Below are 55925 nucleotides of genomic sequence, written 5' to 3'. Positions count from 1 at the left end.
CCAGCGAAGTCGATCAGCTCGCGACCCGACTGGTCCCACACGCGGGAGCCCTCGCCTCGCACAGGAATGAAGGCCGCCGGCGAATAGTTGGGAACCATGACCTGGTCAAAATCGGCACGTTGCACCGGGGCTTGCTCAACGGACATCTGAGTCTCCTGAAGAGGAACGCTGGCCTGGAATTGGCGAGCGATGGGGGGATTGTAAGGACTGATCAGCGCCTGTCCTTGCGGCCAAGCGACAACTTGTTACAGCGCAAAACCCAGTTTCGGCCAGGTTTTCGGCAATGCGACAAACACTGTCGCAATCGCGCAGTGTAACGGGAGTGGGTGGCTGGGTGAACGGGTGTTCACAGCAAGATCGGAGGTTGCCTGGGCCAGCCCTTTCGCAGGCAAGCCCGCTCCCACAGTATCCGTAGCTGTGACAACCCAGTGGGAGCGGGCTTGCCCGCGAAGAGTCCGGTACAGACGAAGGAGAAATCAGCCCTTTTCGGCAGGCGCCGAGCTCAACTCGAATGGGCTGCTGTTACGCCGCTGGTTGCGATCTTCGCGCGGCGTCGCGCCAAAGAAGTTACGGTACGCACTGGAAAAATGCGGCCCAGAAGAAAACCCGCACGACAAGCCGATCTGGATGATCGACTTGCTGGTCTGCATCAGCATCTGCCGCGCCTTGTTCAGCCGCAACTCGAGGTAATACTGGCTGGGCACCCGGTTCAGGTACTGCTTGAAGATGCGCTCCAGCTGCCGACGCGACACGCACACGTGCTGGGCGATCTCGTCGGTGGTCAGCGGCTCTTCGATGTTGGCTTCCATCAGCAGCACAGCCTGGGTCAGCTTGGGGTGGCTGGAGCCCAGGCGGTTCTGCAACGGAATACGCTGACGCTCGCCCCCCTCACGGATGCGCTCGACCACCAGCTCTTCAGACACCGCCCCCGCCAGTTCCGCGCCATGATCACGCGCCAACACAGCGAGCAACAGGTCGGTCACCGCCATGCCACCACAGGCAGTCAGGCGGTCACGGTCCCAGTCGAACAGGTGGCTGGTGGCAATGACCTTGGGGTAACGCTCAGCAAAATCGTCCTGCCAGCGCCAGTGCACCGCCGCGCGGTAACCGTCGAGCAGGCCAAGTTGGGCCAGTGGATACACGCCGGCAGACAAGCCACCCATCACGCAGCCACTGCGCGCCAGTTGCTTGAGTGCGGTAGACAGCACCGAGCCCACCGCCTGCGGCGGCTCATCGGCCAGCAACAAGAGCTTCTGGCACCCCTCCAAGCGGCCATTCCACGGCTCGCCCGGCAGGCGCCAAGCGCCCTCCACTGCAGGCTCTGCCTGCAGAAACGACAATTCGTAGACCACATCCGGATGCACCCGCTGGGCCACCTGCAACACTTCCTCGGCCAGCGCCAGGGTCAAGGGCTTGGTGCTGGGCCAGATGAGAAAACCGATTCGCTGGGTGGTCATAGAGTGCGGTCCGAAACCTGGGGTCGTTCGAGTCTGTGGCACAGGGTCAGGCTGCGCTCGCTGCGCAGCATGCCCTATTCTGGTGCAAAGATGCAGCCTTGTTTACTTGAGGCTGCCGGAGAGGAACTGCTTGAGCCGCTCCGATTGCGGGTTGGCCAGCACCTCGCGCGGGCAACCGGTCTCTTCCACCAGGCCCTTGTGCAGGAACACCAACTGGTTCGACACCTCGCGAGCAAAGCCCATCTCATGGGTCACCACCACCATGGTCCGGCCTTCCTGGGCCAGCGCCTGCATGACCTTGAGCACATCACCCACCAGCTCCGGGTCGAGCGCCGAGGTCGGCTCGTCGAACAGCATCACCTCAGGCTCGACAGCCAGGGCACGGGCAATGGCCACACGCTGCTGCTCGCCGCCGGACATATGCCCTGGGAAGGCGTCCTTGCGATGGCCGACACCGACCTTGGCCAGGTAGTACTCAGCCTTTTCCAAGGCCTCTTTCTTGTTCATGCCGAGCACGTGCACGGGGGCCTCGATGACGTTTTCCAGCGCCGTCATGTGCGACCACAGGTTGAAATGCTGGAACACCATCGACAGGCGCGAGCGCATGCGCTGCAGCTGGCGCGGGTCGGCCGCCTTGAGCGCGCCATCCTTGCCGGCGACCAGTTTCAGCTCTTCGTTGTTGAGCAGGATCTTGCCGGCATGGGGCTGCTCCAGCAGGTTGATGCAGCGCAGGAAGGTGGACTTGCCCGAACCGCTGGAGCCGATGATGCTGATCACATCGCCTGCCTTGGCCGCCAGGGACACGCCCTTGAGCACTTCATGGCTGCCGTAGCGCTTGTGCAGGTCTTGGACTTCGAGTTTGTACATGCTGTCGATTCTCACAGAGCGGTCAGTGCTTGCGCGGCGCCAGGTAGCCGAGCCAGCGGCGTTCGGCCATCTTGAACAGGCGCACCAAAATAAAGGTCAGGCACAGGTAGAACACGCCCGCCGTGATGTAGGCCTCGAAAGGCAGGTAATACTGGGCATTGACCGTGCGCGCCGCGCCCGTGATGTCGATCAGGGTGACGATCGACGCAAGGCTGGTGGTCTGCAGCATCATGATCACTTCGTTGCTGTACTGCGGCAATGCCCGGCGCAGGGCCGAAGGCAGCAGGATGCGGCGGTACATCTTGAAGCGCGACATGCCCATGGCCTTGGCCGCCTCGATCTCGCCATGGGGCGTGGCCTTGAGGCTGCCGGCGATGATTTCTGCGGTGTAGGCACTGGTGTTGACGGCGAAGGCCAGGCAAGCACAGAAGGTCGCGCTGGACAGCATCGGCCAGAAGATGCTCTCGCGCACCGCTTCGAACTGGGCCAGGCCGTAGTAGATCAGGAACAGCTGCACCAGCATCGGCGTACCGCGGATCACATAGGTGTACAGCCAGGCGCTGAGGTTCACCAGCGGCTGCTTGGACACCCGCATCAGGCCCAGCGGGATCGCCGCGAGCAGGCCAAACAACAGTGACAACGCCAGCAGCTTGAGCGTGGTCAGCAACCCGCCGAGGTACAGCGGCATGGCCTCCCACACCACGTTGTAGTCGAAGATCATAGTTCAACCACCTTGACGCCCACCGAGTAGCGTTTTTCAAGATACTTCAAGGCCAGCAGCGAAACACTGGTCAACACCAGGTACATGGCCGCCACTGCCAGGAAGAAGGTAAAGGGTTCGCGGGTGGCGTCCGCCGCCTGCTTGGCCTTGAACATCATGTCCTGCAGGCCGACCACCGAGATCAGTGCGGTGGCCTTGGTCAGCACCAGCCAGTTGTTGGTGAACCCCGGGATGGCCAGGCGGATCATCTGCGGCACCTGGATGCGGAAGAACACCTGGCGATTGCTCATGCCATAGGCCACGCCGGCTTCGGCCTGGCCCTTGGGGATACCGAGGAAGGCGCCGCGGAAGGTTTCCGACAGGTAGGCGCCAAAAATGAAGCCCAAGGTCCCGATACCCGCAATCAGCGGATTCAGGTCAATGTAGTCTTCGTAGCCGAGCAGCGGCGCCACTCGGTTGATGATGTCCTGCCCGCCGTAGAAGATCAGCAGGATCAGTACCAAGTCCGGAATACCACGGATGACCGTGGCATACATATCGCCCAACCAGGCCAGCCAGCGCACCGGCGACAAGCGCAGCGCCACGCCAATCAGGCCGAGCACGATGGCCAGGGCCATCGACGACAGGGCGAGCTGCAGCGTCAGCCACGCCCCGTCGAGGATGACTGCCCCGTAGCCTTTCAACATGATGAGGTCCTCGACCTAAAGAATGAAAAATGGTGCAAACCTCAGAGCCTCTGCTGTTTGCACCATTGCACAGGTGAAACTCGACGTCTTACTTCGAGTCTGGACCGTAGATGTCGAAATTGAAGTACTTGGCTTCGATTTGTTTGTACTTGCCGTTGGCGCGGATCGCGTCGATGGCCGCGTTGATGCGGTCGACGTTGGCCTTGTCACCCTTGCGCACGGCGATGCCGATGCCGTCACCGAAGTACTTGGCGTCGGTGAATGCCGGGCCTACGAACGCGAAGCCCTTGCCGGCGTCAGTCTTCAGGAAGCCGTCTTCCAGCAGGGTAGCGTCAGCCACAGTGCCATCGAGGCGGCCGGCTGCCACATCCAGGTAGATTTCGTTCTGGGTGCCATAAGGGACCACGGTGGCACCTTTGGCGCCCAGCACTTCCTTGGCGAAGCGGTCATGGATCGAGCCGCGCTGCACACCAATCTTCTTGCCCTGCAGTTCACCCAGGCTGTCGCTGACCGAGGTGCCTTCCTTCATGACCAGGCGCGCCGGGGTCAGGTAGTAGCGCTTGGTGAAGTCGACCGACTTCTTGCGGTCATCAGTGATCGACATGGACGACAGGATGGCGTCGATCTTGCGCACTTTCAGTGCTGGGATCAGGCCGTCGAACTCTTGCTCGACCCAGGTGCACTTGGCTTTCATCTCTTCACACAGCGCGTTGCCGATGTCGTAGTCGAAACCGGCGATGCTGCCGTCGGGCTGTTTGAAGGCAAAGGGTGGGTAGGCGGCTTCGATACCGATTTTCAAAGGTTTTTCATCGGCCTGCGACACCAGGGAAAACACGGACAGCGCCAGGGCGCCAAGCAGTGCGAGCTTCTTCATCAGGTAACTCCATCGGTACGGGGCAATACAAGGCAGGAGTAACAACTGCCCGATATGCGAATGGGTACAACGCGAGCCGCGCAGGGTTCGACCAAGGCCGCAGACCACGAGCGAGTGAGTGGCATTTTAACGACAGCCCGGTAGTCGATATTTCTTCAAAGCGACAACTACTTACAGAAGCGCTTGAAACCGCTGCGGGCAATGTTGACAGCCATTGCAAAATATGCAAAGGCGCAAGGAAAATAACCTATAGACCTAGCAATTACTGGACCTATTATTCGCAAAGCCTTGTACTACGGCAAGTGTAGCGTGCTGTGTTGAAAAAAATGGCTACTCTCACGCACCAAAACGGGACACCGCTGTTTCAGTTCGCCCCGCTCCCGTGCGTAATCGGTGACAGAAGAGTTACCGATGAATGTCGGGTAACAGTAAAGCAAAAAACCCCGCCGGTTGCCCGAGCGGGGTTTCTTCAAAGGCCTGGGGGCCGCTTCACGACCCCATTGGCATCACGCCGAAGCCAGGTTCATCGCCTTGTGCGTATCGATCAGATGCTGCACCACACCCGGGTCGGCCAGGGTCGAGATATCGCCCAGCGAGCCGTATTCCGCCGTGGCGATCTTGCGCAGGATACGCCGCATGATCTTGCCCGAGCGGGTCTTAGGCAGCCCTGGCGCCCACTGGATGACGTCCGGCGAGGCGATCGGGCCGATCTCCTTGCGCACCCAGTTCTTCAGCTCAAGGCGCAACTGCTCGCTCGGCTCCACGCCGGCATTGAGGGTGACATACACATAGATGCCCTGGCCCTTGATGTCGTGCGGCACGCCCACCACGGCCGCCTCGGCAACCTTGGTGTGGGCAACCATTGCGCTCTCGATCTCGGCGGTACCCATGCGGTGGCCAGACACGTTGAGCACGTCATCCACGCGCCCAGTGATCCAGTAGTAGCCATCTTCGTCGCGGCGTGCGCCGTCGCCGGTGAAATACATGCCGCGGAAGGTCTTGAAGTAGGTATCGACGAAGCGGTCGTGATCGCCATACAGCGAACGCGACTGGCCCGGCCAGGAATCGAGGATCACCAGGTTACCCTCGGCGGCACCATCGATCAGATTGCCCAGGTTATCCACCAGTGCCGGTACCACGCCAAAGAACGGACGGGTCGCGGAACCCGGCTTGAGAGCGGTGGCGCCTGGCAGCGGGCTGATCAGGATGCCGCCGGTCTCGGTCTGCCACCAGGTATCGACGATTGGGCAACGCTCCTTGCCGACGGCCTTGTGGTACCAGTTCCACGCCTCGGGGTTAATCGGCTCGCCGACCGAACCCAGCAGCCGCAGGCTGGAGCCATCGGCACCCTCAACGGCCGCCTGCCCTTCGGCCATCATGGCGCGAATCGCGGTAGGGGCGGTGTAGAGAATGTTGACCTTGTGTTTGTCGATGATCTTCGACACCCGGGTGATGTCCGGGTAGTTCGGTACGCCCTCGAACAGCAAGGTGGTGGCGCCGTTGGCCAGCGGGCCGTAGACGATGTAGCTGTGGCCGGTGACCCAGCCAACGTCCGCGGTGCACCAGTAGACCTCGCCTGGGCGGTAGTCGAACACGCGTTCATGGGTCAGCGCTGCGTAAACCAGGTAACCCCCGGTGGTGTGCAGCACGCCCTTGGGCTTGCCGGTGGAGCCGGAGGTATAAAGGATGAACAGGGCTTCTTCGGCGCCCATCTCTTTAGGTGCGCAGTGGCTGGAGGCCACTTTCATCAGGTCTTCGTACCAGATGTCGCGGTGTTGGTGCCAGGCGATATCGCCACCGGTGCGCTTGCACACGATGATCTTCTGCACGCTGCTGGTTTCAGGGTTGGTCAGGGCCAGGTCGACGTTGCCCTTGAGCGGGGTACGGCGCCCACCGCGCAGACCTTCGTCGGCGGTAATCACCACCTTGGACTTGCAGTCGATGATACGGCCGGCCAACGCCTCAGGGGAGAAGCCGCCGAACACCACCGAGTGGATCGCACCGATACGGGCACAGGCCAGCATGGCAACCACGGCCTCGGGGATCATCGGCATGTAGATGGTCACCACGTCGCCACGGTGCACGTCCTGGCCACGCAGGGCGTTGGCGAACTTGCAGACCTGCTCGTGGAGCTCGCGGTAGGTGATGTTGCGGTGTTCGGAAGGGTCGTCGCCCTCCCAGATGATCGCCAACTGGTCGCCACGCTCTTCAAGGTGGCGGTCCAGGCAGTTGGAGGACACGTTCAGAGTGCCGTCGGCAAACCACTTGATATCGACATGGTGGTCATCGAAGGAGGTCTGCTTGACCTTGGTGAACGGCTTGATCCAGTCCAGACGCTGGGCCTGCTCGCGCCAGAAGCCGTCCGGGTTGATCACCGATTGCTGGTACATGGCCTTGTAGGTGGCCTCGTCGGTCAGGGTAGTGGCCGCAACCTCGGGACGAACGGGATACAGTGGAGCCGCACTCATCTGTGTTACCTCGGTGTAATAGTTGTTTTTGTATGGAACCGTTTGTAACTGTACCAGAGCGGCAAAAGCCATTCGACGTTGGTAGTAAAGCGACGGCATTTGGCACTGACGTACGAGCAAAGCGCTCTAGATCGGGCTTCGCAGCCCTGGCAGGCAAAAAACAGCGGTTTTTTTGCGTGATTGTTACAGATTCTGTCAAAACACTTTATCAAAAGACCCACTGTTTCAGCGGTTGTCGCCGCCCTAAAATTCATCTCGCCAACAACGGCAAGGCGATTAACTTCTGGTAACAGCCCCCACGAAGGCAAGCGTTAATCACCCGCTAATCCCGATCGTTAAATCTAGCAGTACTCGCGGCGTCACAAGCGCCGCGCACCCCCTCACGACCTTAGACAGGTAAATAGAAAATGAAAGCTTTACTGGTATTGGTACTTGGCAGTCTTTGCGGCGCGGCAATGGCCGGCGAAGCAAACGATGCCGAGCAGATTCCGGTTGAACAGTACAGTTACTCGCAGCACTTGGACATTGCCCGCGTCATCTCCATGAGCGAAGTGCCCAACGTCTGCGAAGTCGTGCCAGCCCGCATGACCTACGAGGACTCCCAGGGCCAGAAGCACATTCTTGAATACCGCGTGATGGGGAATGGCTGCTCCAACGGCTAAACCTTGAGATTGGGCCCCTCTGGGGCCCTTCGCGGGCTTACCCGCGAAGCGGGTTACGCGCTTTCAGCGCAATTCAACTGCGCACTATTCAGACGTTTTACCCAATGCATAATCGCGCAACTTATTAGCAATCGTTGTGTGCGAAACACCCAATCTTTTGCCCAATGCACGGCTACTTGTAAATTCCCCCATCAAACTTTCCAGCACGGCCTTTTCAAAACGCCCGATAATCTGTGAAAGATCACCGTCCAACGAAAACTCACCCAACGGTTGCCGCACGCCATAATCTGGCAAACGAATGTGCTCGCCTTTAACCACGCCGCCTTCACATAACGAAACCGCCTGAAACAATACGTTTTCCAGTTGCCGCACATTACCCGGCCAGTGGTACTGGCTGAGTTTATCCATCGCCCCCGGCAACAGGCGCGGCAAGGCACAGCCAATCTGCCGGCTGGCCTGGTCGAGAAAGTGCTGCACCAAGCCTTCCAGCCCATCCATGCACTCGCGCAGTGGCGGAATGTGCAGCGACAGCACGTTGAGGCGGTGATACAGGTCCTGGCGGAACTCGCCGCGCGCGCACAGCTCGGACAAGTCCACCTGAGTCGCGCAGATGACCCGCACATCCAGGTACACCTCTTCATCACTGCCTACGCGGCGAAAGCAACCATCCTGCAGAAAACGCAGCAGCTTCACCTGCAGGCGCGGGCTCATCTCCCCAACCCCATCGAGGAACAACGTACCGCCGGCTGTCAGCTCCAGCAGCCCCAGCTTGCCCTCGGCGCGGGCACCCTCGAACGCGCCCGGCCCGTAGCCAAACAGCTCGGTCTCAGCCATCGACTCAGGCAAGCCCGCACAATTGAGCGCCATCAGCGGCGACTGCCCACGTGGGCTGGCCAGGTGGCAGGCACGCGCCAACAACTCTTTACCGGTGCCCGTCTCCCCTTCGATCAGCAAGGGGGCATCCAGGGGCGCCATGCGCCGCGCCTCGCGCACCACCGCCGCCATCACCCGCGAGCTCTGGAAGATACTGTCAAAGCCCCGCAACTCCTGCTTGCGCACGTTATAGATGCGCTCACCAATACGGTCGGCACGGTGAAGGGTCAGCACCGCGCCAGCCAGGGCCTCGCTGTCGTCGTGCTCGGATTGCAAGGGTGCGATATCGGCCAGAAACACATCCCCCTTGACCTTGACCCGCAGGCCGTTGATGCGCGATTTGTTGGCCCGCACCAGCTCGGGCAGGTCGAAGTCTTCGACATAACGCGCCAGCGGCATGCCCGGCACCTCGTCAACCCGCACGCCGAGCAACTGCGCCGCCGTGCGGTTGGCGGCAACGATGCTGCCGCCCATGTCGATCGACAGCACCGGGAAATCCAACGCCCCCAGTAACGCATTCAGCTCCATGTGCCGACGCTCACTGGGCATCAGCCCGACGCGCTTGACGCCGAACACCCCGGTAATGGCCTCGAATTTCGGCCGCAGGGCCTGGAACTGCAGGTTGATCAGGTTCGGGCAATGCAGGTAGATGGCATTGCCATGGTCTCCGCCCACCTCGCCGCGCAGCACGTTGATGCCGTACTCCACCAGCAGGTTGAGGATGTCGCGCAGGATGCCAATGCGGTTCTGGCAATGCACTTTGATACGCATGAGGGCTCTCGAAGCGCCAATGTTTTTCAACTCAGCGCGGAAAAGTCGTAAAGATAAGCTGACAAAAACAGCGAAATCATCAGCCAGATGCCTCGGATTTTCCGACACCCGCGCTGTTTTGTAAAATTATCGTTACGAAATCACAGCATAAAACCCGCACCGACACCCGCCCACCCCGTGCAAAGCCGCCCATGCAGGGGTATTCCTTAAGCATGTCCTGCACATAACAAGAAAGCCCTCACCAGGAGAGCCACATGAAACAGACGCACTACGTGGCACGCGAGCCCGATGCGCATGGTTTTATCGATTACCCGCAGCAAGAGCATGCGGTGTGGAACACGCTGATCACCCGCCAGCTGAAAGTCATCGAAGGCCGTGCGTGCCAGGAATACCTGGACGGCATCGATCAACTCAAGCTGCCGCACGACCGTATCCCGCAACTGGGCGAGGTCAACAAGGTCCTGGGCGCCACCACCGGCTGGCAGGTCGCCAGGGTGCCTGCATTAATCCCCTTCCAGACCTTCTTCGAATTGCTGGCCAGCAAGCGCTTCCCGGTCGCCACCTTCATCCGCACCCCGGAAGAACTGGACTACCTGCAGGAACCGGACATCTTCCACGAGATCTTCGGCCACTGCCCGCTGCTGACCAACCCCTGGTTCGCTGAGTTCACCCACACTTACGGCAAGCTCGGCCTCGCCGCGACCAAGGAACAGCGTGTGTATCTGGCGCGCCTGTACTGGATGACCATCGAGTTCGGCCTGATGGAGACCCCGCAAGGTCGCAAGATCTATGGCGGCGGCATCCTCTCCTCGCCGAAAGAAACGGTCTACAGTCTGTCGAACGAACCGGAACATCAGGCGTTCAACCCGATCGAAGCGATGCGCACGCCGTACCGCATCGACATCCTGCAGCCGCTGTATTTCGTCTTGCCGAACCTCAAGCGCCTGTTCGACCTGGCCCACGAAGACATCATGGGCATGGTTCAGCAGGCCATGCAGTTGGGCCTGCACGCCCCCAAGTTTCCACCCAAGGTTGCTGCCTGAAGCCAGCCTGATAACAACTCGAATTGGAAAAGAACTCATGAATGCCTTGAACCAAGCCCATTGCGAAGCCTGCCGCGCCGACGCCCCGAAAGTCAGCGACGACGAGCTGGCCGAGCTGATTCGCGAAATCCCGGACTGGAACATCGAAGTGCGTGACGGCCACATGGAGCTGGAGCGCGTGTTCAAGTTCAAGAACTTCAAACATGCACTGGACTTCACCAATGCCGTGGGCGAAATCGCTGAAGCCGAAGGCCATCACCCAGGCCTGCTGACCGAGTGGGGCAAGGTCACCGTGACCTGGTGGAGCCATTCGATCAAAGGCCTGCACCGTAACGACTTCATCATGTGCGCGCGCACCGACAAGGTGGCCGAGACGGCTGAAGGCCGTAAGTAAGCACCAAAGACGGGGCCGCTGTGTGGCCCTTCGCGGGCAAGCCCGCTCCCACAGGTACAGCGCAAGCTTCGGTTGTTCGCGCTTGCTGTGGGGGCAGGCTTGCCCGCGAAGGGCTGCGCAGCGGCCCCGTTTTTGCGTAAGAAAAATGTCCGCTATTCGCCCGTAAAACCGACAAGCGAACGGGAAAAAGTTCAAACTGTCATCCAGACTGCTGTATCCTGCCCAAGCTTTCCGAAGCCCCAAATGCGCCTGGCGCAGCCTTTTCACTCACACTTGCGAGGAACGACGAGATGCATGAAATCCCGAATCTTCCCTTCCCAAGCCTGAACCCAGAAGAGCAAACCGTTACCGTCCACGCCGAGCCGACGCCTGCCGTCGACCAGGATGGTGACGATCAATCCAGCGCTGACCAGGAATAACTGCGCATCCCCCGACTGTGTGAAAACGGCTGACCTGCGGGCCACCCCCGTCATCACGTTTTCACACCGTCCAGAACCTCTGCCACGAAGGCCCCCATGCCCGACTCACCGCGCCCCCTTGCGGTAACCCTGCAAGTCGTCTCCATCGTCCTCTTCACCTTCATCGGTTACCTGAACATCGGCATCCCCCTGGCCGTATTACCCAGCTATGTGCACAACGACCTGGGTTTCAGTGCCGTGGTCGCGGGCCTGGTGATCAGCGTCCAGTACCTCGCCACCTTGCTCAGCCGCCCAACGGCCAGCCGCATCATCGATAACCTCGGCCCCAAGAAGGCGGTGATGTACGGCCTTGCCAGTTGCGGCCTCAGCGGCGTGTTCATGCTGGCCTGCGCCTTCCTGACCCACCTGCCCTGGCTGAGCCTGACCTGCCTGCTGATCGGCCGCGTGGTACTGGGCGGCGGCGAAAGCCTGGTGGGCTCCGGTGCGATCGGCTGGGGCATCGGCCGGGTGGGCGCCGAGAACACCGCCAAGGTGATCTCCTGGAATGGCATTGCCAGCTATGGTGCGCTGGCCGTTGGCGCGCCACTGGGGGTGCTGATGGTCAAGACGCTGGGGCTATGGAGCATGGGCGCGGGCATCATGCTGCTGTGCGCGGCAGGCCTACTGCTGGCCTGGCCCAAACGCGCAGCGCCCATCGTCAGCGGGGTGCGTCTGCCGTTCCTCAGCGTGCTGGGCAAGGTGCTCCCCCATGGGTCGGGCCTGGCGCTGGGCTCGATCGGCTTTGGCACGATCGCCACCTTCATCACCCTGTACTACACCAGCCAGGGCTGGCCGAATGCCGCACTCACCCTGAGCCTGTTCGGCGCCAGCTTCATCAGTGCGCGTCTGCTGTTCGGTAACTTGATCAACCGGATTGGCGGTTTTTGCGTGGCAATCGCCTGCCTGGCGGTGGAGACCGTGGGGCTGTTGATGCTGTGGCTGGCACCCAGTGCCGAGCTGGCATTGGCAGGTGCCGCACTTAGCGGGTTTGGATTTTCGCTGGTGTTCCCGGCGCTGGGTGTGGAAGCGGTGAACCAGGTGTCGGCGGCCAACCGCGGGGCGGCGGTTGGTGCGTATTCGCTGTTCATCGATCTGTCGCTGGGGATTACCGGGCCGCTGGTGGGCGCGGTGGCGGCGGGGTTCGGGTTTGCTTCGATGTTCTTGTTTGCAGCGGGGGCTTCGGCTTGTGGGCTGGTGTTGAGCCTTTACCTGTATCAGCAGGCGCGGCGGGCTCGGGATACCCTGCAGCGGCCGTGATTATGCAGCGCCTGTACCAGCCTCTTCGCGGGCAAGCCCACTCCCACAGGTACTCCACTGCTCTCAAGGGCAGTGGTCCATACCTGTGGGAGCGGGCTTGCCCGCGAAGAGGCCGGTGCAGGTTTAGCGCTGCGCGTACTGCAAGACCACCTCCAGCGGATGGCGCATCTGCCGTTCGGTCATGCGCTTGACCTGGCTGCGGCACGAATACCCTGTCGCCAGCGGTTCGTCTTCCTTGTCCAGCTTGGTCGCCCACGATTGCTCGAAGATGGTCCGCGAGGTCTCCTGGTTACGCGCTTCATGCCCGTAGGTGCCGGACATGCCGCAGCAACCGGTAGCCTCGGTTACCAGCTTCAACCCCAGACGGGCAAACACTTGCTCCCATTGCTTGGTACTGGCCGGCACGTTGGTCTTCTCGGTGCAGTGGGCCATCAGGCGGAAACTGCCGGCATTGGCCGCCGCCTGCTCGGGCAGTGCATCCATCAACCATTCCTGCGGCAACAGCACCTTCGGGCAGTCTTCCAGGCCAGGCACCTTCTGGTACTCCTGGCGATAGACCAGGGTCATCGCCGGGTCCAGCCCCACCAGCGGCACGCCGCAATCGGCCAGGGCCTTGAGCTGGTTGCCATTGCGAATCGCCGCCTTGGCAAACGCCCCAAGGAAACCCTGCACGTGCAGCGGCTTGCCGTTGGCGCTGTACGGTGCCAGGAATACCCGGTGCCCGAGGCGGTGCGCCAGGTCGATGAACGCGGCCAGCAGCGGCGTCTCGAAGTAACGGGTGAAGGCATCCTGCACCAGCACGATGCTGCGCTCACGCTGGGCCGGCGTCAGCTCACGCAGGGCCGGCACGCTGGCCACGCCAACGCGGCAGCGGGTCACGGTCGCCTGGAAGTTGAAACGGCTGATCAGCGGGCTGTCGACCATGCCGACCTTGTCCGCCAGCAGCTTGCTTACCCACTTCGAGCCCATTACCGCGTTGTACAACCCCGGCGCATGCGCCAGGTACGGGATGGTGAACTCCAGCGAGCCGATCAGGTAATCACGCAATGGGCGCTGATAGCGACCGTGGTACAGCTCAAGGAAACGTGAGCGGAAGTCCGGCACGTTGACCTTGATCGGGCACTGCCCCGCGCAGGACTTGCACGCCAGGCAACCGGCCATGGCGTCGTAGACTTCGTGGGAGAAGTCCGCCTGCCCCTGGTCGCGCCCACGGTTGTTGCGCAGCCGCGCTGGCAGGCCCTTGAGCCAGGACACCTTGTTGCGCGCAGCCGCCAGCACGTCAATATCCGCCGCGCCCTGCAGGCGCAACCATTCGCGCATCAGCGAGGCACGACCCTTGGGCGAGTGCTGGCGCTCACGGGTGGCCTTCCACGACGGGCACATGGCGTCGTTGGGGTCGTAGTTGTAGCAGGCACCGTTGCCGTTGCAATGCACCGCGCTGCTGAAGTCCTGCCAGACACGCTCGTCGATGGTGCGGTCGAGGTCGCCACGCAGGGTCACGCCATCGACCTTGGTCAGGCCTTCGGCGCTGTCTGGCGGGGTGCAGATCTTGCCGGGGTTGAGCTGGTTGCGCGGGTCAAAGGCGCCTTTCAGGCGCTGCAGCGCCGGGTACAGCTCGCCAAAATACTCGGGCACGTATTCTGAACGCAGGCCCTTGCCGTGCTCACCCCACAGCAGGCCGCCGTAGCTTTTGGTCAGGGCCGCCACGGCATCGGAAATCGGCTTGACCAGCGCGGCCTGGGCCGGGTCTTTCATGTCCAGCGCCGGGCGCACGTGCAGCACACCGGCATCGACGTGGCCAAACATGCCGTAGGCCAGGCCGTAGCCATCGAGCAGCGCGCGGAAGTCGGCAATGTAGTCGGCCAGTTGTTCTGGCGGCACCGCGGTGTCCTCCACGAACGGCTGCGGGCGCACCTCACCCTCGACGTTGCCCAGCAGGCCCACCGAACGTTTGCGCATGGTGTAGACGCGGGTGACCGCCTCGGCGCCCTCGGCCAGGGTGTGCCCCAGGCGCTCGACGCTGGTGTCGTTTTGCAGGTGCTGAATGAACGCCTGTACCCGCGCATTGACCTCATCGGGCTGATCGCCGCAAAACTCCACCAGGTTGATACCCAGGGTCGGGCGCTCGGGGTCGGCCGGGAAATACTCGGCGACGCTGTGCCAGACGATGTCCTTCATGGCCAGCATCAGCACCTTGGAGTCGACGGTCTCGATCGACAAAGGCTTGTGCGCCATCAGCGCATTGGCGTCGCGCAGGGCGTCCATGAAGCTGGTGTAGCGGACGTTGACCAATACCGCGTATTTCGGGATCGGCAGCACATTGAGCTTGGCTTCTACCACGTAGCCCAGCGACCCTTCGGCGCCGCACAGCACGCTGTTGAGGTTGAAACGCCCCTGCGCATCGCGCAGGTGCGCCAGGTCGTAGCCGGTCAGGCAGCGGTTGAGCTTTGGGAAGGTGCTCTCGATCAGCTCGCCCTGGGTTTGCTGGATCTCGCGAGCCACGCGGTACACCTCGCCAACCCGCCCTGGCGCGGCGCAGGCCTGCTCCAGCGCAGCGTCATCGATGGGCAGGCTGTGCAGGCGCTCACCACCGAGCAGCACGCTGTGCAATTCGAGCACGTGATCGCGGGTCTTGCCGTAGGTGCAACTGCCCTGGCCACTGGCGTCGGTGTTGATCATGCCGCCGACAGTGGCACGGTTGGAGGTGGACAGCTCAGGCGCGAAGAACAGCCCGTGTGGCTTGAGCGCGGCGTTGAGCTGGTCCTTGACCACACCGGCCTGGACCCGCACCCAACGCTCCTCGACGTTGATTTCGAGGATGCTGTTCATGTGCCGCGACAGGTCGACGACGATGCCATCGGTCAGCGACTGGCCGTTGGTGCCAGTCCCCCCGCCACGCGGGGTCAGTTTGACCTGGGCAAAGCGTGCCTCGCCCATCAGCGCGGCGACCCGCGCCACGTCATCGGCATCACGCGGGAACACGGCGGCCTGGGGCAAGCGCTGGTAAATCGAGTTGTCGGTGGCCAGCACCGTACGGGTGGCGTAATCGGCACTGATCTGGCCACGGAAGCCGCTTTTGCGCAGGGCTTCGAGGAAATCTGGGTAGTTGGCGGTCGGTGCACTGGTCGGCAGTTGGGCGATCATCGAACGGATGGCCTCTTGATATGGGCTAATTCACGGGAATCCTGTCATGCCGGCATGGGTTGCTTCACGGCGGATGACGAATAGGCCAATGTTCCTGTACTTTCGCGCCAGGGGCAAACGGATAATCCTGCCGCTATCGATGACTTTTATGAATGAATTACCGCCACCTGACACCGTCCATGTCGCTGCTGCTGGCGTTCGAGGCTGCCGCCCGGCATGAAAGCTATACCCGCGCCGCCGCTGAACTGTCGCTGACCCAGAGCGCCGTCAGCCGCCAGGTGCAGGCACTTGAGCAGCAACTGGGGCTTACGCTGTTCCGCCGCGAAGGGCGCCAGGTGCAGCTGACCGACGTCGGCCGGCTTTACCAGCGCGAGTTGAGCGAAGCCTTGGGGCGCATCCGCAGTGCCACCCTGCAGGCACTGGCCTACCAGTCCGGTGTCGGCACGTTGCGCCTGGCCACCCTGCCCACCTTCGGCTCGAAATGGCTGCTGCCACGACTGCACGCCTTCTACAGCGCCCACCCGGGCATGCTGGTGCACATCCACTCCCGGATCGAAGCGATCAACTTCGACACCAGCGAGATCGATGCGGCGATCGGCGTGGCAAGCCACGACCTGCCGGGGCTGATCTGCCACCGCTTGCATGCCGAGGAACTGCTGGTGATTCTGCCGCCAGAAGCGGCTGCGGACACCCATGGCTGGAGCCCCGCCCGGGTCAGCGAGGAGGTGCTGCTCAACGTCGCCAACAACCCGCATGCCTGGGGCGAATGGTTCTCTCATCACAGCCTGCCGCACCGGGCGATGCGCCTGGGGCCGAGCTTCGAATTGACCTCGCACCTGATCCAGGCGGTGCGGGCCGGGATCGGCATCGGCCTGGTGCCGCGAATTTTGGTGGAAGAGGAACTGGCCAAGGGCGAGCTGTTCAGCCCTGGGGCGGCGTTTGCCAGCCAGCGCAGCTATTACCTGATCTATCCGCCACGTAACGAAGCGCTGCCGTCGCTGCGGGCGTTTCGCAGCTGGTTGCTGGAGCAGATCTGAGTTTTTGTTTTGCTGCACAGGCCTCTTCGCGGGCTTGCCCGCGAAGAGGCCTGTGCAGGCAACAAAAAACCCGATGCCAGTCACCTGGCATCGGGTTTCGGGTATTACCGGCAGCCTTTACTTGGCCACAGTACCGGCAGCACCGTTAGCCTGCGCCTCACGCTTGGGCTTGATGATGTAGAAGAGGAACATCACCACCACCCACACCGGAATCGCATACACCGAGATCTGGATACCCGGGATCTGCAGCATGATGCCAAGGATCAACACCACGAACGCCAGGCAGATGTAGTTGCCGTAGGGGTACCACAGCGCCTTGAACAGCGGTTTCTGGCCAGTGCGGTCCAGGTGCTGGCGGAACTTCAGGTGCGAATAGCTGATCATCGCCCAGTTGATTACCAGGGTCGCCACGACCAGCGACATCAGCAACTCCAGCGCATTCTGCGGAATGAAGTAGTTGAGCAGCACTGCAATCAGGGTCACCGCCGCCGACACCAGGATCGAACGCACCGGCACGCCGCGCTTGTCGACCTTGGCCAGGGCCGCCGGAGCGTCGCCTTGCTCGGCCATGCCCAGCAGCATGCGGGCGTTGCAGTAGGTACCGCTGTTGTACACCGACAACGCAGCGGTCAGGACCACGAAGTTCAGCAAGTGGGCGGCCACATCGCTACCCAGCAGGGAGAACACCTGCACGAACGGGCTGCTGCCATAGCTGCCGCCGGAGGCGTCGATGCTGGCGACCAGGGTGTCCCACGGGGTCAGCGACAACAGCACGACCAGCGCACCGATGTAGAAGATCAGGATGCGGTAGATGACCTGGTTGATGGCTTTGGGGATCACAGTCTTCGGCTTGTCGGCCTCGGCAGCGGTGAAACCGAGCATTTCCAGGCCACCGAAGGAGAACATGATGAACGCCAACGCCATGACCAGGCCGCTGACACCATGCGGGAAGAAGCCGCCGTGCGCCCACAAGTTGGTCACCGAGGCCTCGGGGCCACCGCTGCCGCTGGTCAACAGGTAGGCACCCAGGCCGATCATGCCGACGATGGCCACGACCTTGATGATGGCGAACCAGAATTCGGCCTCACCGAATACCTTCACGTTCATCAGGTTGATGACGTTGATCAGCAGGAAGAAGCCCGCTGCCGTGACCCAGGTCGGGATCTCCGGCCACCAGTAGTGGATGTACTTGCCGACCGCCGTCAGTTCCGACATGCCCACCAGGATGTACAGCACCCAGCAGTTCCAACCCGACATGAAGCCGGCGAAGCCGCCCCAGTACTTGTGGGCAAAGTGGCTGAACGAACCGGCCACCGGCTCTTCGACGATCATCTCGCCCAGCTGGCGCATGATCATGAAGGCGATGAAGCCGCAGATGGCGTAGCCGAGGATCATCGACGGGCCGGCGGATTTCATCACGCCTGCCGAGCCGAGGAACAGGCCAGTACCAATCGCACCACCAAGGGCGATCAACTGGATGTGGCGGTTCTTCAGGCCCCGCTTTAGCTCGCCTGAATGCATGTTTTGTCCACTCATGAACGAAGTCACCTGCATTGTTTTTATCTGTGACGAAATCGGACCCACCGCGCTCGTGGCGCAGCGGAATGGGCAAGGTGGTTACCTTGGGTTTCTTGAACGCGGGCGCCGCCGGGGCGGTTCAGCCGGGTGTGATCAAGAGTGCGCGGTACGCAAGAGGGTCACAGGTAAAACGCGGCGCACTGTATACCCCTGCAAGCGCGCAGGCGTCAACGCGTTGCGTCATTTCCTTGGGAAAAAACGCAGCGATCCTGTGGTGTGAGCCTTGAAAGGCGGAGTGATCGGCGTACATGGCGCCTCCATTTGTTGTTTTGTCAGCACGCCTCTGCGGGCGAGCTTTTGCACACGGCAATGGCTGCTATATCAGCGTGCGCCGGGGGTTTGGGCAATAGGGGGGCAAGGCTGAGGAGGAGCGCTGCTGACTCCAAGGTGGCAAGTTGTGTTTACAGCCCTAGGGAAATACCCATTCCATGGCCAGAAGCGAGCGATTTCGTATAAAAAACTTTACAAGGTGGTTTGCCAGCTTTCCACTCGTCAGAAAAATTGTGATTGATCAACAGGTTGGGACCGCTTCACGGCCCATCGCAGGCAAGCCAGCGCCTGCAGGTCCGCGCTGTATTCCCCTTTGCAGGAGGCGAAAAAAAACCAGCCCGAAGGCTGGTTCTTTTATCTACCGCTGCGAATCAACCGCGCGGCTTGCCGCGGCCACGGCCTGCCGGCTTGTCGCCGTCTGGCTTGCCGGTACGCTTGCGCATCTCGCTCGGGCGCTCGGCCACCGCGCTACCACGGTTGCCTTTACGCGGCGCTTCGTCACGCGCCGGGCGCGCTGGGCGCTCGGATGCGCTGTCACGTGGTTGACGGGCTGGGCGCTCGGCAGTGCCTTCACTGGCAGGGCGCAGGTTACGCACGCGCTCGCCACGCCCCATCGGACGGGTCGACTTGCGCTGCATGCGCTCCATCTTGTCCTTGGCCTTGAGGTTCAGGGTTGGCAGCGCGACCGGCTGCAGGCCCACTTCGGCGGCCAGGATGTCGATTTCGCCCTGGGTCATTTCGCGCCAGCGGCCCATCGGCAGGTCGGAATTGAGGAATACCGGGCCGAAGCGCACGCGCTTCAGGCGGCTGACCACCATGCCCTGCGACTCCCACAGGCGACGCACTTCACGGTTACGGCCTTCCATCACCACGCAGTGGTACCAATGGTTGAAGCCTTCACCGCCCGGTGCCTTCTGGATGTCGGTGAACTTGGCCGGGCCGTCTTCGAGCATCACGCCAGCCTTGAGGCGATCGAGCATTTCGTCGTCGACCTCGCCACGCACACGTACCGCGTATTCACGGTCCATCTCGTAGGACGGGTGCATCAGGCGGTTGGCCAGCTCACCGTCGGTGGTGAACAGCAGCAGGCCGGTGGTGTTGATGTCCAGGCGGCCGATGTTGATCCAGCGCCCTTCTTTCGGCCGCGGCAGGCGGTCGAACACCGTCGGGCGGCCTTCTGGGTCGTCACGGGTGCAGATCTCGCCGTCGGGCTTGTTGTACATGATCACGCGGCGGGTGGCCTCGGCGGCTTCCTCGCGCTTGATCAGCTTGCCGTCGACGGCGATGGCGTCGTGCAGGTCGACGCGCTGGCCGAGGGTGGCGGCAACGCCATTGACCTTGATCCGGCCCTGGCTGATCCAGGCCTCGACGTCACGGCGTGAACCGACGCCAATGCGCGCCAGCACTTTTTGCAGCTTTTCGCCGGATGGAGGGGTAATTTGGTCGTCTTGCAGGTCTTGCTCACTCATCTGGGCACCTCCCGGTGTAGGAATGAAAAAGGGGTCTTGGCGACGAACGCGCCAAAGGGCCGCGCATCATACGCGGTTCGGTGATGGAACGCACTGGAGCGTAGTGGTTTTTGTGGGGGCTGGATTGGTTTTCTGCCCAGTGGTTTTGCATTGGCAGGGCCGGCCTGTTCGCGGGGCAAGCCCGCTCCCACAGGCTACCCTCTACCCGTCACAACTCACATACCTGTGGGAGCGGGCTTGCCCCGCGAAGAGGCCGGCACAGGCAGTAGAGGATTCAGGGCTGCAACGGGTCTTCACCCTCGACCGAAGGCTCTGGCTCAACCACGTCCTGCTCACGCAAATCATCGAAGTCGGTCTTCAACCCGTCTTCCATCGCATCCAGCTCCACCAGCAGGGTGCGGAAGCTGGTTTCATCCTTCGGCGCCTCGGCTTCAGCCTCATCACCCAGGCTGGCATCGGCCAACGCCTGAAGATGCGCGGGCACCGGCGCCTCGTCCGGGTCGAGCAAGGGCTCTGGCTCCATCTCGCGCAGCTCGGCCAACGCCGGCAGTTCCTCGAGGCCCTTGAGGTTGAAATAGTCGAGAAAGGCCTTGGTGGTGGCGAACATCGCCGGTCGGCCCGGCACTTCGCGGTAGCCCACGATGCGGATCCACTCGCGTTCCATCAGGGTCTTGATGATGTTGCTGTTCACGGCCACGCCGCGCACGTCTTCGATCTCGCCACGGGTGATGGGCTGGCGGTAGGCGATCAACGCCATGGTTTCGAGCAGCGCGCGGGAGTAGCGCTGCGGCCGCTCCTCCCACAGGCGCCCTACCCAAGGGGCAAAGTTTTCGCGGATCTGCAGGCGATAGCCGGTGGCCACTTCCTTGAGCTCGAAGGCGCGGCCATTGCACGACTTGCCGAGCACTTCCAGGGCCTTCTTGAACACTTTGGGCTCCGGGCGCTCGGCCTCCTCCAACAGCTCGTACAGGCGTTCAAGGGATTGCGGCTTGCCCGAGGCGAGCAAAAAAGCTTCGATCAGCGACGCCAGGTCGCGGGGTTCATTCAGGTTCATCAGGCTCTTCAACAAACTCGGCGCGCAGCCGGACATGGATCGCGGCGAAAGGCTCATTCTGCACCAGTTCGACCAGCGATTCCTTCACCAGCTCAAGAATTGCCATGAACGTCACCACCACGCCCAACTTGCCTTCTTCGGCGGCAAACAGCTCGACGAAGGGCACGAAAGCCCCGCCCTTGAGGCGTTCAAGCACCTGGCTCATGCGCTCTCGGGTAGACAGCGTCTCGCGGGTGATCTGGTGGCTTTCGAACAGGTCATTACGGCGCATCACCTCGGCCATCGAGACCAGCAGCTCCTCCAGGCTGACCTGGGGCAGCAGCTTGCGCACCTTGGCCTGTGGGGCCTCCAGACGCGGCACGACAATGTCGCGGCCCACCCGTGGCAGTTCGTCAAGCCCCTCTGCGGCCGCCTTGAAGCGTTCGTACTCCTGCAGGCGGCGGATCAGCTCGGCGCGCGGGTCGCCCTCGTCCTCTTCGATCTCGGCCGAGCGTGGCAGCAGCATGCGCGACTTGATCTCGGCAAGCATGGCCGCCATGACCAGGTACTCGGCAGCCAGTTCCAGGCGCACGCTCTTCATCAGCTCGACATAGCCCATGTACTGGCGGGTGATCTCCGCCACCGGAATATCGAGGATGTCGATGTTCTGCTTGCGAATCAGGTACAGCAGCAGGTCCAACGGGCCTTCGAACGCTTCGAGAATCACTTCCAGGGCGTCCGGCGGGATGTAAAGGTCTACCGGCATCTCGGTCAGGGCTTCGCCGTAGACCAGGGCCAGTTGCAACTGCTGAGGCGACTCGACCTCCTCGGCCGGCGCCTCGGGCGCTTCTACCTGGCTCAAGCGTTGGCCATAAACGGTGTGGGATCACCGCAGCCTTCGCGGATCAAGGCAGGCTCATCGCCCGTCAAGTCGATTACGGTGGAGGCCTTGAGGTCGCCAAAGCCGCCATCGATGATCAGGTCAACGTGGTGCTCCAGGCGCTGACGGATCTCGTAGGGATCCGTCATGGGCTCTTCATCGCCCGGCAAGATCAGGCTCACGCTCATCAACGGCTCCCCCAGTTCCTCAAGCAGCGCCAGGACGATAGGGTTGGACGGCACACGCAGGCCGATGGTGCGGCGCTTCTCGTGCATCAGAAGCCGCGGCACTTCTCGGGTGGCATTGAGGATAAAGGTATAGGGCCCTGGAATGTGCGCTTTGAGCAGGCGGAACGTGGAGGTATCGATCTTGGCAAACAGGCCCATTTGCGAAAGGTCGCAGCACAACAGGGTGAAATTGTGTTGCTTGTCCAACTGGCGCAGGCGGCGAACCCGTTCGATGGCGTTCTTGTCGCCGATCTGGCAACCCAGCGCGTAGGCCGAGTCGGTGGGATAGACCACCACACCGCCCTTGCGAATGATTTCAACGGCCTGTTTGATCAGGCGCGCTTGCGGGTTTTCCGCATGAATCTGGAAAAATTGGCTCACGTAATCATCCTGTTCATACCGCCATAGGCTGTTCATGGCTGAATCGGCGCCACAGAGGTGGCAGGTCCTCGGGCAAAGGCCGGTAGGCACCAATCTCGCCCCAGGTGCCGGGGCCGTGGAAGTCACTGCCAGCGCTTGCCAGCAGGCCGAACTCACGGGTGAGGATGGACATCGTGCCCACCTGCTCGGCCGGCATCATCCCGTTGACCACCTCAAGCGCCTGCCCGCCTGCCTGAATATAGTCGGCAATCAGCCTTCTGCGCTTGCTGCGGGTCAGATCGTAGTGCATCGGATGGGCCAGGCTTACCCAAGCGTTGGACTGGCGCAGGGTCGCGACGGTTTCGTCCAGGGTCGGCCAGTGCTGTTTGACGTCACCCAGCTTGCCGGCGCCCAGCCACTTGCGAAACGCCTCGCCGCGGTCCTTGACGTGGCCGGCGCGCACCAGATACTCGGCAAAGTGCGGGCGTGCCGGGGCATTACCGCTGTCGCCGAGCGCTTGCTGCACGGCCCTGGCACCGTCAAGCGTGCCCGGCATGCCCTTGGCCGCCAGCCGTTTGTCGATTTCCTCGGCGCGCAGCCAGCGGCCACGGTGCAAGGCTTCGATGGCGTCAAGCAACGGCGCGGCGTCGAGCGGGAAGTCATAACCCAACACATGGATGGTCGCCCCACCCCAGGTACACGACAGCTCTACCCCGCTGACCCAGCGCATGCCGCGTTCATGGCAGGCCAGACGCGCCTCGCTCAGCCCTTCGATGGTGTCATGGTCGGTGAGTGCCAGCGTTTGCACCCCGTGCTCATGGGCCCGGGCGACCAGGACCGTGGGCGACAGGGCGCCGTCGGAGGCCGTGCTGTGACAGTGCAGATCAACATTCATGGAGGAGCGCTACCGCTAGAATCGATGTTTGTTATTATGCCGTCACATCCCGATTCTGGCTGCCATTGTGAAACAATTCATCGATTTCATCCCATTGCTGCTGTTCTTCATCGTCTACAAGCTCGACCCACGGCCCATGGAGGTCGCCGGCCACAGCTTCGAATTCGGCGGGATCTACAGTGCCACGGCCATGCTCATCGCCAGCTCCCTGGTGGTGTACGGTGCCCTGTTCCTGCGCCAGCGCAAGCTGGAGAAAGGCCAATGGCTGACCTTGATCGCCTGCCTGGTGTTCGGCGGCCTGACCCTGACCTTCCACAGCGAAACCTTCCTCAAATGGAAAGCGCCGGTGGTCAACTGGCTGTTCGCCCTGGCGTTCGCCGGCAGCCACTTCATCGGCGATCGGGTGCTGATCAAGCGCATCATGGGCCACGCCCTGACCCTGCCCGATGCCATCTGGACCCGCCTGAACCTGGCCTGGATCTGCTTCTTCCTGATCTGCGGGGCGGCCAACCTGTTCGTCGCCTTCACCTTCCAGGCCTTCTGGGTCGATTTCAAGGTGTTCGGCAGCCTGGGCATGACCGTGATCTTCCTGGTGGCCCAAGGTGTCTACCTGTCACGCCACCTGCACGACGACCCTTCTACCTCCAAACCCAAGGATTGACATGCTCTACGCCATCATTGCCAGCGACGTCGCTAACTCCCTGGAAAAGCGCCTGGCGGCCCGCCCTGCGCACATCGAGCGCCTGCAGCAACTCAAGGCCGAAGGCCGCGTGGTGCTGGCCGGCCCACACCCTGCCATTGACAGCAACGACCCGGGTGAAGCCGGTTTCAGCGGCAGCCTGATCGTGGCCGAGTTCGATTCCCTGGCCGCTGCACAGGCCTGGGCCGATGCCGATCCGTACATTGCCGCGGGCGTGTACGACAAGGTCATCGTCAAGCCCTTCAAGCAAGTCTTGCCTTGATCGAAGGCCGTGTCGCCTGCTTCCCCGGCCACCTCACAGAGCCTGAGGTTTACAGCGTTCTGTGCGAGCGGGCTTGCCCGCGAAGCAGGCGACACGGTGCTGGTGGTTACACACTTGCCATCAGTCTGCGGTATCTTTGCCACTGGCGGGCCGAATACTCGCCGTCAATGGTTGAATTGAGTGAGTCATGAGCGAGCTGTTACTGATTGATGATGACCAGGAGCTGTGCGAGCTCCTCGGCAGCTGGCTGACCCAGGAAGGGTTTACCGTCCGTGCCTGCCACGATGGCCACAGCGCACGCCAGGCCCTGGCCGAACACGCCCCGGCAGCCGTGGTCCTGGATGTAATGCTGCCAGACGGCAGTGGCCTGGAACTGCTCAAGCAGTTGCGCAGCGAGCATGCCGAACTGCCCGTGCTGATGCTCTCGGCCCGTGGCGAGCCGCTGGACCGCATCCTCGGCCTGGAGCTGGGCGCCGACGACTACCTGGCCAAACCCTGCGACCCGCGCGAGCTTACCGCTCGCCTGCGAGCCGTACTGCGCCGCAGCCACCCCACCGCGACCACCAGCCAGGTGGAACTGGGCGACCTGGTCTACAGCCCGGCCCGTGGCGTGGCCAGCATCGATGGCCGCGAAATGACCCTGACCCTGTCTGAAAGCCGCATCCTCGAAGCCCTGCTGCGCCAGCCGGGTGAGCCGCTGGACAAACAGGAACTGGCGCAGATCGGCCTGGGACGCAAGCTGACCCTGTACGACCGTAGCCTGGACATGCACGTCAGCAACCTGCGCAAGAAAATCGGGCCACATGCCGATGGGCGCCCGCGCATCGTCGCGTTGCGCAGCCGCGGCTATTACTACAGTCTGTGAAATCGCCGGGGCCGCTGCGCAGTTCATCGCAGGCAAGCCAGCTCCCACTGGGATAGCGCTGCACTGGTCATGTGCGACCTGGCTTGCCTGCGATGGGCTGGCAGCGGCCCCCAATCTCAGCACCCCATCTTTACCCAGCCTTTACCCTCCCCTGACCGCCCTTGACGGTGGCCTGCGTAGACTGTGCTCATCCGGTAACCACCGGCCTATGAAAGGAGAGACACCATGCGCAAGACCCTTATCGCCCTGATGTTCGCCGCCGCCCTGCCGACCGTGGCCATGGCCATGCCTGAAGGCGGCCCGCGTCACGACGGCCCGCATCATCGCGGTGATGCGCCTTTCGCCCAACTGGACCTAAGCCGCGATCAACGTCAGCAGATCGGCAAGCTGATGGGCGAGCAGATGAAGCAGCGCCGCGACATCACCGAGCGCTACCTGTCCAAACTGCCGGCCGCCGACCAAAAGGCCATGAAGGACGAAATCAAAGCCAGCCGCGACAAGACCGACAGCCAGGTCCGTGGCCTGCTCAAGCCTGAGCAGCAGAAGAAGTTCGACGAACTGCAAAAAGAACGCGCCGCACAGAAAGCCGAATGGCAAGAGTTCCAGGCCTGGAAAGCTGAAAAAGGCGGCAAGGCTCAGTAAGCTGTCCGCCCCACGCCCGGCCCGCACCCTTGCGGGCCGGGCTTTTCCCGTTTGCAGGAGGTGCACTTGCGTTCACTGTTCTGGCGCATCCTGGCCAGCTTCTGGCTGGCCATCACCCTGGTTGCGGGCCTTTCGATCCTGCTGGGCCACATGCTCAACCAGGACGCCTGGATCCTCAGCCGCCACCCAGGCCTCAATACCTTGGCCAGCCACTGGGCCAAGCACTACGAACAAGAAGGCCTGGACTCGGCGCAGCACTTCCTCGAACGCCGCAAGCAGCGCTTCAAGATCGACGTACAGGTGCTCGACGACAGCGGCGACGCGGTCGTGCCCGGTACCTTCCCGCGCCGCGCCGCTGCCTTCGAGGCACGCCAGCACAATGACGAGCGGCGTCTGCCGTGGCGCCGCCTGACCGAGGAATACACCAGCCCCTACAGCGGTGAAACCTACTTGCTGATCTACCGGATCCCCCACCCCGAGCTGGACGCCTGGCACCGTGAGAGCCTGCTCTGGCCGCTCAGTGCGCTGGGTATCGCCCTGGTGGTACTGACCCTGTTCAGCCTGCTGGTGACCTTGTCCATCACCCGCCCCTTGAGCCGCCTGCGTAGCGCCGTGCACGACCTCGGCCAGACCAGCTACCAGCAAAACAGCCTGGCACGCCTGGCGGCACGGCGCGACGAGTTCGGGGTGCTGGCCAACGACTTCAACAAGATGGGCGCCCGCTTGCAGAGCACGATTGGCAGCCAGCGCCAGTTGCTGCGCGATGTGTCCCATGAACTGCGCTCACCGCTGGCGCGGCTGCGTATCGCCCTGGCGCTGGCCGAGCGCGCCGAGCCCGAGCAGCGCCAGGCACTGTGGCCACGCCTGACCCGCGAGTGCGACCGACTGGAAGACCTGATCAGCGAAATCCTCGCCCTGGCCCGTGTCGATGCCGAACAGGCCCACGCCGAGCCGGTTGACCTCAACGCGTTGCTCGGGGGTGTGCGCAAGGATGCCTTGCTCAGCGCGCCAGACCAGGACGTGCGCCTGCAGGCACAACCCGGGCTGACCTTGCAGGGTTGGCCAACGCTAATCGAACGCGCGGTGGACAACCTGCTGCGCAACGCCTTGCGCTTCAACCCGGCCGGGCAACCGATCGAAGTCAGCGCCGAGCGTGAGCAGGACCGTATCGTACTGAGCGTGCGCGACCATGGGCCTGGGGTGGCGGCAGAGCACCTGGCGCAGTTGGGTGAGCCGTTCTTCCGGGCGCCAGGGCAACAGGCTGCGGGGCATGGGCTGGGCCTGGCGATTGCGCGCAAGGCGGCAGAGCGCCATGGCGGGAGCCTGGTGCTGGGCAATCATCCACAAGGGGGATTTGTGGCCAGGCTGGAGTTGCCTGTGACTGAAGCGACTGGCAGTTGAGGTGATTTAAAGGCATCTGCCCCTTTCGCGGGCAAGCCCGCTCCCACCGGTTTGGTGCAAATCTCAAGCATTGCACAGTACCCGTGGGAGCGGGCTTGCCCGCGAAAGGGCCAGCAGCCCTGATACAACAATCAGCCCAACTGGATGTTACTCACCCCAGGCACTGACGAAATCAGCGGTTTTCAGTACGGGCGCAGTACGCGGCTCATGCAGCGGCGTGCCGACATACAGGTAGCCGATCAACTCCTCGTTCTCGGCCAGCCCCAGCCCCTTGTGCACATGCGCATCAAAGGCCATGTCACCCGTCCGCCACACCGCACCGACACCCTGGGCATGCGCCGCGATCAGAATCCCATGGGCCGCACACCCCGCCGCCAGGCGCTGCTCGGACTTGGGCACCTTGAAGTGATCCTGCAACGTGGCAATTACCACAATCAGCAACGGTGCACGCAGCGGCATGGCGCGCGCCTTGTCCAGCGCAGCCTGGCTGGCATCACCCTTGTGCTGCACCGCTTCGGCGAACAACTCGCCGAGCTTGTCGCGGCCCTGGCCTTCGATGGTCAGAAACCGCCACGGCCGCAGCTGGCCGTGATCCGGCGCACGCAGTGCGGCCTGGAACAACGCCTCGCGCTGGGCGTCATTGGGCGCGGGCTCGGTCAGGCGTGGCACGGATACACGGTTGAGCAATGCGTCGAGAGCCTCCATCGGCTACCCTCCTGGCAGGTGAATGTGCGGCCATTCTAGCGTTTACATCACCAGACCCATAGGTAGAATGGCGCCCTTCCGTTCAGAGTCAGAGCAGATCACATGGCGTTGCCGACCTTAAGGATCATTGGTTTCATCATCGGCATCTTCCTGATCACCCTGGCCGTCAGTATGGTCGTGCCCATGGCGACCCTGGTGATCTTCGAGCGCACCGGCGACATGCCGTCGTTCCTCTGGTCCAGCCTGATCACGTTCATCGCCGGCCTGCTCATGGTCGTCCAGGGCCGCCCCGAACACGTTCACCTGCGCCCACGCGACATGTACCTGCTAACGGTCAGCAGTTGGCTGGTGGTGTGCGTGTTCGCAGCCTTGCCGTTCTTGTTGACCCAGCACATCAGCTACACCGACGCCTTCTTCGAGAGCATGTCCGGCATCACTGCCACCGGCGCCACGGTGCTCAGCGGCCTGGACAACATGTCGCCGGGGATCCTGATGTGGCGCTCGATGCTGCACTGGCTCGGCGGCATCGGCTTCATTGCCATGGCCGTGGCGATCCTGCCGCTGCTGCGCATTGGTGGCATGCGCCTGTTCCAGACCGAGTCCTCGGACCGCTCCGAGAAGGTCATGCCGCGCTCACACATGGTCGCCAAGTCGATCGTCGGCGTGTACGTCGGTTTCTCCGTACTCGGCGCGCTGGCCTTCTGGTGGGCCGGCATGCGCCCGTTCGACGCCATCAACCACGCCATGTCGGCGATTTCCACCGGTGGGTTCTCGACCTCCGACCAGTCGCTGGCGAAATGGGACATCCCTGCCGTGCACTGGGTCGCGGTGGTGGTGATGATCCTCGGTAGCCTGCCCTTCACCCTGTACGTGGCCACCCTGCGTGGCAACCGTAAGGCGCTGATCCGCGACCAGCAGGTTCAGGGGTTGCTCGGTATGCTGGTGGTCACCTGGGTCGTGCTGGGCACCTGGTACTGGGCCACCACCAACCTGCACTGGCTGGATGCCTTGCGCCACGTGGCGCTGAACGTGACCTCGGTGGTCACCACCACCGGTTTCGCCCTGGGCGACTACAGCCTGTGGGGCAATTTCTCGCTGATGCTGTTCTTCTACCTGGGCTTTATCGGCGGCTGCTCCGGCTCGACCGCAGGCGGCATCAAGATTTTCCGCTTCCAGGTTGCCTATATCCTGCTCAAGGCCAGCCTCAACCAGCTGATCCACCCGCGCGCGGTGATCAAGCAGAAGTACAACGGGCACCGCCTGGACGAAGAAATCGTACGTTCGATCCTGACCTTCTCGTTCTTCTTCGCGATCACCATCTGCGTGATGGCGTTGCTGTTGTCGCTGCTGGGCGTGGACTGGATGACCGCGCTGACCGGTGCCGCCGGCACGGTGTCGGGCGTAGGCCCAGGGCTGGGTGAAGTGATCGGCCCTGCCGGCAACTATGCCACGCTGCCGGACGCCGCCAAGTGGATCCTCGCCGGCGGCATGCTACTGGGCCGGCTGGAAATCATCACGGTGCTAGTGTTGTGCATGCCGGCGTTCTGGCGTCACTGACCCCCTCCGGTTCCGCGCCCAAACGGGCGCGGTATTCGCTGGGTGTGGCATCGAACCAGCGGCGGAACGCCCGGTAGAAATTGCTCGGGTCGGCGAAACCCAGCAGGTACGCGGTTTCCAACAGGGTCATGCCCGGCTGGGCCAGGTACTGCTCGGCCAGCTCACGCCGGGTATCGTCGAGCAGGGTCTGAAAGCTGGTGCCTTCTTCCTGCAAACGCCGCTGCAAGGTTCGCTGCGAAAGGTGCAGGGCCTGGGCCAGGGTTTCGCGCTTGGGCTCGCCCTGGGGCAGAATGCGGCACAGCACCTGACGCACCCTGTGGGTGACCCGGCTTTCCGAGAAGCGTGCCAGGTATTCACCGGCAAAACGGTCGTGGAGCACCGCCATCGCTTCATTGGCGGTCGGCAGCGGCGCTTCCATGTCGGCCCGCTCGAACACCAGCGCATCATGCGGCGCGTCGAACACCAGAGGGGAGTGGAAGGCGACCTTGTAAGGGTCGATATTCTTCGGCTGCGGCCCCTGCACCAGCACCCGCCGCGGCTGGATGACGCGCCCACTGAGCCAGGTGCACAGCGAAAGCGCGCACGCCAACGATGCTTCGGCGCTGTGCCGGGTCGGCGGCAGATGATCGCCATGCACGGTCAGAATCAGCGAATAGCCCTCAGGCCCCAGGCGAAAGCTCAAGTCGGAACTTTCGGCAATGATGCGCTGGTACCGCACCAGCCGCTCGAAGCCTTCGGCTAGGGTGCGGCTGGACATCAGCGCATAGCCCACCACGTGGAACGAAGCCGGTCGTACCACGCGCGCCATGTTCAGGCCAATGGCTTCGTTGCCCGACAGCTCCACCGCCAGCAGCCAGAGCCGGGTCATTGAGTCCTGTGGAAAACGTGCGTCAGGGTCATCGAGGGCGGCGAAATCCAGCCCGAGCTGCTTGAACATGGCTTGGCAATCGAGCCCTTCCAGCTCAAGTGCCTTGACGATCCCTGATGCCCAGCTGGCTGACGTGGTTCTTTCACTCATGACAGGCTTCTTATGCTGACCGCTCCTGCGGTGAACCCCAAGGATACTCAATTGGCGCCTATTGTCACTGGTAGGCCCCGCCAATGACTCTAGACTCGATTCAGGCTCCACGCCGTGCATCTTATCCAGAAGTATTTACCCCGGAGCACTGCCATGAACAGCACAGCGCAGTTTCGCAGTTTTGCCGAGTTCTACCCCTACTACTTGGGCGAACACAGCAACCCCACCTGCCGCCGGCTGCATTTTGTCGGTACGAGCCTGGTAATTGCCCTGCTGGCATACACCATCGGCAGCGGCAAATGGCTGCTGCTGCTGGCCGTGCCGCTGTTTGGCTATGGCTTTGCCTGGGTCGGGCATTTCTTTTTCGAGAAGAACCGGCCGGCGACGTTTACCTATCCGCTGTATAGCCTGATCGGCGATTTCGCCATGTTCCGCGACATCTTGCTGGGCAAGATCAGCCTTTAAATTGCCTGGGCCGCTTTGCGGCTTTCAGCGTGTCGCGCCTGCGCATCGGCCAACCGATACAACTCGATGCTGCCATCCCAGTGCTCGATCAAGGCCGTGCACGACTCCACCCAATCCCCGCAATTGAGGTACTCCACCTCCCCCACCTTGCGGATTTCGGCGTGATGGATGTGCCCGCACACCACCCCATGAAAGCCTCGGCGGGTGCATTCGTGGGCAATCGCATCCTCGAAGTCACTGATGAAGTTCACCGCGCCCTTGACCTTGTGCTTGAGGTAAGCCGACAACGACCAGTAGCCATAACCGTAACGGGCACGCCAATGGTTGAGCCAACGGTTGAGCACCAGGGTGAACTCATACGCACGGTCGCCCAGAAACGCCAACCAGCGGTGGTAGCGGGTAATCACGTCGAACTGGTCACCATGGATCACCAGTAGGCGACGGCCATCGGCGGTCAGGTGCTCGGCCTCATCCACCAGTTGAATGTTGCCCAGCATCAGCTTGGAATAGCGGCGCAGGAATTCATCATGGTTGCCGGTGACATAAATCACCTCGGTGCCCCGCTTGCTCATGGTCAACAGACGCCGGATCACGTTGGTGTGGGCTTGCGGCCAATAGATGCCGCCGCGCAGCTTCCAGCCATCGATGATATCGCCCACCAGGTAGATGCGATCCGCCTGATAGCCCTTGAGAAACCGCGACAGGTGCTCGGCCTGGCAGTCGCGGGTGCCCAGGTGCACATCGGAAATCCATAACGTGCGCACGCGCTGCTTGCGTGAGGGACGGGCGAGTTCGACGTGGGTCATGGGCGGGCTCCGGCGCAGTTTGCTGGAGACTGGCAGGCGCGGATGACAGTGCTGTGGCGAAACGGTTACGGGTGATGGCCTGCAGTGAATGAGGCACAATGCGCTTCTGCCCTGCGAGGACTCCCCATGACCACCGGCCCGATCCTCTCGCTGCGCCATTACCGAGACAGCTTGATCGCCCACAGCCACGAACACCCGCAACTGGTGTTCGGCCTGAGCGGCCGCCTGGAATTCGAGGTCCAGGGCCAGGGAGCACGGGTTGATCGTCAGGGCCTGATGGTGGTGCCAGCCGGCGCCCATCACACCTGTTCCAGCGGTGCCGGCAGCGACTGCCTGGTGCTGGACGTGCCTGGCGAGCGCTGGTTGCGCGAGCAGTTGGGCGAGCATGCCGATGCCAGCCGCCGGCTGCTCGATCGGCCCGCTGCCTTGGGCCTGGATACCCGCCAGCAGCAGTTGGTGGACTGGCTGGCGACCTGCCCCATGGACGACCCGCTGATCGCCCGACAAGGCGCGGCACTGCTATTGGCCAGCCTCAACCCTACGGCAGCGGCAAGTATCAGGGCCAGCCAGCGCCTGCCTTATGCAGCCTTCGATGCGCATATCGAGCAGCATGCCGCCTACCCGCTGCAGGTCGCCGACCTGGCGCGCCTGGCCGGGCTTTCCACTGCTCGCCTGCATGCGCGCTTTATCGCCGAATGCGCGATGACGCCGATGGATTACATGCGCCAGCGGCGCTTGCTCAAGGCGCGGCAGTTGGTGGAGCGAACACGGCTGCCGATGGGTGAGATTGCGGCGCAGGTCGGGTACAGCTCGCAGAGTGCATTTTCGGCGGCGATGTTGCGGGCCTTTGGCTGCACGCCGCTGGCATTGCGGCGAGAGTCTGGCGATAACGGACGCTAGGTGGGCGACAGAACTCATCGGCCTTACGACATACACTATGCCGGCACTGGCCCTTTCGCGGGGCAAGCCCGCTCCCACAGATAGGAAGGTTGCATTGTAACTGTGGGAGCGGGCTTGCCCGCGAAGAGGCCGGCACAGCCAGTAGAGATCTTGAGCAAGGACCCCCATGAACCACCGCACAGCCCTAGGCGCCCTGCACATTGGCGCGCTGTTCTTCGGCCTCACCGGCGTCTTCGGCAAGCTGGCCGCCAGCGCCAGCCCGGCCATCATCGTTTTCGGCCGCGCAGTTTTTGCCGTCCTGGCCCTGGCCCTGTTCGCCCGTTTTGCCCGTCAAGGCTGGCACCGGCTCAGTGGCCAGGATGTGCGCCGCCTGCTGCTCGGCGGCGTGCTGCTGGCGGGGCACTGGGTCAGCTTCTTCATCGCCGTCAAAGTCGGCGGCGTGGCCATCGCCACCCTGGGCTTCGCCAGCTTCCCGGCCTTTACCGTGATCCTCGAAGGCCTGCTGTTCCGCGAACGCATCCGCCGCAACGAAGCCGTGCTGGTACTGCTGGTGAGCATCGGCCTGGTGCTGGTCACACCGGCATTCGACCTGGCCAGCGAGGCCACTGGCGGCCTGCTCTGGGCACTGCTTTCGGGGCTGTTGTTCTCGTTGCTGTCGCTGACCAACCGCGCCGGCTCGGGTCGTTTGCCGGCGGTGCAGGCAGCATTGTGGCAAAACCTGGTGGTCAGCCTCTGCCTGTTGCCGTTCGCAGCGCCAGGCCTGGGCGCTGTGACGCCGATGGACTGGTTGTGGATCGCCCTGCTCGGCATCTTCTGCACGGGTGTTGCCCATAGCTTGTTTGTCGCCAGCCTGGCCGTGATCAAGGCGCGCACCGCTGCGGTGGTGTTCGGTATGGAGCCGGTCTACGGCATCGCCGTGGCCTGGGCGGTGTTCGCCGAAACGCCCACCGTGCGCATGCTGTTGGGTGGCGCGCTGATCATCTTCGCCATCGTGCTGTCCAGCCGCCTGGCCGCCGAGCAACCCGCAAAGCCCCGGCCACTGGCAGAAGGCGCCTGATCAGCGGTCGTTGTGGCCCAGATCGCGCTGCGGGTCGATCTGGTCACGTACCCGCTGCTTGAGCACCTTGGCCTCCGGGAAACCACCGTCGGCCTTGCGCTCCCAGATCTGCACGCCATTGCAGGTGATGCGGAAGATGCCGCCGGTACCAGGCTCCAGCGCCACCCGGCCCAGGTCATCGGAAAAGGTACTGAGCAGTTCCTGGGCCAGCCAGGCGGCGCGCAGCAGCCACTGACATTGCGTGCAATAAGTGATGACGATTTCCGGCTTGTTGATGACCATGGCGAAGCATCTCCAGGTAAGGGGCCGCTTATACTAGCGGTCTTTCGCCCACGGTTTGAGACTCACGATGCGCCGTTTGCTGTTCTGCTTTTTGCTGATGCTGGTTTCTGCCACGGTAAATGCCGCCGAGCAGACACGGCCCAAGGTTGGCCTGGTGCTCTCTGGTGGCGCGGCCCGCGGCCTGGCCCATATCGGCGTGCTCAAGGCCCTGGAACAACAAGGTGTGCGCATCGACGCCATCGCCGGCACCAGCATGGGCGCTGTTATCGGTGGGCTGTACGCTTCCGGCTACAGTGTCGAAGAGCTGGAAAAACTGGCCACCACCCTGGACTGGCAGCAGGCGTTGTCCGATGCGCCACCGCGCAAGGACGTCCCTTTCCGGCGCAAGCAGGACGACCGTGACTTCCTGGTGAAGCAGAAGCTGAGCTTTCGCGACGACGGCAGCCTGGGCCTGCCGCTGGGCGTGATCCAGGGCCAGAACCTGGCGCTATTGCTTGAGAGCAAGCTGGCCCACACCGCTGACACCCGTGACTTCGACAAACTGCCAATCCCCTTCCGTGCGGTGGCCACCGACATCGCCAGCGGCGAAAAGGTGGTGTTCCGCCGCGGCCACTTGCCCCAGGTAATCCGCGCCAGCATGTCGATCCCCGCCGTATTCGCCCCGGTGGAGCTGGAAGGCCGCCTGCTGGTGGATGGCGGCATGGTCGACAATATTCCGCTGGATGTGGCCCGCGACATGGGGGTAGACCTGGCCATCGTGGTCGACATCGGCACGCCGCTGCGTGACCGCAAGCAACTGGCCACGGTGGTCGATGTGCTCAACCAGTCGATTACCCTGATGACCCGGCGCAACTCCGAAGAACAACTGGCCAGCCTGCACGCCGACGACATCCTGGTCCAGCCGTCGCTGGCCGCATTTGGCGTGACCGACTTCGGCCGTGCCCGCGAGATGATCGAAGCCGGCTACCGCGCCACGCGCCTGCTCGACTCGCGCCTGGCGGCGTTGCGCCAGCCCGAGGGTGACAGCAGCCTGGCCATTGCCCGCTCACCGCATCAGCGCACGCCAGTGATCACCGCGATCAGGGTGGAAAACGACTCCAAGGTCAGCGACGACGTGATCCGCTCCTATATCCGCCAGCCGATCAATGCACCGCTGGAACTGGACCGCCTGCAGACCGACATGGGCACGCTATATGGCCTGGACTACTTTGACCGGGTGCAGTACCGCGTGGTGCACAAGGGCGCCGACAACACGCTGGTGATCAATGCCCGCGGCAGGCGCGGCGGCACCGACTACCTGCGCCTGGGCCTGAACCTGTCGGACGACCTGCGCGGTGACAGCGCCTTCAACCTGGGTGCCAGCTACCGGGTCAACGGCATCAACAGCCTGGGCGCCGAATGGCTGACCCGCGCCCAGATCGGCGACCAGCAAGAGCTCTACAGCGAGTTCTACCAGCCGCTGGACGTAGGCTCACGCTTCTTCATCGCCCCTTACCTGGACCTGGGCTCGCGCAACATCGAGGCGACCCTGGACAACGACCCTATCGCTGAATACCGCCTGGAACGTTACGGTTTTGGCCTCAATATCGGCCGGCAGATCGGCACCTACGGCGAGGTACGCCTTGGCGCTGGCAAGGCCTGGGGCGAAGCCGAGGTGCGTATCGGTGACCAGGACCTGCCCAAGGTCAGCTTCAACGAAGGGTTCTACGAGCTCAAGTACTCGTTCGACACCCTCGATAACGTGTACTTCCCGCACAGCGGCGAAGATATCGGCATGACCCTGCGCAAGTACGACAAATCGCTCGACTCCGACCAGGACTACCGCCAGTGGCTGTTCAGCCTGGACAAGGCCATCAGCAGTGGCCCGAATACCTGGGTGCTGGGCGGGCGCTATGGGCGCACGCTCGATGATGCCGAGGTGGTGACGTCGAGCTTCGTGATGGGGGGCGCGCGGGAGCTGTCCGGGTTCCGCCAGGATTCGGTGTCTGGGCAGAACATCAGCTTGCTGCGCATAGTCTATTACCGTCGCCTGACGCCACGGGCCTACGTGCCGCTGGACTTCCCACTGTATATCGGGGCGTCGCTGGAGCGTGGGCGGGCATGGAACAACGACAACGAATTTGACAGTGGCTACATCAATGCGGCGAGCATCTTCCTGGGGCTGGAGACACCGCTGGGGCCGTTGAACCTGAGCTATGGGGCCAACAGTGCGCACGAGCAGGCGGTGTACCTGAACCTGGGGCATACCTTCTAAATCGATGGGGCTGCTTTGCAGCCCCAGGAATCAGGACTTTTCGAGGTTACCCAGAATTTTCGCATGCACCCGCATGCACACCTCCAGGTCCGCCTCATCCACCCCGGTAAACAGCTCTACCCGCAGCGCATTGGCAATGGTCTCGATCTGCTCGATCAGCGGCTTGGCCGGTGGGCACAGCAGAATCTTCTTCGCCCGCCGGTCTTCAAGCACTGCCTGCCTGCGCACCAAACCCTGTGCCTCAAGGCTGTCGAGCAAGCGCGCCAGGGTCGGGCCTTCGACGCCTACACTCTGGGCCAGCTCACGCTGGGTGGGGGCCTCCTCGAAACGGGCCAGGTGCAGCAACACCAGCCAGCGCGCCTGGGACAGGTTGAGCCCGGCCAGGCGGCGATCCAGCTCGGCACGCCAGCCCCGGGACATCTGGGCCAGCTGCATGCCGAAGCGGTGTTGGTTGTCGGTCAAGGGCATAAGCAACTCATTGAACAGATCTAATTGTTAGGCAGCTAACCATGACCCGGAGCACGTGGCAAGGCTCGGGCGCCTGCCACTGTTCGATAATCGTCAAAAAACATGACAAAGGTCAGCAGTTGGCGCTTCTGGCCTCGAACCTGCCGGCTATCAGAGGTCGAATTCCGCTGCCAGCGCCGCGCGTATGCAATACAGCACGCCCTCCGGTACCCGTGGCCCGAACAGTGGCGCGATGGTCGATACCGGCGGCAGCTCGCCTTCGCCGTCGAGGAAGGCGTCCTGCACCTCCATCATCAGGTCCTCCGGCAGATCGAGGGCCTGATCAAGGCTCAGCTCCTGGCGGCCAATGGCCTCGGCAAGCAGGCTGTAAACGTTCTTTTCGCTGCAATTGAGCTGCCCGGCAATCTGCGCCGGGGTCATCCCCGCCCGCGCCAGGCTGACCAGCTCATGACGCAGGTCGAGCACCACTTTCGGCGCGTCGTCAGTGCCACCGCTGTTATTGAGTACCTCAAGGAACGCCTGACCATAGCGTTCGAGCTTGCGCGCTCCCACACCGCTGACCTGGGCCATGTCGCTGAGGCTGGCGGGCTGGCTGCGCAGCATCTCGAGCAGCGTCGAGTCGGGGAAGATGACATAAGGCGGCACGCTGTGCTCCTCGGCCAGCTTGCGCCGCAGGGTACGCAGCGCTTCCCACAGTTCGCGCTCTTCGGCACGCACCAACTGGCTGGCCGGGCTGCCACCGCTGCCAGCGCTCTTGGCGACGGTTTGCGGTTTGAGATCACGGCGCAGCTGCAAGGTCACTTCGCCGCGCAACAGCGGCCGGCAGCTGTCGGAGAGACGCAAGCCACCGTAGCCTTCCAGGTCGATGTCCACCAGGCCACGGGCGACCAACTGGCGGAACAACGAGCGCCACTCGGCTTCGGCCAGCGGCTTGCCGACACCGAACACCGAAAGCTTCTGGTGGCCGAAATTGCGCACTTTCTCGGTGTCCTTGCCCAGCAGTACGTCGATCAGGTGCCCCACGCCATAACGCTGGCCAGTACGGAACACCGCCGACAGCGCCTGGCGGGCAGGTTCGGTGGCGTCCCAGGTCTGCACCTGGTCGATACAGTTGTCGCAATGCCCGCAGGGCTGCTCCAGGGTTTCGTCGAAGTAGGCCAGCAGCGACTGACGGCGGCAGCGGGTTTCTTCACAGAGGGCCAGCATGGCATCGAGCTTGTGCTGCTCGACGCGCTTGTGGCGCTCGTCACCCTCGGAGTTCTGCAGCATCTGCTTGAGCATCACCATGTCCTGCAGCCCATAGGCCATCCAGGCATCGGACGGCAAGCCGTCACGGCCGGCACGGCCGGTCTCCTGGTAATAGGCTTCGAGCGACTTGGGCAGGTCGAGGTGGGCGACGAAGCGCACGTTGGGCTTGTCGATGCCCATGCCGAAGGCGATGGTGGCAACCATGATCAAGCCTTCCTCGTTGAGGAAGCGGTGCTGGTTGGCGGATCGCGTTTCGGCCGCCAGGCCGGCGTGATACGGCAGCGCCGGGAAGCCTTGATCACAAAGGAAGGCAGCCGTCTCGTCGACCTTCTTGCGCGACAGGCAGTAGACGATGCCTGCGTTGCCACGACGCTCGCCGAGGAAGGCCATCAGTTGCTTGCGCGGCGCCTCCTTGGGCACGATGCGGTAGAAGATGTTCGGCCGGTCGAAACTGGAAAGGAAACGCTCAGCGCCCTGCAGGTGCAGGCGCTGGACGATCTCTTCGCGGGTGCGCATGTCGGCGGTGGCGGTCAGGGCGATGCGCGGCACATGCGGGAACAGCTCGGCCAATTGGCCCAACTGCAGGTATTCCGGGCGGAAGTCGTGGCCCCATTGCGACACGCAGTGGGCCTCGTCGATGGCGAACAACGAAACGTCCAGCTCGCGCAAAAAATCGAGCATGCGTGGCTGCACCAGGCGTTCCGGAGCCAGGTACAGCATCTTCAGCTCACCGCGGCGCATGCGCCCGGCCAACTCACGCTGCTGCTCGGCGCTGAGCGTTGAGTTGAGTGCGGCCGCGGCCACGCCAAGCTCGTCGAGCGTAGCGACCTGGTCGTCCATCAACGCAATCAGCGGCGAAACCACCACGGTCAGGCCTGGGCGCAGCAGCCCCGGCACCTGGAAACATAGCGACTTACCGCCGCCGGTGGGCATCAGTACCAGCGCATCGCCGCCGTTGGCCACGCATTCGATGATTGCTGCCTGGCGCCCACGGAAACTGTCGTAGCCGAAGATATCCTTGAGAACGCGCTGAGCCTGTTCGAGCATGTGCAACTCCACAAATCGCCGTACCATCCTGGAGACAGGCTGGACGAAAAACCCGCCCCGCACACGCCGAATGCGTAAGCGGTTTTTACCAGACGGCCGACAAAGACCGCCCCTGGATGAAAAATCGCGGATTATACCCCAGTGCCAACCCACGCAGGGCGCCGCTGTGACAGACGTTCCCTTTGCCCCGCCATCGCTGCAAGGTGCTAGAATTCACTATCGTTTATTCCCCAAGGTAGCCCTGTAATGTCCTTCGCCGAGCAACTCACCCGCCTGCAAGCCTTCCTCGACGCCGACGAGCTGCACGAAGAAGCGCTGGACTACGTCGCCGCCCACGGCTACCTCACAGCCCTGTCGATCAATGCCGAGGACGTTCCCGAGCGTGAATGGATCGACGCCCTGTTCGCCGAAGAGCCACACTACGCCAGCGATGCCCAGCGCACCGAAATCGAAGCGACCCTGGTGGCGCTGAAGGCTCACATCGCCCGCCAACTGGCCAGCGACGAAGAGTTCGACCTGCCGTGCGAACTGGACCTGACCGACGAGCCGGACGATTCCGACCTGCGCGGCTGGTGCATCGGTTTCATGGAAGGCGTGTTCCTGCGCGAAGAGGCCTGGTTCGAGAACGCCGAGGAAGAAGTCAGCGAGATGCTGCTGCCGATCATGGTCGGTTCGGGCCTGTTCGACGAGCAACCAGAGTTTGCCGACATCGCCAGCAACGCCAACCTGCAGGATGACATGATTGTGCAGATCCCAGAGGCACTGAGCGCGCTGTTCCTGCTGCTGCACGCCCCTGACGAGAAGCCGGCGCTGCTCAAGCCTCGCCATCACTGAGTCGGCTGTGCGCTACCTGCTGCTGGCCATCGGCTGGCTCAGCGTCGCGCTGGGGGTGCTGGGGATATTCCTGCCGGTGTTGCCTACCACCCCTTTCCTGTTATTGGCGGCGGCCTGCTTTGCCCGCAGTTCGCCCCGCTTTCATCACTGGCTGGTCCATCACCCCAAACTCGGGCCGTGGATCCGTGATTACCTCAGTGGCGAAGGCATTCCGCTCAAAGGCAAGGTCTACGCCATCGGCCTGATGTGGGCCAGCATCGGTCTGTCTTGCTACCTGGTGCCGCTGTTCTGGGCTCGGGCCTTCATGCTCACCAGTGCAGTGCTGGTCAGCGTGTATATCCTCAAGCAGAAGACCCTGCGCAAGCCGGGGTGAACGCGTGCGCCAGTAAAGGCACCCTCACGGATGCCTATACCTTCCCAAAATCCCGGATCGTCAATATTTTGTCGCCAAATATCTCTTTGGCCTATCCAGGCTTTTTTTTAGCTGCAAAAGTTCTGGAACCCTCTGTAAACCATGAAAAACGAGACTTTCAGCGGCTTTCAAATTGCCTGGTTTGAACCATTCCTCGCCCACCCTTAGATCTAATAGGTCAAATAAAATTAACTGTTATGAGAAAATCTTCTTACATCTTTGATTGAATGTTCTTAGCTTCGTTGTTAAAAACCTGACACGGTTTGCATGATAAATATATCGTCATTTTTTTGGCGACAAGCAGGACTTATTCTAGGATCAGGGAGAGGTACCCATGCGCGTTTTGAACCCCATCACCAGTGCATTACTGTTGGCCATGGCGTGTGCCAACGTACAGGCGATGTCGATTACCGAGGCTGTCCAGAGCGCCGTGGACTACCATCCGCAGATCAGCTCCAACCGCAACAGCAAGTTGTCTGCCGATGAAGACGTGAAATTCGCGCGTGGTGGTTACTACCCTTCCGTGGACTTGGTCGCAGGTTATGGTCGCCAGCGTTCCGACAACCTCAATACCCGCGGCTCCAACCCCGACGGTACCCGCAACCACGACAAAGCCACCCTCAGCTACACCCAGTCGGAGCTGCGCCTGCGACAGATGCTCTTCGACGGCTTCAACACCTCGAACGAAGTAGGCCGCACCGAGGCGGTCGCCACCTCTCGCGCCTACTACACCCAGGCAGTCGCCCAGGATGTTGCCCTGCGCGCGGTGGAGGTCTACCTCGAGGTACTCAAGCGCCGTGAGCTGGTGACGCTGGCCAAGAACAACCTGCAAGCCCACCTGCGGGTAAACGACCAGATCGGCCTGCGCACCGAGCGCGGCGTCGGCAGCACCGCCGACCTTGATCAGTCCCGCGCCCGCCGTGCATTGGCAGAAAACAACCTGGACACCGCCGAAGTCGACTTGGCCGATGCCGAGGCCAATTTCTTCAGCGTCATCGGCAAACACCCCGATGAACTGGAAGGGCCGCAATCGATCAAGGTAGAGATCCCTGGCACCCTCGACGATGCGCGCGAAGGCATGCGCCAGAACAACCCTTACATCAAATCCGCCCAGGCCGACGTCAACGCTGCCGAGCAGCAATACGAAGTGGCCAAGTCGACCTTCTACCCACGTCTGGACGCCGTGCTGGCCACAGGTGCCAACAACAACCTAGGCGGCGAGAAGGGCCACAGCAACAATGACTGGCAGGCCGGTGTCGAGCTCAACTACAACGTGTTCCGCGGCGGCAGCGACAAGGCTCGCCTGCAGTCCGATGCCCACAAGATCAACCAGGCACTGGACATCCGCAACAACGCGCTGCGCGAGCTGACCGAGAACCTGAGCCTGTCTTGGAACGCCATGAACAACGCGCGCAAGCAGACCCCGACGGCGCGTGAATACGCCGAGACCACCAAGCGTGTACGTGCCGCTTACCAGGATCAGTTCGGCCTTGGCCAACGCACCCTGCTCGACGTGCTCGACAGTGAGAACGAACTGTACAACGCCGATCGCCGCTACACCGAAGTGCGCTACACCGAGGAGTTCTCGATGTACCGGGTTCTGGCAACCATGGGCGAGTTGCTGAGCAAGCAACGTATCTCGCTGCCGCCGGAAGCCATTGCCAGCAATGAAGTGAAGACCGACGCACAGCTGCCTGAGATGCGTTGATTTAACCGTAGGGGGATTGCCAGCCTCCTGGGGTTAGATCCGCGCAAACCTGTAGGAGCTGGCTTGCCTGCGATGGGTCGCACAGCGACCCCATTGGCCTTAACGGGTGCCGTGATTGCGCTGGAACGTCTCGGCGCCCATGGCCTTGATCTGCCCCTCGATCAGGGCTTCGAAGGGTTTGAGCAATGCATCGAAGCTGAACGGCTGCTCCAGCACGTTCAGCGCCTCGACCACCGCCTCGATGGTCGACAACGCCCCCGGCTCCGGCGCCTTGCGCAGCCGGTAGCGCGAAGGCGCAACCGCCGCCAGCGTCACACGCGGCAATGTCTCCAGCAATGGGTTCAGGTACAGCAGCTTGCGTGCCTTGCGCCAGGTGCCATCAGGCACGATCAACAGCAAGGGCCTGTCATCCTCCTCACCATAAACCGTCAGCACCTGGGCGTGATCGCCTGGGAACAGCAGCACCGGCCGGTAGCCTGGCGTCTGCAGCAACTCAACGAGGTCTTCGAACACCTCGCCAATGCGCAACTCGGCATTGACCAGGCCAAGGGCGGCCAGGCGGGCGGTATTCAGGGCGTGCGCGCTTTCACTGGGGTGCTGCAGCAGGACCACGCGGGTGCGGCTGTCGAGCGAGGGGATCAGTGGGCAAAGGCAGTGATCGAGCGGGCGCTGGCAGCGCTCGCAGCGGGGTCTGGACATCGGCTTCTCCTTACCGGGCGCAGTGTGCCATAGCCCTGCAGAAAAGCCCCACATCCTTGTGGGATAGGCTCGAAGTTAGCGGTTGAAACGCTCCGCCAGGCTGTGCAGGTACTCCGCCATGCGCTCCAGGTCCTGGCTAATTTCCGCCCCCTGCCTGGCCTGCCCGGCGCTCTGATCGCACAGCTGTGCAATCCTGACGATCTGCTGGTTGATGTCTTCGGCAACATGACTTTGCTGCTCCGAAGCCGTCGCCATCTGCTGGCTCATGCCCGTGATCCGGCTAACCGCCTGGGCAATGCCGGTCAACGCCGCTTGCACCGCTTCGACACTGTGTACGCTGTCGCGGGAAATTTGCTCGCCACGGGTAGCCGTACTGACCGCCCGTTCAGCCCCCGCCCGCAGCGAGGCGATGATCTGATGGATCTCCTCGGTCGAGGCACGGGTACGCTGGGCCAGTGAACGCACCTCATCGGCTACCACGGCAAACCCGCGACCCTGCTCACCGGCCCGCGCCGCCTCGATGGCAGCATTGAGCGCCAGCAGGTTGGTCTGGTCGGCAATCGAGGTGATCGTGTCGACCACACTGCCAATCGACTGGGTCTGTTCAGCCAAGGCGTTGACGGCCTGGCCTATATCGTTGACCGCATCACTCATGCTGCCCATCGCCTTGAGGCTCTGCTGGGCCAACTCACTGCCTTGCTGCGCCAACTGGTCGGCATCACCTGCGGCATGGGCGGTGCTTTGCACGTTATGGGTGACCTCCTGAATGGTCGCTGCCATCTGCGCGATCGCCGTGGCGGACTGGTCGGTTTCGCTGCGCTGGCGGTCGAGCATCTGCGCCTGGGCGTCGGACAGGTCGGCCGACTGCGCCGCCCGCGACTTCACCCCGACCCCGGCGTCCACCAGGCGGGTCAAGGCAGTTTGCAAGCGTGCCTCTTCGCTGAGGATGGCCAGGTCCAGCTGGCCTTGCAGGCCCAGATTGTCGCTGTACGTCAACGCCACCAACGGGCTGGTGAAGGCTTTTGGGTGCTCGCCAAGTGTGCGCCGAATGGCCTGGCTGTGCTGATGCTCGACCAGGTACCAGGCCAGCAACAAGCTGGCCATCAATACCCCCAAGGCCGCATAGGGCGGTAGCCACAGGTAGCTTGCCGCCGACAGCAGGCCCGCGCCAATCAGCGGCCAGCCGTGCCCCAATTCATGCCCTAGCCGCGCCGCCCAGGATACCGGCGAACGGCCGGCACGCAACCGCGCGTACAGGGCTTCGGCGCGGTGAATCTGCTCGCGCGTCGGCACCGAACGCACCGACTCATAGCCGCTGACCCTGCCCTGCTCATACACCGGGGTGACATAGGCGCTGACCCAGTAGTAATCGCCATTTTTGGCGCGGTTCTTGACCACGCCCATCCAGGGTTTGCCTTGCTTGATGGTGTCCCACATGTGGCCGAAGACCGCCGGCGGCATGTCGGGGTGACGCACCAGGTTGTGGGTCTGGCCAACCAGTTCGTCGTAGGTAAAACCGCTGATCGCCACGAAAGCGTCATTGCAGTAGGTAATGCGGCTGTTGAGGTCCGTCGTGGAAATCAGGCGTTGTTCGCTGGAAAAGGTTCTTTCGTGCTCAGTGACGGGCAAATTCATGCGCATCTTGGGCAATCCTTGCAGGATGAAATAGGGGGGATCTTCAGCGCACGTTGATGTTTAGCAGAGCGCTATCAGGTTAGCGGTCAAGTCCTGTAGGAATTGAGCCCATCCCGACGGAATGCATAAACCTGGTGTGCATCAGCCGACGTTGAGCTGACTTTTGAGCAAGTCGCGGAAGGTCTGAATCAAAGGCTCGCGGCTACGACCACGGCGAATGATCAGCGAAAATGGCGCCTGGTAACCGAAGGTCGACGGCGACAATACCCGTAAATCGCCCTTCTCCACCCACGCCTGGGCATAATGCTCTGGCAGGTAACCGATGTAGGCACCGGACAGTATCAGAATCAGCTGCGCCTCCATGCTCTCGACGGTCGCCGCGCTGTGCTTGAAGCCATGCCGGGCCAGCTCTGCCTGGCTCCAGTAGCCGCGACCGACCATGCGCTGCTGAGTCACCACCTGCTCATGGATGCGCCGTTCGGCGAACAAGGGGTGGCGGCTGCTGCAATACAACCAGTGCTGCTCCCGGTACAGCGGTTGATAGACCAGGCCACTCATGCGCGAGGAAAACGCCCCAATGGCCAGGTCGAGGCGGTTGTCCTGTACACCCAGTTGCAGTTCGTAGGGGCTGGACACCGACAGGTGCAGGTGCACCGCCGGGTGCTCCTGGCTGTAAGCGCCGATGGCTTCGGCCAGCGGCAGTGCGCGATCACCCACGGTGGAGTCGATCACGCCCAGGTTAAGTGTGCCGCGCAGCTCGCCCTTGAGCGCCGCGGCATATTGCTCGAAGCCATCGAGCTCGGCCAGCAGGCGCAGGCTCTCCTGATGGAACAGCTCGCCCTTGCTGGTCAGGCTGAACCCCCCGCGCCCCCGGTGGCAAAGAACAATACCCAGCCCGCCTTCCAGCTGGCTCATGTAGGTGCTGATGGCCGACGTCGACAGGTTCAACTCGCGCTGGGCGTTGGCGAAGCCCTGGTGGCGCACCACGCTGACGAAGATGCGCAGGAGTTTCAGATCAGGCAGGGTCGAGGCCATGGTGCAACAATTCCACAACGGTAAATGCGTGAAGTCTAACCGGTTGCGGGGTATTAGTTCAGAAATTCCTGAAGTAAGTATTTGCCGGTAGCGATTCTTCCCGTGCACTACCTTGAGCAAACTCGGCCGAAATGTCCTGCCCGCCGGCACAACCAAAGCAAACAGGCGCGCCGCGGCACAGGTTCGAACAAACACAACAATCGACCGACTGATGAGGCCCACCGTGGACAAGACTCTCCACCAACCACTGGGCGGCAACGAAATGCCGCGTTTCGGCGGCATCGCCACCATGCTCCGCCTCCCCCACCTGCAAAGCGCCGCCGGCCTCGATGCCGCGTTCATCGGCGTGCCCCTGGACATCGGCACCTCGCTGCGCTCTGGCACCCGCTTCGGCCCACGGCAGATCCGCGCCGAATCGGTGATGATCCGCCCGTACAACATGGCCACCGGGGCCGCGCCTTTCGACTCGCTGTCGGTAGCCGACATCGGTGACGTGGCCATCAACACCTTCAACCTGCTCGACGCCGTGCGCATCATCGAAGAAGCCTACGATGAAATCGTCGAGCACAATGTCATCCCGATGACCCTGGGCGGCGATCACACCATCACCCTGCCGATCCTGCGTGCCCTGCACAAAAAGCACGGCAAGATCGGCCTGGTGCACATCGATGCCCACGCCGACGTCAACGATCACATGTTCGGCGAAAAGATCGCCCACGGCACCACCTTCCGCCGCGCCGTGGAAGAGGGCCTGCTCGACTGTGACCGCGTGGTGCAGATCGGCCTGCGCGCCCAGGGCTACACCGCCGACGACTTCAACTGGAGCCGTCGCCAGGGCTTTCGTGTAGTCCAGGCCGAAGAATGCTGGCACAAATCGCTGGAACCGCTGATGGCCGAAGTCCGCGAAAAGGTCGGCGGTGGCCCGGTGTACCTGTCGTTCGATATCGACGGCATCGACCCTGCCTGGGCGCCAGGCACCGGCACTCCTGAAATCGGGGGCTTGACCACGATCCAGGCGATGGAGATCATTCGCGGCTGTCACGGCCTGGACCTGATCGGCTGTGACCTTGTCGAAGTCTCCCCGCCTTACGACACCACCGGCAACACCTCGCTGCTCGGCGCCAACCTGCTGTTCGAAATGCTCTGCGTGCTGCCGGGCGTCGTGCGTCGCTGAAGTTGGCCACACCGCACGGCACCGCTTGATCGCTATACCCCGGCAGGAGCCATGAGGGAGGGCCACTGAGGCCCGTCAACACAAGACAAGACCGCCGGGTGGCGCTAAGCCCGCGCGGTCGATCTCGCCATAATAAAGATAATCGGGAGACTCCCAATGGCCTTGGACATCATTGTTGTAATGATCTATACCGCCGGCATGCTCGGCCTTGGCTGGTATGGCATGCGGCGTGCGAAAACCCACGAAGACTACCTGGTGGCCGGGCGCAATCTCGGCCCGACCCTGTACATGGGCACCATGGCCACCACCGTACTGGGCGGTGCGTCCACCGTCGGCACCGTGCGCCTGGGCTATGTCCACGGCATTTCTGGCTTCTGGCTGTGCGCAGCCCTGGGCCTGGGCATCATCGCCCTCAACCTGTTCCTCGCCAAACCCCTGCTGCGCCTGCGCATCTTTACCGTGACCCAGGTCCTGGAGCGGCGCTACAACCCCATGGCACGTCAGGCCAGCGCGGTGATCATGCTGGCTTACGCCCTGATGATCGGCGTCACCTCGACCCTGGCCATGGCAACGGTGCTGCAGGTACTGCTTGAGTTGCCGTTCTGGATGTCGCTGCTGCTCGGCGGTGGCGTGGTGGTGCTCTATTCGACCATCGGTGGCATGTGGTCGCTGACCCTGACCGACATCGTCCAGTTCGTCATCAAGACCGTCGGCCTGATGTTCATCTTGCTGCCAGTCTGCCTGTACAAAGCCGGCGGCTGGGACACCTTGGTGGCCAAACTGCCAGCGGCAAGCTTCCAACTGACCTCCATCGGTTGGGACACCATCATCACTTACTTCCTGATCTACTTCTTCGGCATCCTCATCGGCCAGGACATCTGGCAGCGGGTATTCACTGCCCGTGACGAGAAGGTCTGCCAACGTGCCGGTACCACTGCAGGTGTCTACTGCGTGGTGTACGGCCTGGCCTGCGCCATGATCGGTATGGCCGCGCACGTGCTGATGCCGGACTTGGCCAACCCGAACAATGCCTTTGCCGAGATGATCAAGAGCACCCTGCCCGATGGCATTCGCGGCCTGCTGATGGCGGCGGCCCTGGCAGCCATGATGTCCACCGCCAGCGCCGGCCTGCTGGCCGCGTCCACCACCCTGACCGAAGACCTGCTGCCCAAGCTGCGTGGCGGCAAGCAATCGAGTCTGGGCATCAGCCGCCTGTTCACCCTGCTCACGGGCCTGGTGGTACTGGGCATCGCTTTGGTGGTGAACGATGTGATCAACGCCTTGACCTTGGCCTACAACCTGCTGGTCGGCGGCATGCTGATCCCGTTGATCGGTGCGATCTTCTGGAAACGCGCCACCACCGCAGGTGCAATCGCCAGCATGTCGCTGGGCTTTGCTACCGCGCTGTTGTTCATGTTCAAGGATGGGCTGGAAGCCAACACGCCGATCTACTACAGCCTGGCGATCGGCCTGGTGAGCTTCGTGGGGGTCAGCCTGATGTCGCGTAAATCGGTGGCAGCGATGAAGCTGGCCTGATACCGCTACCCAAGACTGACGATCCGCAGCAACAAAAAGGCCGCCGCATCAGCAATGATGCGGCGGCCTTTGTCATGTCAGCGACGGCGCGGTTGGCGCTTGCGCTGCTCTTCATCAGTCGGGATCGGCACCGGCTGCAAGGGCGGTGGAATCAACCCCAGTGCGACAGCCAAGTCGTGGAGCCAGTTGAACAGTGGTTTCTTCATAGTGCCCCCTTGACGGGTCAGCCTCACGGTCAATCAATCCAGTGATGTTTCATACAGATCATAGCCCGATGTCCTGTATTACGCATGCATCTGTTCCTAGAGATAGGGGCCATTTTGACGCGGATCAAGGCGAAACGCCGCATTCCGACGACTGGTTTATCGTTTCGGTTTGTTGCAGATCGATCCACGCCTGCAAATTTGCCCCGCGCATGCCCTGGCGCCACATCAACCAGGTCACCGCCTGATCGAACGGCGCCTGCAGCCGATGAACCCGCACCCGGTCGCGCCCAGGCAGGCTGTCGAGCATGGACTGCGCCATCATGGCCACGCCCGCGCCAGCAATCACGCAGGCCAGCATGCTCTGGTAGGACTCGATCTCCATCACCCGCCCCATCGGCGTATGGGCGTGGGCATACCAGGCCTCAAGGCGCATCCGGTACGAGCAGCCCTGGCGGAAGGTGAACACGGCTTTGCCTGCCACATCTTTTGCCGTGTGCACGGGCGGGTGCTCGGGGCTGGTGATCAACACCAGCTGCTCTTCGCACAGCGGCACACCGTCCAGCCCGGCCAGGCTCGGCGGGCCGTCCACCAATGCCGCGTCCAGGCCATGGCTGAGCAAACCCTCGAACAACTCGCCACTGGGCGCTGCGCGCACCTGCAGGTTCACCGCCGGATACGCCTGGTGATAACGCGCCAGCAATGCAGGCAGGTGAGTGGCTGCGGTGCTGTACATGGTGCCCAGCACGAATTCCCCGGCCGGCTGGCCGCCCTGTATGGCTGCCACCGCCTCGTCACGCAGGGCAGACAGGCGATTGGCGTAGTCCAGCAACACCTTGCCCGCCGGCGACAATTGCAGGCGCTGGCGCTCGCGCAAAAACAGCTCTACGCCCAATTGCTCTTCGAGCTGGCGCAAGCGTGTCGACAGGTTCGACGGCACCCGATGCAGGCGCTCGGCGGCGCGGGTGACGGAACCTTCCTCGGCCACCGCCTGGAAGATGCGCAGCTGGCTGAACTCCATAACATTCTCCAAAACAGAACAACTTCCTCATCATTATTCAATTTTATTGAACATAAAAGCCCCCTAACCTGCCATCCATCGCCAACAAATCTGCAGGAGTGCCTCCATGTCGCCGCTGATACACCTGCTGGCCAGCGCCGTGGCGCTGATGATGGCCATGGGCATAGGTCGCTTCGCCCTTACCCCGCAACTGCCGCAGCTGATCGCTGAAGGCCAGTTTGACCTCACGGCCGCCGGACTGGTCGCGGCAGCCAACTACCTCGGTTACTTCCTGGGTGCGGTGGATGCCATGTTCGCTCGCAAACCTGCCCAGGTGCGTCTGCGCCTGCACGGCGGCCTGTGGCTGTGCGTACTGTTGACCCTGGCTTCATGGGCCGCCGATGGCTTCTGGCCCCACCTGCTGCTGCGCTTTGGCACAGGCGTGGCCAGCGCCTGGGTACTGGTGATGATCACCAGCCTCAGCCAGCACGTTGCCAGTGCACACAATCGCCAGCGCCTGGGTGCCCTGGTTTTCGCCGGCCCAGGCCTGGGTATCGCCGTTACGGGTCTGTTGGCCCTCGGTGCGCATGTGCTGGGGCTGGGTTCGGCAGCCCTGTGGCTGATTTATGCCAGCGCTGCGCTGATCATGCTGTTGGCGGTGGGGCGTTGGTTGCCACAGCCGCAGGCGCTAGCGATTGCCCCGGCGACTGTGCAGCGAGGCACAACGCGAAATGTCGGCATCGCTCGCCTTGGGCTGGTCTATGCGTTGTACGGCGTCGGTTACATTCTGCCGGCCACCTTCTTGTCACAGATGGCCAACCAGCAATTTCAGGGGCAATGGATGGCCGACCTGTTCTGGCCTGCCTTTGGTGTGGCAGCCGCGCTGGGCGTGCTGCTGGTGAGCGTGCGCCGAGCCGGCCGCACCTCTACCTGGCTGACTGCCACCCTGTGGCTGCAAGGGCTGGGCGTGCTGGCATGCCTGATGGGCGGTGGCCTTGGCCTGGGGTTGGGCGTGGTGCTTTGCGGTGCGCCGTTCCTGGCCTGCATGCAGCTGGTGATGCAGCGTTCGCGGGAACTGGCGCCGCATGCGACGCAGCGTAATGCGGGGCTGCTCACGGCGTGCTTTGCACTCGGCCAACTGAGTGGGCCGTTGTTGGCGACGGTCAGCAACCACTACACAGGGAGTTTACAGCCGGCTTTGCTGCTGGCAGCGAGTGGCTTGGCCGTAGCCGGGGTGCTGGTGCTGGCGGGAGGCCATGCCAACCCCAGCTGCCTGGCGCAAAACTCAGCTGATGCGCAATCGGTGTAGAGGCACTTGTTACCCCACCCATTTGCGCAGTTGCTGCTTCACCCAAGGCTCGGCGCTCACCAGGATCACCCCAAGCAGTACCATCACTGCCCCGAGTACGAAGTTCACGCTCAGAGGCTCATCCAGCAGCAGCACCCCGAACGTCACGCCGAACAGCGGCGTGATGAACGAGAACACCGCGAGGTTCGACGCCAAGTACTTGCGCAACAACCAGAACCAGGTCAGGTAGCTGACAAACGACACCACGATCCCTTGGAACAGCACACTGCCGACCGCCAACGGCGTCAGCGACACCGCGCCGATCTGGCCGCTGAGCAAGGCAATCAACAGCAGCCCGGCAAAGCCGACGGCCAGCTGATAGAACAAGGTCAAGGTCGCCGGTGCTTCCGACAGCCGCGAACAGCGCACTACCACGGTCGTCGCGCCCCAGGCCAGCCCTGCCACAACGCCAAAGGCGTCGCCCAGCAAGGTGCGGCTGTCCATTTCTTCAAACGACATACCCCCGGCAAACGCCGTGGCAATCCCACCGAAGGCCAGCAAGATCCCCAACCACTGCAACAGCCGCAGTCGCTCACTGGGCAGCATGAAGTGCAGGCCCAACGCCGTGAAAACGGGTGCGGTGTAGAGGAATACGGACATGTGCGCTGCCGACGTCAGCTTCAGCCCTTCGGCGATGAACAGGAATTCCACGCCAAACAGCCCGCCCGCCAACAGCCCGGCACGCCAGGTGCTGCCCACCTGCTCCCAACCACCGCGCCAGCAGATCATCAGGCCCACCAACACGGCGGCGATGCAGTTACGCAAGGCAGCCTGCATCACCGGCGCGATGTCGACAGCGGCCGTCTTGATCAGCACCTGCTGGCAGCCCCAGATCAGGCACAACCCAAGCATGACCTGGAAAGCAAAGGCGTCGGGGTTCTTCCGGGCCGCGCTCATGGGCGGGCCTTTCGGGTAGTCATTGGCATGGGCGTCAGCTCGGCAGTTTTCAGGAATTACCGATTATCGGGTTTCCATGCCCGCCCGTGCCACCCTCAAAACGACCTCAAGCAATCTGCGCCTTGGATGACACCTGTTCAAACGTCGCTTCATCCAGCGCATCGGCTTGTTCATCCAAAACCAGGCGTGGGTGCTCAAAGCCAGGAATGCTGCTGTCGATCAGGCTCAACAGGCGTGATCCGCGTTCGCTGAGGACGAAGTTTTCACCGTTGCCGCCCTCTTCATCGGGCCGGCTCTCGATAAAGCCGCGCTCGAACAGCAGCTTTTCGTATTCGCAGGCGCGGGTCTTGAGGTGGTCCAGATCGCCTATCGGCTGGCCTTTGGCGGCCAGAGCCGCAGCGTGCTGCTCGGCATAGGGGCGTGGCGTGAAGCTGTGACCGGCGCTGTTCTGCACTTCATGCAGCAAGCGCTCGATCAAGTCCCAGTCGTAGGTGGTGCTCATGGCGGCAGGCTCCTGCTGTGGACGGAAGGGGTACACAGGTTGGGACCTGCCTGCGGCGAGTCGTGTTCAGAAAAAAACAGAAACCATTTGATGCGCTAGCCAAGTGTGATTTATAAACTACATTCACCCAATGAAGAAGATCGAATCCAGCAGTTTCAGACATTGGGTGCATGGGCTCCGGGACGAAATGGCGCGTATCCGGATCATTGCTCGTATCAACCGTTTGATGGAGGGACTTCCTGGAGACGTCTCGGCAGTTGGCCACGGAGTGAGTGAACTCAGAGTTCACCATGGCCCGGGCTACCGGGTGTACTTTCACCAAGCGGGCGATACCTTAGTAATACTGCTTTGCGGCGGGGACAAGAGCAGCCAGCGGCGGGACATCAAAGCGGCTCACGAAATCCTGCGCTCCTGGAGGATGCAAAATGACTGAAACATTTTTTGAGTTCGATGCGGCCGATTACCTGACCACTCCGCAAGCCATCGCACAATTCATGTCCGATGCGCTGGAGACGGGTGACGCCAGCTACGTGGCCAAAGCCGTTGGCGTGGTGGCTCGTGCAAAAGGGATGAGCGATCTGGCGAAAGAAACTGGCTTGTCTCGTGAGCAACTTTACCGGTCGTTCAGCGAACACGGCAATCCGACCCTTAAATCGTTCCTCGCAGTCATGAAGGCGTTGGGCATAGACATGACGGCAAAACCTCACCTTGCACACTGACAACGTTGGTTGTATTGCGCCCGCGGGTTGCCGAGCCCGCCGGTCGTCGAGGCTGAACTTCAACGCATCCTCGGCCCTCCACCAGGCATCGCCAATACCGGAGGTATGAAGGATGAAACCGTCGCTGCAAATCATCGGTACCATTACCCTGTTCTGCGCCCTGCCCGCCTGGGCCTGCACGCCAGAAGAGGCCACTCAGAAGCGCGAAGAACTGGCCGGGCTGGTCAGCCAGCTGACCGAACAGAACCCGCAGAAGGCCAAGGAGATCAACGACGAGCTGCAGGGTATGGAGCTGGGGACGGCGAGCAAAGACCTACCGGACAAGTGCCAGTTGATCGATACGCGGATCAAGGAATTGAAAACAGCGGAGAAGAAAGCGGACTGACGTACGGGTGGTGAAGGCCCTATCGCCGGCAAGGCGACGACAGGGCTGCAACTGGCTTACTCAGCCGCAGGCGCGCGCTTTTTCAGCGGTGCCATGCCATCGGCGCTGGCCAGCGGTGCGTTGGCCCTTGGCTTGGCGGTCGGCTTGCGCTTGGCGCCAGCCTTCTTGTCACCCGACTTCTTCTCGACTTTTTTCTTCTTGGTACCGGCAGCCTTGCCCGAAGCCTTGACCTTTTTCGGCCCGTTGTAGGTGCCTTTCACTTCCTTGATCACCCGGCGCTCGAACTGCTGCTTGAGGTAGCGCTCGATGCTCGACATCAGGTTCCAGTCGTTGTGGGTGATCAGCGAGATCGCCAGGCCTTCGCCCCCCGCACGGCCGGTACGGCCAATACGGTGCACGTACTCGTCACCGCTGCGTGGCATGTCGAAGTTGATCACCAGGTCGAGGCCGTCGATATCCAGGCCACGGGCCGCAACGTCGGTGGCTACCAGCACCTTGGAGCTACCCTGCTTGAAACGGTCGATGGCCAGCTTGCGGTCTTTCTGGTCCTTTTCACCGTGCAGTACGAAGGCCTTCACGTCCTTGGCCACCAGGTGACCATAGATACGGTCGGCCAGGGCACGGGTGTTGGTGAAGATGATCGCCTTCTGGTAGGTCTCGTTTTCCAGCAACCACTGGACGATCTTTTCTTTGTGCTGGTCGTGGTCAGCCATGATGATCTGCTGACGGGTGCCTTCGGCCAGCTGCGAGACGCTGTTGAGCATCAGGTGCTCAGGGTCTTTCAACACCTTGCCAATGATGTCGCGTAACGCCGCGCCGCCTGTGGTGGCAGAGAACAGCAGGGTTTGCTCACGGTTCTCACACTCTTTGCACAGGCGCTCCATGTCTTCGGCAAAGCCCATGTCGAGCATGCGGTCGGCTTCGTCGAGGATCATTACCTGCACATGGGACAGGTCCAGGTTGCCGGCGTTGAGCTGCTCAAGCAGGCGACCTGGGGTGCCGATCAGCACGTCCGGCACCTTGCGCAGCATGGCGGCCTGTTCCTTGAAGTCTTCACCACCGGTAACCAGGCCAGACTTGATGTAGGTGAACTGGGAGAACAGTTGCACCTGCTTGAGGGTCTGCTGCGCCAGCTCGCGGGTAGGCAGCAGGATCAGCGCGCGGATTTCCACACGTGGGCCGCTCAGGTCAACCAGGCGATTGAGCATCGGCAGGACGAATGCCGCGGTCTTGCCACTGCCGGTCTGCGCGGTCACACGCAGGTCACGCCCTTGCAGGGCCAGGGGGATGGCCGCTGCCTGCACCGGGGTCGGCTCGACAAATTTAAGCTCGGCCACGGCTTTAAGCAGGCGTTCGTGCAGGGCGAATTGGGAAAACACGGAGGTAACCTCAGGCAAGTGCGGGAAATTCAGTTGCATAGGGTAACGTTTTCTGCCGCCATAGCCGAATTTCTTTTGGCAACTTTATCGGCATCCGCGCTCTAATGGCGCTTCGTTTGGCAATACAGACCGTTCACAAGCCCATGGATATCCAACGAATCTGGCGTGACTCCCTCGACCTCTGGGGCACCCTCGATCAACATCCCATGCTCCACGCCGCCATCGGCCTGGCCGTACTGCTGCTGATTTCGCTGGTGGTCGGCCGCCTGTCGCGCTTTCTGATGCTGCACGGCACCCGCCTGCTGGCTCGCCAACAGGCGCTGAAATGGCTGGATGACCTTCGCCACAACAAAGTCCTGCACCGGCTGGCCCAGACCACACCGTCGCTGGTGCTGCAGTTTGGCCTGAAACTGGTGCCGGAGCTGTCCGACACGGCCCAGCACTTCCTTGGCAACGTCGCCCTGGCCTTCACCCTGCTGTTCATGACCATGGCACTGTCCTGCCTGCTGGATGCCCTGCTCGACATTTACGCCCGCACCGAGCACGCCCGCACCCGCTCGATCAAGGGCTATGTGCAACTGGCCAAGATGATGTTGTGGATTTTCGCCTCCATCGTCATCGTCGCCACCCTGATCGACCGCTCGCCGTTGCTGCTGCTGTCGGGCCTGGGTGCAATGTCGGCGGTACTGCTGTTGGTCTACAAGGACACCCTGCTGTCATTCGTGGCCAGCGTGCAACTGACCAGCAACGACATGCTGCATGTGGGCGACTGGATCGAAATGCCCCAGGTGGGCGCCGATGGTGATGTGGTGGACATCACCTTGCACACGGTGAAAGTACAGAACTTCGACAAGACCATCGTCTCGATCCCGACCTGGCGCTTGATGAGCGAATCGTTCCGCAACTACCGCGGCATGCAGCAGTCGGGCGGCCGGCGCATGAAGCGCAGCCTGTTCATCGACGCGGCGGGTGTGCGTTTTCTGACCCGCGAAGAGGAACAACGCCTGACCCAGGTGCGCCTGCTCGGTGACTACCTGGCCAGCAAGCGCCAGGAGCTGCAGAACTGGAACGAAGCGCTGGGGCCGGTGGCCGAGCTGTCCGCCAACCGCCGCAAGCTGACTAATATCGGCACCTTCCGCGCGTTTGCTTTGGCCTACCTGAAGAACCACCCCAATGTGCACCAGGGCATGACGTGCATGGTCCGGCAGATGCAGACCACCGCCGAAGGGGTGCCGCTGGAGATCTACTGCTTCACCACGACCACGGTGTGGGCGGAGTACGAGCGGATCCAGGGCGATATCTTCGATTATCTGCTGGCGGTGTTGCCGGAGTTTGGCTTGAGCTTGTATCAGCAGCCG

General features: G+C 62.4%; 56 protein-coding genes (2 of these 56 running past the window's edge). 27 read left to right on the top strand and 29 right to left on the bottom strand.

What is annotated here, in order from left to right:
- The 7 genes from OGV19_RS03395 to acs form a co-directional block, all read right to left on the bottom strand.
- Nucleotides 1-146, bottom strand: the beginning of a protein-coding gene (locus OGV19_RS03395) for an aspartate aminotransferase family protein (RefSeq protein WP_264312134.1). Its footprint begins 1075 nt before the window's first position; 146 of the gene's 1221 nt are visible here — the first part of the coding sequence; the start codon lies at nt 144-146; its stop codon lies off the left edge, out of view.
- A 330-nt stretch (nt 147-476) separates the two neighbouring features.
- The gene (argR, locus tag OGV19_RS03390; protein ID WP_264312133.1) at nt 477-1457 is read right to left on the bottom strand and encodes a transcriptional regulator ArgR; all 981 of its coding nucleotides are present in this window, start codon (nt 1455-1457) and stop codon (nt 477-479) included.
- 102 nt (nt 1458-1559) lie between these two features.
- Nucleotides 1560-2324: an ABC transporter ATP-binding protein gene (locus tag OGV19_RS03385; protein WP_264312132.1), complete on the bottom strand. Its 765-nt coding sequence runs from the start codon at nt 2322-2324 to the stop codon at nt 1560-1562.
- Between the two features lie 22 nt (nt 2325-2346).
- Nucleotides 2347-3045, bottom strand: coding sequence for an ABC transporter permease (locus tag OGV19_RS03380; RefSeq protein ID WP_264312131.1), 699 nt, complete (start codon nt 3043-3045; stop codon nt 2347-2349).
- Nucleotides 3042-3731 (bottom strand): ABC transporter permease, encoded by a 690-nt coding sequence (locus tag OGV19_RS03375; RefSeq protein WP_264312130.1) that lies wholly within the window; start codon nt 3729-3731, stop codon nt 3042-3044. The genes OGV19_RS03380 and OGV19_RS03375 overlap by 4 nt, the downstream gene beginning before the upstream one ends.
- An 88-nt stretch (nt 3732-3819) precedes the next feature.
- The gene (locus OGV19_RS03370) at nt 3820-4605 is read right to left on the bottom strand and encodes an L-arginine-binding protein AotJ (RefSeq protein WP_264312129.1); all 786 of its coding nucleotides are present in this window, start codon (nt 4603-4605) and stop codon (nt 3820-3822) included.
- Nucleotides 4606-5111: 506 nt separating this feature from the next.
- Complete coding sequence (gene acs / locus OGV19_RS03365; RefSeq protein ID WP_264312128.1) at nt 5112-7073, bottom strand: acetate--CoA ligase; 1962 nt, start codon at nt 7071-7073, stop codon at nt 5112-5114.
- A gap of 32 nt (nt 7074-7105) precedes the next feature.
- Between acs and OGV19_RS03360 the strand changes: the two genes are divergently transcribed.
- Complete coding sequence (locus OGV19_RS03360; RefSeq protein WP_264312127.1) at nt 7106-7363, top strand: hypothetical protein; 258 nt, start codon at nt 7106-7108, stop codon at nt 7361-7363.
- 117 nt (nt 7364-7480) lie between these two features.
- A complete protein-coding gene (locus OGV19_RS03355) occupies nt 7481-7735 on the top strand; it encodes a DUF2790 domain-containing protein (protein ID WP_027593091.1) in 255 nt (84 codons plus the stop codon).
- 84 nt (nt 7736-7819) lie between these two features.
- On the opposite strand, the gene OGV19_RS03350 is transcribed toward OGV19_RS03355, so the two are convergent.
- A complete protein-coding gene (locus tag OGV19_RS03350) occupies nt 7820-9379 on the bottom strand; it encodes a sigma-54-dependent transcriptional regulator (RefSeq protein ID WP_264312126.1) in 1560 nt (519 codons plus the stop codon).
- Nucleotides 9380-9633: 254 nt separating this feature from the next.
- On the opposite strand from OGV19_RS03350, the gene phhA reads away from it, so the two are divergent.
- From phhA to OGV19_RS03330, 4 genes are all read left to right on the top strand, one after another.
- Nucleotides 9634-10422 carry a phenylalanine 4-monooxygenase gene (gene phhA / locus OGV19_RS03345; RefSeq protein ID WP_264312125.1) on the top strand — a complete coding sequence of 263 codons (789 nt, stop codon included), beginning with the start codon at nt 9634-9636 and terminating at the stop codon, nt 10420-10422.
- A gap of 37 nt (nt 10423-10459) precedes the next feature.
- Nucleotides 10460-10816: a 4a-hydroxytetrahydrobiopterin dehydratase gene (locus OGV19_RS03340; RefSeq protein ID WP_099454978.1), complete on the top strand. Its 357-nt coding sequence runs from the start codon at nt 10460-10462 to the stop codon at nt 10814-10816.
- 290 nt (nt 10817-11106) lie between these two features.
- A complete protein-coding gene (locus OGV19_RS03335; RefSeq protein ID WP_256214942.1) occupies nt 11107-11235 on the top strand; it encodes a hypothetical protein in 129 nt (42 codons plus the stop codon).
- A 96-nt stretch (nt 11236-11331) separates the two neighbouring features.
- Nucleotides 11332-12531, top strand: coding sequence for an MFS transporter (locus OGV19_RS03330; protein ID WP_264312124.1), 1200 nt, complete (start codon nt 11332-11334; stop codon nt 12529-12531).
- Nucleotides 12532-12654: 123 nt separating this feature from the next.
- On the opposite strand, the gene OGV19_RS03325 is transcribed toward OGV19_RS03330, so the two are convergent.
- Nucleotides 12655-15675 carry a D-2-hydroxyglutarate dehydrogenase YdiJ gene (locus OGV19_RS03325; RefSeq protein ID WP_264312123.1) on the bottom strand — a complete coding sequence of 1007 codons (3021 nt, stop codon included), beginning with the start codon at nt 15673-15675 and terminating at the stop codon, nt 12655-12657.
- Nucleotides 15676-15827: 152 nt separating this feature from the next.
- Between OGV19_RS03325 and OGV19_RS03320 the strand changes: the two genes are divergently transcribed.
- Nucleotides 15828-16712, top strand: coding sequence for a LysR substrate-binding domain-containing protein (locus OGV19_RS03320; RefSeq protein WP_264312122.1), 885 nt, complete (start codon nt 15828-15830; stop codon nt 16710-16712).
- A gap of 117 nt (nt 16713-16829) precedes the next feature.
- Here the strand turns inward: OGV19_RS03320 and OGV19_RS03315 are convergent, their stop codons facing one another.
- From OGV19_RS03315 to OGV19_RS03290, 6 genes are all read right to left on the bottom strand, one after another.
- On the bottom strand, nt 16830-18248 hold the full coding sequence (locus OGV19_RS03315; RefSeq protein ID WP_264312121.1) for an amino acid permease: 1419 nt from the start codon (nt 18246-18248) through the stop codon (nt 16830-16832).
- Between the two features lie 683 nt (nt 18249-18931).
- Complete coding sequence (gene rluB / locus OGV19_RS03310) at nt 18932-20029, bottom strand: 23S rRNA pseudouridine(2605) synthase RluB (RefSeq protein WP_264312120.1); 1098 nt, start codon at nt 20027-20029, stop codon at nt 18932-18934.
- Between the two features lie 274 nt (nt 20030-20303).
- The gene (scpB, locus tag OGV19_RS03305; RefSeq protein ID WP_264312119.1) at nt 20304-21083 is read right to left on the bottom strand and encodes an SMC-Scp complex subunit ScpB; all 780 of its coding nucleotides are present in this window, start codon (nt 21081-21083) and stop codon (nt 20304-20306) included.
- On the bottom strand, nt 21070-21795 hold the full coding sequence (locus OGV19_RS03300; protein WP_264313879.1) for a segregation and condensation protein A: 726 nt from the start codon (nt 21793-21795) through the stop codon (nt 21070-21072). Before OGV19_RS03300 ends, scpB begins: the two co-directional genes overlap by 14 nt.
- Nucleotides 21796-21920: 125 nt before the next feature.
- On the bottom strand, nt 21921-22550 hold the full coding sequence (locus tag OGV19_RS03295; protein ID WP_264312118.1) for an L-threonylcarbamoyladenylate synthase: 630 nt from the start codon (nt 22548-22550) through the stop codon (nt 21921-21923).
- 13 nt (nt 22551-22563) lie between these two features.
- Nucleotides 22564-23424 carry a PHP domain-containing protein gene (locus OGV19_RS03290; RefSeq protein ID WP_264312117.1) on the bottom strand — a complete coding sequence of 287 codons (861 nt, stop codon included), beginning with the start codon at nt 23422-23424 and terminating at the stop codon, nt 22564-22566.
- A 67-nt stretch (nt 23425-23491) separates the two neighbouring features.
- On the opposite strand from OGV19_RS03290, the gene OGV19_RS03285 reads away from it, so the two are divergent.
- From OGV19_RS03285 to OGV19_RS03265, 5 genes are all read left to right on the top strand, one after another.
- Nucleotides 23492-24085, top strand: a complete 594-nt coding sequence (locus tag OGV19_RS03285; protein ID WP_264312116.1) for a septation protein A — start codon at nt 23492-23494, stop codon at nt 24083-24085.
- A 1-nt stretch (nt 24086) separates the two neighbouring features.
- On the top strand, nt 24087-24386 hold the full coding sequence (locus OGV19_RS03280; RefSeq protein WP_008091826.1) for a YciI family protein: 300 nt from the start codon (nt 24087-24089) through the stop codon (nt 24384-24386).
- A 187-nt stretch (nt 24387-24573) separates the two neighbouring features.
- Nucleotides 24574-25251: a response regulator transcription factor gene (locus OGV19_RS03275; protein ID WP_264312115.1), complete on the top strand. Its 678-nt coding sequence runs from the start codon at nt 24574-24576 to the stop codon at nt 25249-25251.
- Between the two features lie 225 nt (nt 25252-25476).
- The gene (locus OGV19_RS03270; protein WP_264312114.1) at nt 25477-25893 is read left to right on the top strand and encodes a Spy/CpxP family protein refolding chaperone; all 417 of its coding nucleotides are present in this window, start codon (nt 25477-25479) and stop codon (nt 25891-25893) included.
- A gap of 60 nt (nt 25894-25953) precedes the next feature.
- On the top strand, nt 25954-27294 hold the full coding sequence (locus OGV19_RS03265) for a sensor histidine kinase (protein ID WP_264312113.1): 1341 nt from the start codon (nt 25954-25956) through the stop codon (nt 27292-27294).
- Between the two features lie 147 nt (nt 27295-27441).
- On the opposite strand, the gene OGV19_RS03260 is transcribed toward OGV19_RS03265, so the two are convergent.
- Entirely contained in the window at nt 27442-27999 is a 558-nt protein-coding gene (locus OGV19_RS03260) for an NAD(P)H nitroreductase (protein WP_264312112.1), read from the bottom strand.
- A gap of 102 nt (nt 28000-28101) precedes the next feature.
- On the opposite strand from OGV19_RS03260, the gene OGV19_RS03255 reads away from it, so the two are divergent.
- Nucleotides 28102-29556 (top strand): TrkH family potassium uptake protein, encoded by a 1455-nt coding sequence (locus tag OGV19_RS03255; RefSeq protein ID WP_264312111.1) that lies wholly within the window; start codon nt 28102-28104, stop codon nt 29554-29556.
- On the opposite strand, the gene OGV19_RS03250 is transcribed toward OGV19_RS03255, so the two are convergent.
- The gene (locus OGV19_RS03250) at nt 29513-30574 is read right to left on the bottom strand and encodes an AraC family transcriptional regulator (RefSeq protein WP_264312110.1); all 1062 of its coding nucleotides are present in this window, start codon (nt 30572-30574) and stop codon (nt 29513-29515) included. The genes OGV19_RS03255 and OGV19_RS03250 overlap by 44 nt on opposite strands.
- Before the next feature lie 153 nt (nt 30575-30727).
- On the opposite strand from OGV19_RS03250, the gene OGV19_RS03245 reads away from it, so the two are divergent.
- Nucleotides 30728-31039, top strand: coding sequence for an Mpo1-like protein (locus OGV19_RS03245; protein WP_027593113.1), 312 nt, complete (start codon nt 30728-30730; stop codon nt 31037-31039).
- Here OGV19_RS03245 and OGV19_RS03240 read toward each other — a convergent pair.
- Nucleotides 31036-31845 (bottom strand): UDP-2,3-diacylglucosamine diphosphatase, encoded by an 810-nt coding sequence (locus tag OGV19_RS03240; RefSeq protein ID WP_264312109.1) that lies wholly within the window; start codon nt 31843-31845, stop codon nt 31036-31038. The genes OGV19_RS03245 and OGV19_RS03240 overlap by 4 nt on opposite strands.
- A 126-nt stretch (nt 31846-31971) precedes the next feature.
- Here OGV19_RS03240 and OGV19_RS03235 point away from each other — a divergent pair, with 126 nt between their 5' ends.
- Nucleotides 31972-32745, top strand: a complete 774-nt coding sequence (locus tag OGV19_RS03235) for a helix-turn-helix transcriptional regulator (RefSeq protein ID WP_264312108.1) — start codon at nt 31972-31974, stop codon at nt 32743-32745.
- 166 nt (nt 32746-32911) lie between these two features.
- Nucleotides 32912-33802, top strand: a complete 891-nt coding sequence (locus OGV19_RS03230) for a DMT family transporter (protein ID WP_264312107.1) — start codon at nt 32912-32914, stop codon at nt 33800-33802.
- Here the strand turns inward: OGV19_RS03230 and OGV19_RS03225 are convergent, their stop codons facing one another.
- Entirely contained in the window at nt 33803-34084 is a 282-nt protein-coding gene (locus tag OGV19_RS03225) for an Rdx family protein (protein ID WP_264312106.1), read from the bottom strand.
- 67 nt (nt 34085-34151) lie between these two features.
- Between OGV19_RS03225 and OGV19_RS03220 the strand changes: the two genes are divergently transcribed.
- A complete protein-coding gene (locus tag OGV19_RS03220) occupies nt 34152-36338 on the top strand; it encodes a patatin-like phospholipase family protein (RefSeq protein WP_264312105.1) in 2187 nt (728 codons plus the stop codon).
- Between the two features lie 30 nt (nt 36339-36368).
- Here OGV19_RS03220 and OGV19_RS03215 read toward each other — a convergent pair whose 3' ends face one another.
- The gene (locus OGV19_RS03215) at nt 36369-36806 is read right to left on the bottom strand and encodes a MarR family transcriptional regulator (protein ID WP_027593119.1); all 438 of its coding nucleotides are present in this window, start codon (nt 36804-36806) and stop codon (nt 36369-36371) included.
- 150 nt (nt 36807-36956) lie between these two features.
- A complete protein-coding gene (recQ, locus tag OGV19_RS03210; protein ID WP_264312104.1) occupies nt 36957-39101 on the bottom strand; it encodes a DNA helicase RecQ in 2145 nt (714 codons plus the stop codon).
- A 246-nt stretch (nt 39102-39347) separates the two neighbouring features.
- On the opposite strand from recQ, the gene OGV19_RS03205 reads away from it, so the two are divergent.
- The 3 genes from OGV19_RS03205 (at nt 39348) to OGV19_RS03195 (ending at nt 42055) form a co-directional block, all read left to right on the top strand.
- Nucleotides 39348-39935 carry a YecA/YgfB family protein gene (locus tag OGV19_RS03205; RefSeq protein WP_012273599.1) on the top strand — a complete coding sequence of 196 codons (588 nt, stop codon included), beginning with the start codon at nt 39348-39350 and terminating at the stop codon, nt 39933-39935.
- Between the two features lie 7 nt (nt 39936-39942).
- A complete protein-coding gene (locus OGV19_RS03200; RefSeq protein ID WP_264312103.1) occupies nt 39943-40308 on the top strand; it encodes a YbaN family protein in 366 nt (121 codons plus the stop codon).
- Between the two features lie 373 nt (nt 40309-40681).
- A complete protein-coding gene (locus OGV19_RS03195; RefSeq protein WP_264312102.1) occupies nt 40682-42055 on the top strand; it encodes a TolC family outer membrane protein in 1374 nt (457 codons plus the stop codon).
- A gap of 99 nt (nt 42056-42154) precedes the next feature.
- On the opposite strand, the gene OGV19_RS03190 is transcribed toward OGV19_RS03195, so the two are convergent.
- The 3 genes from OGV19_RS03190 to OGV19_RS03180 all read right to left on the bottom strand — a co-directional run bounded on the left by OGV19_RS03190 (nt 42155) and on the right by OGV19_RS03180 (nt 45424).
- Nucleotides 42155-42754 (bottom strand): tRNA-uridine aminocarboxypropyltransferase, encoded by a 600-nt coding sequence (locus tag OGV19_RS03190; RefSeq protein ID WP_264312101.1) that lies wholly within the window; start codon nt 42752-42754, stop codon nt 42155-42157.
- 75 nt (nt 42755-42829) lie between these two features.
- Nucleotides 42830-44395: a methyl-accepting chemotaxis protein gene (locus OGV19_RS03185; RefSeq protein WP_264312100.1), complete on the bottom strand. Its 1566-nt coding sequence runs from the start codon at nt 44393-44395 to the stop codon at nt 42830-42832.
- Between the two features lie 135 nt (nt 44396-44530).
- Nucleotides 44531-45424: a LysR family transcriptional regulator gene (locus OGV19_RS03180; RefSeq protein WP_264312099.1), complete on the bottom strand. Its 894-nt coding sequence runs from the start codon at nt 45422-45424 to the stop codon at nt 44531-44533.
- A gap of 223 nt (nt 45425-45647) precedes the next feature.
- Between OGV19_RS03180 and speB the strand changes: the two genes are divergently transcribed.
- Nucleotides 45648-46598 (top strand): agmatinase, encoded by a 951-nt coding sequence (gene speB, locus OGV19_RS03175; RefSeq protein ID WP_027593127.1) that lies wholly within the window; start codon nt 45648-45650, stop codon nt 46596-46598.
- Between the two features lie 156 nt (nt 46599-46754).
- Nucleotides 46755-48134, top strand: a complete 1380-nt coding sequence (locus OGV19_RS03170) for a sodium:solute symporter family protein (RefSeq protein ID WP_264312098.1) — start codon at nt 46755-46757, stop codon at nt 48132-48134.
- Between the two features lie 77 nt (nt 48135-48211).
- Here the strand turns inward: OGV19_RS03170 and OGV19_RS03165 are convergent, their stop codons facing one another.
- Nucleotides 48212-48340, bottom strand: coding sequence for a PA1414 family protein (locus OGV19_RS03165; protein WP_256214945.1), 129 nt, complete (start codon nt 48338-48340; stop codon nt 48212-48214).
- A 124-nt stretch (nt 48341-48464) separates the two neighbouring features.
- Nucleotides 48465-49358: a putrescine utilization regulator PtrR gene (gene ptrR / locus OGV19_RS03160; protein WP_264312097.1), complete on the bottom strand. Its 894-nt coding sequence runs from the start codon at nt 49356-49358 to the stop codon at nt 48465-48467.
- A gap of 106 nt (nt 49359-49464) precedes the next feature.
- On the opposite strand from ptrR, the gene OGV19_RS03155 reads away from it, so the two are divergent.
- Nucleotides 49465-50646, top strand: a complete 1182-nt coding sequence (locus OGV19_RS03155) for an MFS transporter (protein ID WP_264312096.1) — start codon at nt 49465-49467, stop codon at nt 50644-50646.
- A gap of 9 nt (nt 50647-50655) precedes the next feature.
- On the opposite strand, the gene OGV19_RS03150 is transcribed toward OGV19_RS03155, so the two are convergent.
- Nucleotides 50656-51582, bottom strand: a complete 927-nt coding sequence (locus OGV19_RS03150; protein ID WP_264312095.1) for a DMT family transporter — start codon at nt 51580-51582, stop codon at nt 50656-50658.
- 106 nt (nt 51583-51688) lie between these two features.
- Nucleotides 51689-52084, bottom strand: coding sequence for a transcriptional regulator (locus tag OGV19_RS03145; RefSeq protein ID WP_264312094.1), 396 nt, complete (start codon nt 52082-52084; stop codon nt 51689-51691).
- Between the two features lie 130 nt (nt 52085-52214).
- On the opposite strand from OGV19_RS03145, the gene OGV19_RS03140 reads away from it, so the two are divergent.
- From OGV19_RS03140 to OGV19_RS03130, 3 genes are all read left to right on the top strand, one after another.
- Nucleotides 52215-52517, top strand: coding sequence for a type II toxin-antitoxin system RelE/ParE family toxin (locus OGV19_RS03140; RefSeq protein WP_264312093.1), 303 nt, complete (start codon nt 52215-52217; stop codon nt 52515-52517).
- Nucleotides 52510-52803: an addiction module antidote protein gene (locus OGV19_RS03135; RefSeq protein WP_027593133.1), complete on the top strand. Its 294-nt coding sequence runs from the start codon at nt 52510-52512 to the stop codon at nt 52801-52803. The genes OGV19_RS03140 and OGV19_RS03135 overlap by 8 nt, the downstream gene beginning before the upstream one ends.
- Before the next feature lie 112 nt (nt 52804-52915).
- Nucleotides 52916-53188, top strand: a complete 273-nt coding sequence (locus OGV19_RS03130; protein WP_264312092.1) for a hypothetical protein — start codon at nt 52916-52918, stop codon at nt 53186-53188.
- Between the two features lie 56 nt (nt 53189-53244).
- On the opposite strand, the gene OGV19_RS03125 is transcribed toward OGV19_RS03130, so the two are convergent.
- Nucleotides 53245-54606, bottom strand: coding sequence for a DEAD/DEAH box helicase (locus OGV19_RS03125; protein WP_264312091.1), 1362 nt, complete (start codon nt 54604-54606; stop codon nt 53245-53247).
- Nucleotides 54607-54710: 104 nt separating this feature from the next.
- Here OGV19_RS03125 and OGV19_RS03120 point away from each other — a divergent pair, with 104 nt between their 5' ends.
- On the top strand, nt 54711-55925 hold the 5' portion of the coding sequence (locus OGV19_RS03120; RefSeq protein ID WP_264312090.1) for a mechanosensitive ion channel family protein. 72 nt of this gene lie beyond the right edge of the window; the window shows 1215 of its 1287 coding nt (coding positions 1-1215); it begins with the start codon at nt 54711-54713; the stop codon falls past the right edge of the window.

The organism is Pseudomonas putida (genome assembly GCF_025905425.1).
Lineage (GTDB): Bacteria > Pseudomonadota > Gammaproteobacteria > Pseudomonadales > Pseudomonadaceae > Aquipseudomonas > Aquipseudomonas putida_AF.
This window is presented reverse-complemented; position numbering and strand designations above follow the sequence as displayed.

Coding starts and splice junctions, on each gene's coding strand:
- argR (WP_264312133.1), bottom strand. CDS start 1,457: ATGACCACCCAGCGAATCGGTTTTCTCATCTGGCCCAGCACCAAGCCC.
- OGV19_RS03385 (WP_264312132.1), bottom strand. CDS start 2,324: ATGTACAAACTCGAAGTCCAAGACCTGCACAAGCGCTACGGCAGCCAT.
- OGV19_RS03380 (WP_264312131.1), bottom strand. CDS start 3,045: ATGATCTTCGACTACAACGTGGTGTGGGAGGCCATGCCGCTGTACCTC.
- OGV19_RS03375 (WP_264312130.1), bottom strand. CDS start 3,731: ATGTTGAAAGGCTACGGGGCAGTCATCCTCGACGGGGCGTGGCTGACG.
- OGV19_RS03370 (WP_264312129.1), bottom strand. CDS start 4,605: ATGAAGAAGCTCGCACTGCTTGGCGCCCTGGCGCTGTCCGTGTTTTCC.
- acs (WP_264312128.1), bottom strand. CDS start 7,073: ATGAGTGCGGCTCCACTGTATCCCGTTCGTCCCGAGGTTGCGGCCACT.
- OGV19_RS03360 (WP_264312127.1), top strand. CDS start 7,106: ATGGAACCGTTTGTAACTGTACCAGAGCGGCAAAAGCCATTCGACGTT.
- OGV19_RS03355 (WP_027593091.1), top strand. CDS start 7,481: ATGAAAGCTTTACTGGTATTGGTACTTGGCAGTCTTTGCGGCGCGGCA.
- OGV19_RS03350 (WP_264312126.1), bottom strand. CDS start 9,379: ATGCGTATCAAAGTGCATTGCCAGAACCGCATTGGCATCCTGCGCGAC.
- phhA (WP_264312125.1), top strand. CDS start 9,634: ATGAAACAGACGCACTACGTGGCACGCGAGCCCGATGCGCATGGTTTT.
- OGV19_RS03340 (WP_099454978.1), top strand. CDS start 10,460: ATGAATGCCTTGAACCAAGCCCATTGCGAAGCCTGCCGCGCCGACGCC.
- OGV19_RS03335 (WP_256214942.1), top strand. CDS start 11,107: ATGCATGAAATCCCGAATCTTCCCTTCCCAAGCCTGAACCCAGAAGAG.
- OGV19_RS03330 (WP_264312124.1), top strand. CDS start 11,332: ATGCCCGACTCACCGCGCCCCCTTGCGGTAACCCTGCAAGTCGTCTCC.
- OGV19_RS03325 (WP_264312123.1), bottom strand. CDS start 15,675: ATGATCGCCCAACTGCCGACCAGTGCACCGACCGCCAACTACCCAGAT.
- OGV19_RS03320 (WP_264312122.1), top strand. CDS start 15,828: ATGAATTACCGCCACCTGACACCGTCCATGTCGCTGCTGCTGGCGTTC.
- OGV19_RS03315 (WP_264312121.1), bottom strand. CDS start 18,248: ATGAGTGGACAAAACATGCATTCAGGCGAGCTAAAGCGGGGCCTGAAG.
- rluB (WP_264312120.1), bottom strand. CDS start 20,029: ATGAGTGAGCAAGACCTGCAAGACGACCAAATTACCCCTCCATCCGGC.
- scpB (WP_264312119.1), bottom strand. CDS start 21,083: ATGAACCTGAATGAACCCCGCGACCTGGCGTCGCTGATCGAAGCTTTT.
- OGV19_RS03290 (WP_264312117.1), bottom strand. CDS start 23,424: ATGAATGTTGATCTGCACTGTCACAGCACGGCCTCCGACGGCGCCCTG.
- OGV19_RS03280 (WP_008091826.1), top strand. CDS start 24,087: ATGCTCTACGCCATCATTGCCAGCGACGTCGCTAACTCCCTGGAAAAG.
- OGV19_RS03275 (WP_264312115.1), top strand. CDS start 24,574: ATGAGCGAGCTGTTACTGATTGATGATGACCAGGAGCTGTGCGAGCTC.
- OGV19_RS03270 (WP_264312114.1), top strand. CDS start 25,477: ATGCGCAAGACCCTTATCGCCCTGATGTTCGCCGCCGCCCTGCCGACC.
- OGV19_RS03260 (WP_264312112.1), bottom strand. CDS start 27,999: ATGGAGGCTCTCGACGCATTGCTCAACCGTGTATCCGTGCCACGCCTG.
- OGV19_RS03255 (WP_264312111.1), top strand. CDS start 28,102: ATGGCGTTGCCGACCTTAAGGATCATTGGTTTCATCATCGGCATCTTC.
- OGV19_RS03250 (WP_264312110.1), bottom strand. CDS start 30,574: ATGAGTGAAAGAACCACGTCAGCCAGCTGGGCATCAGGGATCGTCAAG.
- OGV19_RS03245 (WP_027593113.1), top strand. CDS start 30,728: ATGAACAGCACAGCGCAGTTTCGCAGTTTTGCCGAGTTCTACCCCTAC.
- OGV19_RS03240 (WP_264312109.1), bottom strand. CDS start 31,845: ATGACCCACGTCGAACTCGCCCGTCCCTCACGCAAGCAGCGCGTGCGC.
- OGV19_RS03235 (WP_264312108.1), top strand. CDS start 31,972: ATGACCACCGGCCCGATCCTCTCGCTGCGCCATTACCGAGACAGCTTG.
- OGV19_RS03230 (WP_264312107.1), top strand. CDS start 32,912: ATGAACCACCGCACAGCCCTAGGCGCCCTGCACATTGGCGCGCTGTTC.
- OGV19_RS03225 (WP_264312106.1), bottom strand. CDS start 34,084: ATGGTCATCAACAAGCCGGAAATCGTCATCACTTATTGCACGCAATGT.
- OGV19_RS03220 (WP_264312105.1), top strand. CDS start 34,152: ATGCGCCGTTTGCTGTTCTGCTTTTTGCTGATGCTGGTTTCTGCCACG.
- OGV19_RS03215 (WP_027593119.1), bottom strand. CDS start 36,806: ATGCCCTTGACCGACAACCAACACCGCTTCGGCATGCAGCTGGCCCAG.
- recQ (WP_264312104.1), bottom strand. CDS start 39,101: ATGCTCGAACAGGCTCAGCGCGTTCTCAAGGATATCTTCGGCTACGAC.
- OGV19_RS03205 (WP_012273599.1), top strand. CDS start 39,348: ATGTCCTTCGCCGAGCAACTCACCCGCCTGCAAGCCTTCCTCGACGCC.
- OGV19_RS03195 (WP_264312102.1), top strand. CDS start 40,682: ATGCGCGTTTTGAACCCCATCACCAGTGCATTACTGTTGGCCATGGCG.
- OGV19_RS03190 (WP_264312101.1), bottom strand. CDS start 42,754: ATGTCCAGACCCCGCTGCGAGCGCTGCCAGCGCCCGCTCGATCACTGC.
- OGV19_RS03185 (WP_264312100.1), bottom strand. CDS start 44,395: ATGCGCATGAATTTGCCCGTCACTGAGCACGAAAGAACCTTTTCCAGC.
- OGV19_RS03180 (WP_264312099.1), bottom strand. CDS start 45,424: ATGGCCTCGACCCTGCCTGATCTGAAACTCCTGCGCATCTTCGTCAGC.
- OGV19_RS03170 (WP_264312098.1), top strand. CDS start 46,755: ATGGCCTTGGACATCATTGTTGTAATGATCTATACCGCCGGCATGCTC.
- OGV19_RS03165 (WP_256214945.1), bottom strand. CDS start 48,340: ATGAAGAAACCACTGTTCAACTGGCTCCACGACTTGGCTGTCGCACTG.
- ptrR (WP_264312097.1), bottom strand. CDS start 49,358: ATGGAGTTCAGCCAGCTGCGCATCTTCCAGGCGGTGGCCGAGGAAGGT.
- OGV19_RS03155 (WP_264312096.1), top strand. CDS start 49,465: ATGTCGCCGCTGATACACCTGCTGGCCAGCGCCGTGGCGCTGATGATG.
- OGV19_RS03150 (WP_264312095.1), bottom strand. CDS start 51,582: ATGAGCGCGGCCCGGAAGAACCCCGACGCCTTTGCTTTCCAGGTCATG.
- OGV19_RS03145 (WP_264312094.1), bottom strand. CDS start 52,084: ATGAGCACCACCTACGACTGGGACTTGATCGAGCGCTTGCTGCATGAA.
- OGV19_RS03140 (WP_264312093.1), top strand. CDS start 52,215: ATGAAGAAGATCGAATCCAGCAGTTTCAGACATTGGGTGCATGGGCTC.
- OGV19_RS03135 (WP_027593133.1), top strand. CDS start 52,510: ATGACTGAAACATTTTTTGAGTTCGATGCGGCCGATTACCTGACCACT.
- OGV19_RS03130 (WP_264312092.1), top strand. CDS start 52,916: ATGAAACCGTCGCTGCAAATCATCGGTACCATTACCCTGTTCTGCGCC.
- OGV19_RS03125 (WP_264312091.1), bottom strand. CDS start 54,606: ATGCAACTGAATTTCCCGCACTTGCCTGAGGTTACCTCCGTGTTTTCC.